Origin of the sequence: Marinisporobacter balticus, from assembly GCF_004345705.1 — a bacterium.
Lineage (GTDB): Bacteria > Bacillota > Clostridia > Peptostreptococcales > Thermotaleaceae > Marinisporobacter > Marinisporobacter balticus.
Map to the genome: position 1 here is coordinate 1 of NZ_SLWV01000024.1, position 57671 is coordinate 57671.

Annotated in this window: 46 protein-coding genes, 13 tRNA genes, 1 rRNA gene and 1 other annotated feature; of the genes, 4 read left to right on the forward strand and 56 right to left on the reverse strand. The window is 34.3% G+C overall.

The genetic code is table 11. From position 1 onward, the window contains the following. Nucleotides 1-75 precede the first annotated feature (75 nt). The 7 genes from whiA to EV214_RS14015 form a co-directional block, all read right to left on the reverse strand. Nucleotides 76-1035, reverse strand: coding sequence for a DNA-binding protein WhiA (whiA, locus tag EV214_RS13985; RefSeq protein ID WP_132246849.1), 960 nt, complete (start codon nucleotides 1033-1035; stop codon nucleotides 76-78). Nucleotides 1036-1200: 165 nt separating this feature from the next. Beyond that, entirely contained in the window at nucleotides 1201-1617 is a 417-nt protein-coding gene (locus EV214_RS13990) for an NUDIX hydrolase (protein ID WP_132246851.1), read from the reverse strand. Between the two features lie 35 nt (nucleotides 1618-1652). Continuing rightward, a complete protein-coding gene (locus EV214_RS13995; protein WP_132246853.1) occupies nucleotides 1653-2717 on the reverse strand; it encodes a gluconeogenesis factor YvcK family protein in 1065 nt (354 codons plus the stop codon). Between the two features lie 7 nt (nucleotides 2718-2724). Beyond that, on the reverse strand, nucleotides 2725-3591 hold the full coding sequence (rapZ, locus tag EV214_RS14000; protein WP_132246855.1) for an RNase adapter RapZ: 867 nt from the start codon (nucleotides 3589-3591) through the stop codon (nucleotides 2725-2727). 16 nt (nucleotides 3592-3607) lie between these two features. Continuing rightward, nucleotides 3608-4339 (reverse strand): PHP domain-containing protein, encoded by a 732-nt coding sequence (locus EV214_RS14005; protein ID WP_132246857.1) that lies wholly within the window; start codon nucleotides 4337-4339, stop codon nucleotides 3608-3610. 85 nt (nucleotides 4340-4424) lie between these two features. Then, entirely contained in the window at nucleotides 4425-5342 is a 918-nt protein-coding gene (gene murB, locus EV214_RS14010; RefSeq protein WP_132246859.1) for a UDP-N-acetylmuramate dehydrogenase, read from the reverse strand. Nucleotides 5343-5408: 66 nt separating this feature from the next. Then, the gene (locus tag EV214_RS14015) at nucleotides 5409-6761 is read right to left on the reverse strand and encodes an ABC transporter substrate-binding protein (RefSeq protein ID WP_132246861.1); all 1353 of its coding nucleotides are present in this window, start codon (nucleotides 6759-6761) and stop codon (nucleotides 5409-5411) included. Between the two features lie 256 nt (nucleotides 6762-7017). Here EV214_RS14015 and EV214_RS14020 point away from each other — a divergent pair, with 256 nt between their 5' ends. Both EV214_RS14020 and EV214_RS18800 read left to right on the forward strand, forming a co-directional pair. Beyond that, nucleotides 7018-7563, forward strand: a complete 546-nt coding sequence (locus EV214_RS14020; protein WP_132246863.1) for a peroxiredoxin — start codon at nucleotides 7018-7020, stop codon at nucleotides 7561-7563. Nucleotides 7564-7772: 209 nt separating this feature from the next. Then, the gene (locus EV214_RS18800) at nucleotides 7773-7919 is read left to right on the forward strand and encodes a hypothetical protein (RefSeq protein WP_165916380.1); all 147 of its coding nucleotides are present in this window, start codon (nucleotides 7773-7775) and stop codon (nucleotides 7917-7919) included. 235 nt (nucleotides 7920-8154) lie between these two features. Here the strand turns inward: EV214_RS18800 and EV214_RS19400 are convergent, their stop codons facing one another. The 21 genes from EV214_RS19400 to uvrC form a co-directional block, all read right to left on the reverse strand. Further along, nucleotides 8155-8283: a hypothetical protein gene (locus EV214_RS19400; protein ID WP_279233133.1), complete on the reverse strand. Its 129-nt coding sequence runs from the start codon at nucleotides 8281-8283 to the stop codon at nucleotides 8155-8157. Between the two features lie 51 nt (nucleotides 8284-8334). After that, nucleotides 8335-8559: a binding site (T-box leader), on the reverse strand. A gap of 91 nt (nucleotides 8560-8650) precedes the next feature. Continuing rightward, nucleotides 8651-9061, reverse strand: a complete 411-nt coding sequence (locus tag EV214_RS14025; protein WP_132246865.1) for a TetR/AcrR family transcriptional regulator — start codon at nucleotides 9059-9061, stop codon at nucleotides 8651-8653. Between the two features lie 205 nt (nucleotides 9062-9266). Then, entirely contained in the window at nucleotides 9267-10499 is a 1233-nt protein-coding gene (gene hydF, locus EV214_RS14030) for a [FeFe] hydrogenase H-cluster maturation GTPase HydF (RefSeq protein WP_132246867.1), read from the reverse strand. Further along, nucleotides 10477-11811, reverse strand: coding sequence for a [FeFe] hydrogenase H-cluster radical SAM maturase HydE (hydE, locus tag EV214_RS14035; RefSeq protein WP_207669698.1), 1335 nt, complete (start codon nucleotides 11809-11811; stop codon nucleotides 10477-10479). The genes hydF and hydE overlap by 23 nt, the downstream gene beginning before the upstream one ends. Before the next feature lie 47 nt (nucleotides 11812-11858). Beyond that, entirely contained in the window at nucleotides 11859-13232 is a 1374-nt protein-coding gene (gene hydG, locus EV214_RS14040; protein WP_132246869.1) for a [FeFe] hydrogenase H-cluster radical SAM maturase HydG, read from the reverse strand. 16 nt (nucleotides 13233-13248) lie between these two features. Continuing rightward, nucleotides 13249-13494 (reverse strand): TM1266 family iron-only hydrogenase system putative regulator, encoded by a 246-nt coding sequence (locus EV214_RS14045; RefSeq protein WP_132246871.1) that lies wholly within the window; start codon nucleotides 13492-13494, stop codon nucleotides 13249-13251. Nucleotides 13495-13877: 383 nt separating this feature from the next. Further along, entirely contained in the window at nucleotides 13878-15665 is a 1788-nt protein-coding gene (locus EV214_RS14050; protein WP_334295687.1) for an NADH-dependent [FeFe] hydrogenase, group A6, read from the reverse strand. 116 nt (nucleotides 15666-15781) lie between these two features. After that, a complete protein-coding gene (gene nuoF, locus EV214_RS14055) occupies nucleotides 15782-17578 on the reverse strand; it encodes an NADH-quinone oxidoreductase subunit NuoF (RefSeq protein WP_132246875.1) in 1797 nt (598 codons plus the stop codon). A gap of 30 nt (nucleotides 17579-17608) precedes the next feature. Next, entirely contained in the window at nucleotides 17609-17974 is a 366-nt protein-coding gene (locus EV214_RS14060; RefSeq protein WP_132246877.1) for a (2Fe-2S) ferredoxin domain-containing protein, read from the reverse strand. A gap of 21 nt (nucleotides 17975-17995) precedes the next feature. After that, a complete protein-coding gene (locus tag EV214_RS14065) occupies nucleotides 17996-18469 on the reverse strand; it encodes an NADH-quinone oxidoreductase subunit NuoE family protein (protein ID WP_132246879.1) in 474 nt (157 codons plus the stop codon). A 529-nt stretch (nucleotides 18470-18998) separates the two neighbouring features. Continuing rightward, nucleotides 18999-20801, reverse strand: a complete 1803-nt coding sequence (locus tag EV214_RS14070) for an NADH-dependent [FeFe] hydrogenase, group A6 (RefSeq protein ID WP_132246881.1) — start codon at nucleotides 20799-20801, stop codon at nucleotides 18999-19001. Nucleotides 20802-20868: 67 nt separating this feature from the next. Further along, nucleotides 20869-22665 carry an NADH-quinone oxidoreductase subunit NuoF gene (nuoF, locus tag EV214_RS14075; protein ID WP_132246883.1) on the reverse strand — a complete coding sequence of 599 codons (1797 nt, stop codon included), beginning with the start codon at nucleotides 22663-22665 and terminating at the stop codon, nucleotides 20869-20871. Between the two features lie 33 nt (nucleotides 22666-22698). Beyond that, nucleotides 22699-23064 (reverse strand): (2Fe-2S) ferredoxin domain-containing protein, encoded by a 366-nt coding sequence (locus tag EV214_RS14080; protein ID WP_132246885.1) that lies wholly within the window; start codon nucleotides 23062-23064, stop codon nucleotides 22699-22701. Nucleotides 23065-23088: 24 nt separating this feature from the next. Beyond that, nucleotides 23089-23565 carry an NADH-quinone oxidoreductase subunit NuoE family protein gene (locus tag EV214_RS14085; protein WP_132246887.1) on the reverse strand — a complete coding sequence of 159 codons (477 nt, stop codon included), beginning with the start codon at nucleotides 23563-23565 and terminating at the stop codon, nucleotides 23089-23091. A 156-nt stretch (nucleotides 23566-23721) separates the two neighbouring features. Continuing rightward, nucleotides 23722-24660 (reverse strand): HPr(Ser) kinase/phosphatase, encoded by a 939-nt coding sequence (gene hprK / locus EV214_RS14090; RefSeq protein WP_132246889.1) that lies wholly within the window; start codon nucleotides 24658-24660, stop codon nucleotides 23722-23724. A 295-nt stretch (nucleotides 24661-24955) separates the two neighbouring features. Beyond that, a complete protein-coding gene (locus EV214_RS14095; RefSeq protein ID WP_132246891.1) occupies nucleotides 24956-26533 on the reverse strand; it encodes an AbgT family transporter in 1578 nt (525 codons plus the stop codon). A gap of 85 nt (nucleotides 26534-26618) precedes the next feature. Continuing rightward, complete coding sequence (locus tag EV214_RS14100; protein WP_132246893.1) at nucleotides 26619-27899, reverse strand: amidohydrolase; 1281 nt, start codon at nucleotides 27897-27899, stop codon at nucleotides 26619-26621. After that, nucleotides 27892-29136, reverse strand: coding sequence for a M20 metallopeptidase family protein (locus EV214_RS14105; RefSeq protein WP_243116676.1), 1245 nt, complete (start codon nucleotides 29134-29136; stop codon nucleotides 27892-27894). The genes EV214_RS14100 and EV214_RS14105 overlap by 8 nt, the downstream gene beginning before the upstream one ends. A 271-nt stretch (nucleotides 29137-29407) precedes the next feature. Next, nucleotides 29408-30535, reverse strand: coding sequence for a M20 family metallopeptidase (locus EV214_RS14110; protein WP_132246895.1), 1128 nt, complete (start codon nucleotides 30533-30535; stop codon nucleotides 29408-29410). 186 nt (nucleotides 30536-30721) lie between these two features. Then, the gene (locus tag EV214_RS14115; RefSeq protein ID WP_132246897.1) at nucleotides 30722-32020 is read right to left on the reverse strand and encodes a hypothetical protein; all 1299 of its coding nucleotides are present in this window, start codon (nucleotides 32018-32020) and stop codon (nucleotides 30722-30724) included. Beyond that, nucleotides 32017-33909 carry an excinuclease ABC subunit UvrC gene (uvrC, locus tag EV214_RS14120; protein ID WP_132246899.1) on the reverse strand — a complete coding sequence of 631 codons (1893 nt, stop codon included), beginning with the start codon at nucleotides 33907-33909 and terminating at the stop codon, nucleotides 32017-32019. The genes EV214_RS14115 and uvrC overlap by 4 nt, the downstream gene beginning before the upstream one ends. Nucleotides 33910-34291: 382 nt before the next feature. Here uvrC and EV214_RS14125 point away from each other — a divergent pair, with 382 nt between their 5' ends. Continuing rightward, nucleotides 34292-34843, forward strand: coding sequence for a hypothetical protein (locus tag EV214_RS14125; RefSeq protein WP_132246901.1), 552 nt, complete (start codon nucleotides 34292-34294; stop codon nucleotides 34841-34843). Nucleotides 34844-34904: 61 nt separating this feature from the next. Here the strand turns inward: EV214_RS14125 and uvrA are convergent, their stop codons facing one another. Both uvrA and uvrB read right to left on the reverse strand, forming a co-directional pair. Next, complete coding sequence (uvrA, locus tag EV214_RS14130; protein ID WP_132246903.1) at nucleotides 34905-37739, reverse strand: excinuclease ABC subunit UvrA; 2835 nt, start codon at nucleotides 37737-37739, stop codon at nucleotides 34905-34907. A gap of 4 nt (nucleotides 37740-37743) precedes the next feature. Further along, a complete protein-coding gene (gene uvrB / locus EV214_RS14135) occupies nucleotides 37744-39729 on the reverse strand; it encodes an excinuclease ABC subunit UvrB (protein ID WP_132246905.1) in 1986 nt (661 codons plus the stop codon). A 155-nt stretch (nucleotides 39730-39884) separates the two neighbouring features. On the opposite strand from uvrB, the gene EV214_RS14140 reads away from it, so the two are divergent. Beyond that, the gene (locus EV214_RS14140; protein ID WP_132246907.1) at nucleotides 39885-41108 is read left to right on the forward strand and encodes a sensor domain-containing diguanylate cyclase; all 1224 of its coding nucleotides are present in this window, start codon (nucleotides 39885-39887) and stop codon (nucleotides 41106-41108) included. Nucleotide 41109: 1 nt separating this feature from the next. On the opposite strand, the gene EV214_RS14145 is transcribed toward EV214_RS14140, so the two are convergent. The 26 genes from EV214_RS14145 to EV214_RS14270 all read right to left on the reverse strand — a co-directional run bounded on the left by EV214_RS14145 (nucleotide 41110) and on the right by EV214_RS14270 (nucleotide 57603). Then, nucleotides 41110-42348, reverse strand: coding sequence for a PDZ domain-containing protein (locus EV214_RS14145; protein WP_132246909.1), 1239 nt, complete (start codon nucleotides 42346-42348; stop codon nucleotides 41110-41112). A 269-nt stretch (nucleotides 42349-42617) separates the two neighbouring features. Beyond that, the gene (locus EV214_RS14150) at nucleotides 42618-43838 is read right to left on the reverse strand and encodes a S41 family peptidase (RefSeq protein ID WP_279233134.1); all 1221 of its coding nucleotides are present in this window, start codon (nucleotides 43836-43838) and stop codon (nucleotides 42618-42620) included. A 156-nt stretch (nucleotides 43839-43994) separates the two neighbouring features. Further along, nucleotides 43995-44843, reverse strand: coding sequence for an aminotransferase class IV (locus EV214_RS14155; RefSeq protein ID WP_132246913.1), 849 nt, complete (start codon nucleotides 44841-44843; stop codon nucleotides 43995-43997). 165 nt (nucleotides 44844-45008) lie between these two features. Then, nucleotides 45009-45084: transfer RNA gene (locus EV214_RS14160), tRNA-Phe, on the reverse strand. A 5-nt stretch (nucleotides 45085-45089) separates the two neighbouring features. Continuing rightward, a tRNA-Ile gene (locus tag EV214_RS14165) sits at nucleotides 45090-45166 on the reverse strand. 20 nt (nucleotides 45167-45186) lie between these two features. Then, nucleotides 45187-45263: transfer RNA gene (locus EV214_RS14170), tRNA-Ile, on the reverse strand. 4 nt (nucleotides 45264-45267) lie between these two features. Next, nucleotides 45268-45344 (reverse strand) — tRNA-Pro (locus EV214_RS14175). Between the two features lie 20 nt (nucleotides 45345-45364). Beyond that, nucleotides 45365-45440 (reverse strand) — tRNA-Trp (locus EV214_RS14180). A gap of 17 nt (nucleotides 45441-45457) precedes the next feature. Then, a tRNA-Lys gene (locus EV214_RS14185) sits at nucleotides 45458-45533 on the reverse strand. Between the two features lie 4 nt (nucleotides 45534-45537). Beyond that, nucleotides 45538-45613: transfer RNA gene (locus EV214_RS14190), tRNA-Gln, on the reverse strand. Between the two features lie 9 nt (nucleotides 45614-45622). Further along, nucleotides 45623-45699: transfer RNA gene (locus EV214_RS14195), tRNA-Arg, on the reverse strand. A 5-nt stretch (nucleotides 45700-45704) separates the two neighbouring features. Then, nucleotides 45705-45778 (reverse strand) — tRNA-Gly (locus tag EV214_RS14200). Nucleotides 45779-45790: 12 nt separating this feature from the next. Next, nucleotides 45791-45867: transfer RNA gene (locus EV214_RS14205), tRNA-Asp, on the reverse strand. 5 nt (nucleotides 45868-45872) lie between these two features. Then, nucleotides 45873-45948: transfer RNA gene (locus tag EV214_RS14210), tRNA-Val, on the reverse strand. Nucleotides 45949-45957: 9 nt separating this feature from the next. Next, nucleotides 45958-46032: transfer RNA gene (locus tag EV214_RS14215), tRNA-Glu, on the reverse strand. An 18-nt stretch (nucleotides 46033-46050) separates the two neighbouring features. After that, nucleotides 46051-46127 (reverse strand) — tRNA-Met (locus EV214_RS14220). A gap of 3 nt (nucleotides 46128-46130) precedes the next feature. Beyond that, nucleotides 46131-46247, reverse strand: a 5S ribosomal RNA gene (rrf, locus tag EV214_RS14225). A gap of 471 nt (nucleotides 46248-46718) precedes the next feature. Then, nucleotides 46719-47534 carry a BKACE family enzyme gene (locus EV214_RS14230; protein ID WP_132246916.1) on the reverse strand — a complete coding sequence of 272 codons (816 nt, stop codon included), beginning with the start codon at nucleotides 47532-47534 and terminating at the stop codon, nucleotides 46719-46721. Nucleotides 47535-47620: 86 nt separating this feature from the next. Beyond that, a complete protein-coding gene (locus tag EV214_RS14235; RefSeq protein ID WP_132246918.1) occupies nucleotides 47621-48979 on the reverse strand; it encodes an aspartate aminotransferase family protein in 1359 nt (452 codons plus the stop codon). A 31-nt stretch (nucleotides 48980-49010) separates the two neighbouring features. Continuing rightward, nucleotides 49011-50294, reverse strand: coding sequence for a dicarboxylate/amino acid:cation symporter (locus tag EV214_RS14240; RefSeq protein ID WP_132246920.1), 1284 nt, complete (start codon nucleotides 50292-50294; stop codon nucleotides 49011-49013). Between the two features lie 222 nt (nucleotides 50295-50516). Further along, on the reverse strand, nucleotides 50517-50849 hold the full coding sequence (locus EV214_RS14245; protein WP_165916381.1) for a DUF3870 domain-containing protein: 333 nt from the start codon (nucleotides 50847-50849) through the stop codon (nucleotides 50517-50519). A gap of 329 nt (nucleotides 50850-51178) precedes the next feature. Next, entirely contained in the window at nucleotides 51179-52063 is an 885-nt protein-coding gene (locus EV214_RS14250) for a DMT family transporter (protein WP_165916382.1), read from the reverse strand. Nucleotides 52064-52304: 241 nt separating this feature from the next. Then, nucleotides 52305-52958: an Mpv17/PMP22 family protein gene (locus tag EV214_RS14255; RefSeq protein ID WP_132246926.1), complete on the reverse strand. Its 654-nt coding sequence runs from the start codon at nucleotides 52956-52958 to the stop codon at nucleotides 52305-52307. Nucleotides 52959-53124: 166 nt separating this feature from the next. Next, a complete protein-coding gene (locus tag EV214_RS14260; protein ID WP_132246928.1) occupies nucleotides 53125-53697 on the reverse strand; it encodes an indolepyruvate oxidoreductase subunit beta in 573 nt (190 codons plus the stop codon). Nucleotide 53698: 1 nt separating this feature from the next. Next, entirely contained in the window at nucleotides 53699-55483 is a 1785-nt protein-coding gene (gene iorA / locus EV214_RS14265) for an indolepyruvate ferredoxin oxidoreductase subunit alpha (protein WP_132246930.1), read from the reverse strand. Between the two features lie 248 nt (nucleotides 55484-55731). After that, complete coding sequence (locus EV214_RS14270; protein ID WP_132246932.1) at nucleotides 55732-57603, reverse strand: sigma 54-interacting transcriptional regulator; 1872 nt, start codon at nucleotides 57601-57603, stop codon at nucleotides 55732-55734. Nucleotides 57604-57671: the final 68 nt, after the last annotated feature.

The window sequence follows — 57671 nt, forward strand, 5'->3', positions numbered from 1 at the left end:
TTTTATATAAAAATGAGCTCTAATGATAAAATTTATGGATTTTTAATGTATTGCATAAAAATTAAATTTTATACATTAGTTTCCGTGACTACTCTCTTTTAATTTTTCAGCAATCTTTTCAACTTTCCTTAATCTATGATTCACTCCAGACTTTCCGACAGGTGGATTTAGCATTTGTCCTAGTTCCTTTAAACTTGCTTCCTTATAATCTAGCCTTAATTCTGCAATTTGGCGAAGATTATCAGGAAGTATTTTAAATCCCACATGCTTTTGAATATATTCTATGTTGTCAATCTGTCTTACAGAAGCATTTACAATTTTACTTAAATTAGCCGTTTCACAATTTACGATTCTATTTACATTATTTCTTACTTGCTTTACAATCCTTATATTCTCAAGATTTAATAAAGCTGAATGGGCACCCATTATATTAAGAAGATCTACAATACGATCCCCTTCCTTAAGATATACAACAAAGCTGTTTTTACGCTTTACAATCTTCGCACCCAATTCAAAATCATTAATCAAATTTTTCAAGCCTTCGCTATGTTCTTCACTACTTGTTACAAATTCTAAATGATATGTTTTTTCAGGATCACTCACAGAGCCGGCTCCTAACAAAGCGCCTCTTAGATATGATCGTTTACAACATTTCTCCTTGACTAGTTCTTTGGGTAGATCATAATCTATAGAGAGTTGATCCTGATTTATTCGTAAAATTCCTACTGCTTGTAGGATATCGTTTGCTCCCATATCACTGCTCACAAAAATGACATAATGATTGTTCTTTTTTAATAACTTATTTTTTCTTACTCTTAATTCGGTGTGAATCCCAAATCGTTTTTTCAATAATGTGAATACTTTTCTTGCAATAGCTGCATTCTCTGTTACAATTTTCACATTCACTTTTTTATAACCTATAAGTTGTATCGTTCCACTCATCCGAATGAGTGCTGACAGCTCTGCTAGCTGACAACATTGCTTCTCTGAAATTACTCTTGCTAACTCATTTTTTGTTTTCATAGAAAACGTCATGTTCCCACCTACTTCCAGAAACCAAATGTTCCTAGCAAATTTATTATATTTCTTACAACCAAGTATATTTAAAGTATTATATCACAAATTTGTAAAATTTTATAAGTATTTTATCCAATAAAGATTATGGAATTTTTATAAACAACACTCAAAGTATCATTGTTGTTAAAGTTCTTTTTTAATTTCTTTGATTGCCTTTTGTATAATTTCTCTTTCATCATCATATTTTGTAATTTCAGAAGCACGATTGAGGTGTACGAATCGGGCTTCCACAAACCCCTCTTCTTTTAGAGGCGTACAATTCATATTCTTTGTTTTCATTAAGTACCAATGGACTGTTTTATGCACCATTTCATAATCTTTCCAATAATTTTTAAACGAATAATTGATTTCTCCAATATACTTAATAATTTCAGCTTTTATTCTTCCTTCTTCATAGACTTCTCGTATGGCAGCCATTCTTATGGTTTCATCTTCTTTTACTTTCCCTTTTGGCAATACCCAATCTCCATTATATTTACGAAGCAATAATATCGCATTTCCAAAAACAACTACCCCCCCAGAACTGATCTCTTTTCTCATAAATTCACCCCTACCTACCTACAAAAAAGATTTATTTAATTTCTTTTTAAAACTAACTTTATGATCATTTCAGATAATTTATCCGCATCATGTCTTATATAATCTTTTTTTATATCTACAAAAGACCCTTCTATGACTTTTATATCCTTTTTATATAATAGACTACGTTCTTCTTTTGAAATGGTTATCGGCTTTGCCCCATCCATCACATATTTTTTTAATACTGCTAAAGGAATTTCTTCATTGTTTACAAAAACATAGTCAATCATCTGGCACTTCAAATGAGCAATAATTGCCTCCACATGCTTTAATACCCCATACCCATCCGTTTCTCCTGGCTGTGTCATCACATTGGCTGCATACACTTTAGGGGCTACGCTTTTTCTTAGCGCCTTGCTCACATCATCGATTAACAAATTAGGGATAACACTTGTATATAAACTTCCTGGTCCTAGAATAATCACATCTGCATTTAAAATTGCTTCTATAGATTCATCTAATGGTATTACCCCATCTGGCTTAATAAAAACCTTGTCAATTTCACTTTCCATCTCTTTTACCTTGATAGGAATTTGCGACTCTCCCTTTATAACTTTTCCATTCTTTAGCTTTGCATAAAGCGTAATGTCCTCTATGGTCACAGGCAAAACTTTTCCTGTAACCGCTAAAACCTCATTCATTTTTCGAATAGCTTCTTCAAAATTATCCGATATACCATTCATTGCAGCAATAAATAAGTTCCCAAAGCTTTGTCCTTTCAATTGTCCTTCTTCAAATCTATATTGCATTAATTTCTCCATGATAGGTTCTGTATTCGCTAGTGCCAGTATGCAGTTTCTAATATCTCCCGGGGGTAGCATCCCTAAATCTTCTCTTAAAACACCGGATCCCCCACCATCATCGGCAACTGTGACAATAGCTGTAATATTGGATGTGAATTTTTTTAAACCTCTTAGTAAAATAGATAACCCTGTTCCCCCACCAATGACGACAACTTTCGGTCCCTTATTTAAAATCCGTTTTTCAACCATTTTTTTATCCATTATATATTTTAAATCACGATTCCATAAAAACGACTTCAACCAATCTTTCAGGTTCATTCCCCCTCTACTCCCCTGTATTGCTTACTGAATCTCTGTGATTGATAATGACACGTTGTCTTTTCTTTCTCAAGCTCTCATATAATATATTTGCAACCGTTACAGATCTGTGCTTGCCTCCTGTACACCCAATGCCAATAACAAGCTGATTCTTTCCTTCTTTTATATAAAGCGGAATTAAAAAATCAATCATATCATTTAACTTCTCTACAAAGGCAGTACTCTCTGGCCACTTCATCACATAATCCCGCACCTGCTTGTCATTTCCTGTGAAAGGTCTTAATTCTTCAATATAATGTGGGTTTGGCAAAAATCTTACATCAAATACCAAGTCTGCATCCAATAATATGCCCTTTTTAAATCCAAAGGACTGTATAAAAATCGTTAGATTGTGGGATTTTTCTCCCACCATATATATTTTTTTAACTTCTTCTTTCAATTGTGCTGAAGTCAAATTAGAAGTATCTACAATATATTTTGCTTTTTTCTTTAATTCTGCAAGTCTAACCCTTTCGGCATGAATGCCTTCTAAAATTCTGCCTTTAGGACTTAATGGATGAATTCTCCTGGTTTCCTTAAAACGCTTGATGAGTACTTCATCACTTGCCTCTAAAAACAAAATTTCATAATCGTCACCTTGATTCTTTATACTATCTAGACTCGCAAATAAGTCATCAAAAAATTGTCTTCCTCGTATATCAATCACCAAAGCAATTTTTTCAATTTCTCCCTGTGCATGAAAACACAGTTCTGTAAACTTTGGAATGAGTGCAGGAGGAAGATTATCTACACAATAAAATCCTATGTCTTCCATACTCTTCATTGCCTGGCTTTTTCCTGCACCAGACAATCCAGTAATAATCACAAATTTCATAGTGACCCCTCCTTCCTTATGCCTCTGCATTAATAATTTGCTCTATGCTAAGTCCTGCCTGCATTGCTCTTTCTATACCTTTTTTTACATTCCCTACATCTTCTGGTCTATGGGCATCACTGCTAATAACAAATTTTGCGCCCTCTTTCATTGCAATCTCTATATATTCTACTGTTAAAAAGCCGTGGCTGCTATTAATTTCAAGGGCTGTACCTCTTTCAGCTGCTGCCTTTGCGATCTCTTTTGTATCAATATTTGCTTTTGCTCCTGGATGGGTTAAGATAGCAATGGGATTGTTGTAGATAGCAGCGACCACTGCATCTGTATTCAATACTCTTGCTTTTCTATCTATTGATGTAAAGTGCCTTGCCAAAAAATTATTTCCATGCATTCTAAAACAATCTCTTATATTATTAGGAATCGCCCCAAAATGATATCCTGCTAAAACAATATCTAATTGGTCCGTAGTTTCTTTTCCAATATCCAGTGCCCCATCCATACTAATAATATTTGCTTCCATGCCTAACTTCACGTTGATTTTATCTGTGTGAGCATTGATTGAATCAATTTCTTTTCTCATTTTAGGTAAAGCATCCCTTTTTATACCAAATAAAAAGTGTCCATATCCATGATCAGAAATTGCAATCTCTCTTAATCCCTTTCTAATGGCTTCATCTACATTATCTTGTATTGTTCCTTTCCCATGACTATAGATCGTATGGGTATGATAATCTGCAAATATTTTCATCTGCTTTTCACTTCCATTTCTTCCTTATAATTTATTACACTGCCTAGTTGCAGTATGCTATCAATAGTTTATTCATCTCTAGAATTTATTTGGCTTCACCAATAACTTTCACTTCTGAATGCAATACTACATCAAACCGATCTCTAACTGTTTTTTGAACCATCTTTATTAAGTGAATGACATCCGCTGCTGTAGCATGATCTACATTTACAATAAAACCAGAATGTAGTGGTGATACTTGTGCACCCCCTACACGAACCCCTTTAAGCCCTGCATCCTCAATTAGTTTTCCTGCAAAATATCCAACGGGTCTTTTAAATGTACTCCCTGCACTCGGTAAATGAAGTGGTTGCTTCGTTGTTCTTCTATTTGTAAAATCTTTTATTTTTTCTTTTATTTCATCACAATTTCCTTCTTCAAATTCCATTTCGGCACTCAGTACAATAAATCCTTTTTTTTGGATAACACTACTTCTATATCCTAACTCTAATTCCTCAGCTTTTAAGTAAATCACTTCTCCTTGGTCATCTATTAGATGGACACCTACTAATAGATCTTTCATTTCTCCACCATAAGCCCCTGCATTCATCGTAACAGCACCACCTAATGTACCTGGAATCCCACTGGCAAATTCAAATCCTTTTAACCCTTCTTTCATCATACGATTAGCCAAACTCGATAATAATATGCCTGCCTGTGCAGTCACTCGATTTCCTTTTATCTCTACCCCATTAAAATACTCTGCAATCTTAATGACGATCCCTCGAATCCCTCCGTCTAAAACTAAAAGATTACTGCCATTGCCAATCACATAATAATCTATATCGAATTCCTTACAAACCTTTATGGCATACTGTACTTCTTTCACCGAATTAGGAAGTACCATAATATCTACAGGTCCTCCTATTTTAAAAGAGGTATGCTTATGCATAGGTTCATCTTTTAGAATATGTTCTACCTTGATATTTTCTGCCAATCTATTATAAACATTGATTGTATCCATAGTATACACCCCTTGATCTTTATTATGTTTTAAGTATACCTATTCATTCCATGAAATACAAGGCTACTACCTATCCATTTTTTTAACAACCTCATTATAAGTCTTAATCTTCTTCTCTGCATCTTTTAATGCATCCTTAAGCGATTTATTTTCTAATAAAACCTGCCTGAACTGACTCTGCAAAATCCCATCAATTTTTATCCAATTTGGATGTTGTGGAATATTTTGTGTCGTTTCTAAATTTTTTTCAATGTTAGACATGATAGGATCTTTTTTATAAATTTCACCCACACTCTTTTTCACAGGGAAAACCCCTAGTCTGTCTAACTCTTTTTGATACACTTCCGCTGAAACAAATTTTAAAAATTTCACACACATCTCAAGTTTTTTTTTGTCCTCTTGCCTAAAAATCCCATAAGCTGATGTATTTTTGCAGATGGCTACAGATTTTCCCATAGCGCCTATTGGATAGTTGGCAACAGTAAATTCAAATCCAGCTCCTTCATTTCTTAATTTATTCAGCGCATTCACAGCCCATGTTCCGGTTGGATAGACGGCTACTTTCTTTTCTTTATAGAAACTTTCCCAAGCTTCTTGTTCTGAATTTTCTCCAAAATTATTAGGCGTTACTTTATGGACAAGTTTTAAATCTGCTAATTTTTTCAATCCACTTATAGCTCTTTTATCATTAAATGCATAAGATAAATTCTTTTCATCAAAAATTTTCGCGCCATCTGAAAGTAAAATTCCCCATGTATTGTAATCATTTACACCCATAAAAGAGTTAAATCCATAGACATCCATCTTTCCATCATTATCTTGATCATATGTAAGCTTTTTCATTTTTTTTACGAATTCATCGTAAGTCCAATCTCCATCCTTAGGAAAACTTACCCCTTTTTCATTGAATAGATCCTTATTCAAAAATAAGGTATAGGTTGTCATCATCCATGGAAATCCCCATGTTTTCCCTTCAAATTGTACAGCATCCAATGCTTGCTTTTTATAATCTGCTAGCTCCTTTTTATTTAAATATTCATCAATTGGCATTAAAACCTTTTGATGAATAATAGAATAATCTGAGCCAACAGGTGCAATATCCGGATAAGTTTGGGTCTTAATCGCTGTCTCTAATTCAAATATTCCAGTTTTTACATTTAATGGCTTTAGTTCTATATATACACCAGGATTCTCTCTTTCAAATACCTTGATTTTGCTTAAAATCCATCCATATCTGGTCCCACTTTTTATATCAAAATAAGGATAATCCCAAAGCGTAATCACCCCTTTAAATCCTTCTTCTTTTGTATCATCAGTACGATTACTCACTCTATTTTCAATAAAATAGAATGGACCAAAAATAATAAATGTACATAATAATAAACATAAAAAAAAGGTACAAAATCCAACCCTTTTCATCGCCTCCACCTCCTATTTATATTTATTATCTAACTATATGCTATATGCGCAGAATCATATAAATATTAGGTTTTATTTCATGCTATTATACATATCCCATTCCCATCATCAAAGGTTTATTTTAAAATTATTATATGGAAAAATATTGATAATACATATTATCAAGTATCACTTATCTCTTGATGTTTAAAATTTTCATTTTAGGGAACATTTAAAATAGAAGAGAATTATCAATCAAAAATATTGGAGGAAAACAATGGCACAAAGAGCAATCGGAAAATCTGCACCTCATTTTGAAATGAAAACAATTGATGGTGCTGGTAAAAATTTTGGAGAAGTTTCTTTAGATGATTATAACGGAAAATGGCTTATAATGTTTTTCTATCCACTAGACTTTACATTTGTTTGCCCAACAGAAATTACAGCATTTAACAAAAGAATTGATACCTTTAAAAAGTTAAATGCAGCGGTTTTAGGTGTAAGTACAGATAGCGAACATTCTCACAAGGCTTGGATCAATAGTTCACAAGACCAAGGTGGGGTTGGAAAACTTGAATTCCCACTGGCATCTGATCGAACACAACAGGTATCTCGCGATTATGGTGTCTTAATCGAAGAAGAGGGGATTGCGTTAAGAGGATTATTTATCATTGATCCAAATGGCATCCTTAAATATTCTGTAATTCATGATTTAAATGTAGGTCGAAGTGTAGATGAAACTTTAAGAGTTCTACAAGGCTTACAATCCGGTGGATTATGTCCAATAGATTGGCACCCTGGTGAAGAACTTCTTGAAGGTTAAATAAAAACAAAGAGAATGCTTTGGTTATCTCTTATTATCATATAAACTTGTTTTCCCTAATCGCCCATTTTTATATATATTTTTATAAATTCTTCTCCTGTAATAAATAGATTCTATGTAAAAAAGAGAATTTATAAAAATTTGTAGTATAAGTTGTAGAATAAAGGCATATACTCGTAATAAAATAAACTATTGGAGGCGGAAATGGTATGAAAGAAAGTTTAATTAATGTCGTAGAAAAATTTATAGATCTTTGTGATTCGTTATATGCAAAGGGAAGAATAACTGATGCACTATATATGGAAGTGACAAAGAATAAAATTGATTTTTTAGATGAGGTTCATAAGATAGGTTGAATATTCTCACAAAGCTTAGATTCATACTCTACCATATAAATTTCAATATTGATTATGGTTCTTCTGTATATTTTATGAATCTTCCCATACCCTTTCTTTTTCAATTCCTTCATAGGAATAAATCGCAACGCAACACTAAATATCTACACAAAATAAAAGAACCTATTGTCTTTTTACACAATAGATTCTTTTATACTTTGCTAAAAATGTCTACGTCTTCTTCCATAAAATCCTCCTACCATTCATACTCGTCTGCAAATCTTCCAGAACCAAAATAATTTACATTTACTTGGTAAGTTTCTGTCATTTCTTTTTTCTCTTGAGATTCAAATTGTTCTTCTTGGGCTTCAAATTTCTTTTCCATGATAATCCTCCTTTCATAAATTGGTAATAAAAAACGCCCTTGAAGATATACTTCAAGGACGAGGATTAGCCCGCGTTACCACCCTGGTTGCACATGTCGTGCCGCTTATTTCAGTTCTAACAAACCTGAGACCGATATCGAGGTCAGTCGTTGCAAACTACTCATTTCATTTGCACAGCTCCAGAGTGATCTCCACTTTCTCGTATTGCCGGCTTTCACCATCCCGACTCTCTGAAAATACTTTTATGAAAGTTTTGTCTCTTTCAACGCTTTGAATATTTTGAATTTTTTAAATTATATCAAATTTTTCGATCTATGTCAATATTTTTCTAATAATTTTTCAATGTCTTTATCTTTTTTTATATATTCAACCATATCCGTAAACTCTTGTATTGTGTTCTTTGATTGTTTCGACTAAGCTTTTTTGGTGCATTTGCGCATTATTTATTTGATGTAATTGACTGATCATTTCTTCTTTCACATTAGTTGTTGTTTTTTGTTCCATAATAATTTTAAAAAGTTTTTCGTGTACGGTAAGATTCGTATTGCTAATAATTTCTTTTGCTACTTTTACACCAGCAGATACAAAACGTATTATGATTGCATCCATAACTTCTTCTTTAGATTTAAAATAATAATAAAAAGTTCCTTTTGCAATACCCACCTCTTGTAAAATGTCATTTATGGTTGTTTTTAAATAACCTTTCGTGACAAACAATGTTTCAGCCACATCTAAAATCTCATTTCTTCGTTCTTCATATTCTTTTGTAATTCTCATTTTTTACCTCCTTCATTTCTGAACCGACCGTCGGTCTATAATGATTACATATCGCATATTGCCACAATGTTTGATATCAAAAAAAATACTTTCTACAATAGACATGGATAATTATGTACAAACAATTTAATAACACTTAGCAAACTGTTGTCGATTCACTGATCTATATAAAGAAAAACTGCAATCTTTTCGATTGCAGTTTTTCTTATTCCCCCATAAACATCTCTTTAATATTTGGAAAAGGATCTAATGCTCTTTCTAGTACGCCTGTTACAAATCCAATGAGTACGCCATAATTTACAATAGCCGTTCCATTATTTACAGCTTGATTGATTCTAAATTCCATCTCCTTTGGATTGAGCATACATCCGCCACAGTGAACGATTAAATCAAATTTTTTCATATCCTCAGGATCTGGATACTTTGTTCCTGAAGTCCATTCAAAATTTAGTTTTCCGTCTACGATTTTTTCAATCCATTTTGGTATTTTGTCTTTTCCTATATCCCCATCTTGCCTATGGTGCGTACAGCCTTCACAGATCAGTACATGGTCATTTGGTTTTAAATCCTTAATCTTCTTTGCACCTAGTACAAGATTTTCTAAATTGCCTTTATATCTTGCAAATAGAATGGAGAAAGAGGTTAACGTAATATCTTCTGGTGTATCTTTATCAACTTTTGCAAAAGCTTGGGAATCTGTAATGACTAATTTGGGCTTTTTCCCTAAGTTTGCTAGCGTTTCTTTTAATTCTTTTTCTCTTGTAACAATGGCGACTGCCCCATGATCAATGACATCTCGAATGGTTTGTTGTTGTGGTAGAATCATTCTTCCCTTAGGTGCTGCCTTATCAATAGGGGTTACGAGTACCACAAAGTCATTTGGATTTATTAAGTCTCCTACAATGACTTTCTCATGCTTTTCTATTTTTGCTTTTTCAATCATTTTTGCTTTTAAACTTTCAATCCCTACCATTTTCATGGCACTGACTTTCACAAAAGGAATATTATAGTTCTCTTCCCATGTTTTTAGTGTATCCTCTTCTATATTTTCTATATCTACTTTATTCACGACTCCTACAATTGGGATATTTTTTTCTTTTATTCTTTCGATCAAATCCTTATCAAAATCTACTATGCCATTTTTTGCAGTTACAACAATTACTGCTAATTCTGTTTTATTTAATACATTCATGGTCTTTTTTATTCTTAGTTTTCCTAAAGTTCCTTCATCATCAATCCCTGCTGTATCAATGATCACAACAGGTCCTATTGGCAAAATCTCCATTGCTTTGTATACAGGATCTGTTGTAGTACCTGCAACCTCTGACACAAGCGCAATATCTTGATTGGTAAGCGCATTGATCAAACTAGATTTCCCTGCATTCCTTTTCCCGAATATAGCAATATGCAATCGATTACTTCTCGGTGTGTCCTGCATCTTTAAATACCTCCCAATCTACTTTTAAATAAGGTGGGAATTTTCTGCTCGATTCTGTCACAGCTTTGTATGCACTCTTTAGATCTACCATATTTTTCTCACTATAAATCTGATAGTTATAGCGATATTTTGCAGGTGTGTTAATGAGCATGATTGTGTTTGCCCCTGCCTTTAATGCTTTTGTCTGCCCATCACGATCTAGGGTCGCTAGTGCAGTAGTCGCTGGTAAAAATACACGTTTACATACAATTCTCGTTACCGCAACTGCTTTTAATGTCATCTCCACACTACCTGCTTCATATTTTTCAAAAGGTGTACCCTTAGCTGGAAGAAAAGGCCCTACCCCAATCATGTTAATCCCCATATCTTTAAAATAAAGAATATCTTTTGCAATATCTTCACTCCTTTGTCCTGGAAGTCCGATAATATTGCCTGAACCATTTAAGTATCCTAACTCCCTTAGCCAGTTAGAACACTGTACTCTTGTATCATAATCATCATCTGGATGAATGAATTTAAAAATTTCTTCATTGGTTGCTTCAATTTTAAGCAAGAAATTATTTGCACCAGCCTCTTTATAAAGGGCATATTCTTCCCGTGGTCTTTCTCCAATACTCAGTGTAATCTTCATGCCTGTTTCATCTTTAATTCTGTTGATAAGTGAAAGAATCTTTTCAGGAGTCCACCATAAGTCCTCACCAGATTGCAAAATAACGGTCTGCATACCAATTGCATGCATTTGATGCACTACTTCCATGATTTCGTCTTCACTCATTCTATAGCGTTCAAGGTCTTTTAAGCTCTTTCGTACACCACAATATTTACAGTCTTTTCTACAAATGTTGGAAAATTCTATGGCACCCCTGATATCTACCACATCACCAATAATCTCTTTTCGCATTTGATCTGCTGCATGAAATAACGCTTCTATTTCTGCTTTTCTTTCCGTTTTAAGAAGAAGGACGATCTCTTCATAGGTTAATTCTTCTCCTTCTTCGATCTTTTTGAGTACAGCAAGAAAATCATTGGATATAACAGAATGTGCTAATTTTTCAACAAGCCCTGATAACTTCTTTATTTTCTCTGGATAGATTCTATAAAGTTTAATATGGTTTTCTTTTAAAATTTTTTCTGCTTTTTCTAAATCACTTGTTTTTAATTTTATCGCAATGGCACATACAGAACCATATTCAGAAGGAGCAGGAACTAAAGCAGTATGAATCCCTTGTTCCTTTAAAAGCAAATCTCCTCTTAACATATGATTTGTAGACGCTGCCATAATCAAATAGTGCTTGATCTTATTTTTATCCATATTTTTACCACCTTATATTTGCATTATAAATTTATCAACCCCCACACCTAAAAATATAGATCTTTCTCCCCTTCTTCAATTCTTTTTATTCTCTTTAATGTCTCTTCCTTCACCTTTTTATCATCGATCTTCTCAAGTTCTTTTTCGATCATTTTTTCTCCTTTTTCTTTTGTTTGATCTGATGCAAATTGTACTAGATTTTCCTTAAAAGTAAGAATCGCATTCGGCTGACAAAACTCATGAATATGTGCATCTTTTGCGAGTTCCATAAACGCTTCTCCTGTTCTATTTGCACGATAGCAAGCTGTACAAAAGCTTGGAAGGTGCCCTTGTTCACAAACAACTTGAAGCATTTCATCAAGACTTCTCTCATCGCTTGTTTCAAACTGTGTCGCTTCTCGATCATCTTCCTCATATCCTCCAGGATTTGTTCTTGATCCTGCTGATATTTGAGATACCCCTAAGCTAAGCAGCTCGTCTCGAAGATATGCAGCTTCTCTCGTTGAAAGGATGATTCCTGTATAAGGAAGGGTTAATCTGTATACGGCAATAATTTTTTTGAATTCCTCATCATTTATTGGATAAGGGGTTTCTTCAAGTCCTGAACCAAGTGCAGGTCTGAGTCTTGGGACAGATATTGTATGAGGTCCTACGTTATATAAATCATCCATGTATTGTGAATGCATAAGGGTCGCTAATACATCAAACTTGTAATCATATAGTCCTAAGAGTGCACCAATGCCAAAATCATCAATGCCTGCTTCAAAAGCTCTTTCAATCGCAGTTAATCGATAGTCATAATCTGCTTTGAATCCTGTTGGATGCATTTTTTTATAGGTTTCTCTATGATACGTTTCTTGGAAAATCTGGAATGTTCCAATGCCTACAGCCTTTAACTTTTTAAAATCCTCTACAGGCATAGGCGCTGCATTTACATTGATTCTTCTTATATCTGCATTTTTATAAACTGCACTTACTGCATCTGTAATATGATTAATGTGTGTTTTCTTTGGATCTTCTCCGCATACCATTAAAATTCTTTTGTGTCCTTGATGTTCAATGGCCTTTGCTTCCTGAACCACTTCATCTGGACTTAATGTTCTTCTATGAAGTTCCTTATTTGCTACTCTGAATCCACAGTATAGACAATTGTTCGTACATTCATTACTCGTATAGAGCGGCGCAAAAATCACAATACGATTTCCATATATTTCTTCTTTTATAAACCTTGCTGTATCAAATAATTTTTCTAATACATCTTTATCTTCTATTTGTAATAAAATAGCCGCCTCTTCCAATGTAAGCCCATCATAATCCCTTGCTTTTTCTATAATATCTAAAACTTCTTCTTTACCTGCTTTTTTTCCAACTTCTAATAGATGCTCTATTTTCTCTTCATTGATAATTTCATGCGTATTCATCCCATTCACTCCTCTTTTATTTTTTCGTAAGTGCGCTCTTTACAACCACACCATTGATTTTTCCTAATTTTCCAGTCAATGCACCAATATCATCTGTACTACCATCTACAATCACAGAAATTACCGCTACATGTTTTTCCTTATAAGGTACCCCCATTCTTCCAACAATAATTTCCCCAAAACTGCTTAATACTTTGTTTACCATTTCCACACTTTCTTGATCTTCAACAATAATCGCTACAACACCAAGTCTTTTATTCATAAAACCATCTCCTCACAATCCATTTTAAAAAAATAAAAAACTTCCCTTAAAGATAAGGAAAGTTATAAAGTCATAGTATAAACATATGATCACCCTCTTACCTCTTGCTTAGAATTCTCCTTGCAATTAGATTTTTAAAAAATAGTTTGTCCTTCCGATGAATAAAATCCATCTGTTAGATGTTACTATTATTTTATATGGCTTATCGCTATATATCAAGGTATATTTTAACATAATTTCATACTTTAAATTTAAAAAATCTATCATGAAACAACACACGTAAGTCGCTTTAAAGAAGATATTAAAACTATCTTAAGTAATGAAAAAACATTTATAGTAAAGGGTAGATAAATTTTATCTACCCCTATCCTATTCAGCTATGATTAACAATCACAGCCACAGCTACATTCATTTTTTTCTTTTGGAAATTGTTCTTTTGCTGCATAATGCGTGTGTAGCAGTTCATGTGCTTTATGACTATTTGGTTTGCCAAGGAAATCATCATAAAGTTTTTTAATTTGTGGGTTTTCATGAGATTTTCTTAATTCCAATATTGCATCTTCTTCATATAATGCTTTTGCTCTCTCTACTCTCACATCTACATCCATTAATATTTTAGCAGAAACATGTGGCTGGCCTCCACCTGTTACGCATCCGCCACTACATCCCATAATTTCTATGAAATGATATTCTCTTTCCCCTGATTTTACCATATCTAATAATTTTGCTGCACTTGCTGTACCATGAGCAATAGCAATCCTTACTTCTTTTCCACCAAGTGTCAAAGATGCTTCTTTAATATCTGCTATACCCCTTATTTCTTTGTAATCAACATTTTCTATTGATTTTCCTTCTAATACTTCTGCAACAGTTCTTAGAGCTGCTTCCATAACACCACCCGTAGCACCAAATATAACCCCTGCACCCGTATAATCACCTAATAAATCCTCATCGAACTTGTCATCTTCAAGTTCTAAGAAATTAATTCTTGCCTGCTTAATCATTTTACCCAATTCTCTTGTTGTTAAAACTGCATCTACATCTCTTAGTCCATTTACATTCATCTCGCTTCTTGAAGATTCAGTCTTTTTAGAAGTACATGGCATAATGGATACAACAAATATCTTTTTAGGATCTACATTATGTTTTTCTGCATAGTAAGTTTTAATGATCGCACCCATCATTTGGTGTGGTGATTTACATGTTGATAGATTCTCTATAAACTCTGGATAATTAAATTCACAATATCTGATCCATCCAGGAGAGCATGAAGTAATCATCGGTAATTTTCCACCATTTTGGATTCTACCTAATAATTCATGACCTTCTTCCATGATGGTTAAGTCTGCTGCAAAGTTTGTATCATATACTTTATCAAATCCAAGTCTTTTTAGTGCTGAAACCATTTTTCCAGTAACTCTTGTTCCGATCGGAAGTCCAAAACACTCTCCAAGTCCTGCTCTTACTGCTGGAGCCGTTTGAACCACTACATGGATATCTGGATTATCTATCATGTCCCAAACTTTTTCAACATCATCTTTTTCTCTTAATGCTGCAACAGGACAGGCAACAATACATTGTCCACAATAGATACATGGGGCATCTGCCATACTTTTTTCAAATGCAGGTGCTACTTGTGTGTCAAATCCTCTGTTTACAAAATCAAGGATACCGATCTTTTGAACGTTTTTACAGGTATTTACACATCTTCCACAAAGGATACATTTACTTGGATCTCTTACGATAGAGAATGATTTGTCATCAATAATCGTCTCTATTTTTTCACCCTCAAATGGAATTTCTCTGATCCCTAGTTCTTCTGATATACTTTGAAGCTCACAATTTCTATTACGATCGCAAGTTAAACACTCTCTATTATGATTTGATAGTATTAATTCAACATTAGATTTTCTTGCTTCTCTTACCTTTTTGCTATTTGTTTTGATAACCATCCCTTCGGAAACTGGATGTACACAAGAAGCCTGTAATGCTCTTGCCCCTTCAATTTCAACTAAACATACTCTACATGCACCTACTTCGTTCACATCTTTTAGAAAACATAAAGTAGGAATATCTATCCCTGCATGCTTTGCCGCTTGCAGGATTGTATAGCTTTTTGGAACTTCAACATTTATATTGTCAATGGTTAAAGTAACTTTCTCCACTTTCATCCTCCTCCTTAATAGTGTTACCGAAATCTTTGTTTTTCTAGTAACGCCTTACTCAGCGTATGCTGAGTCTCATTATTATGATTTAACAATATACAATTCTATTTTAAAAAAGCATCTTATTTTTTGCTAATTGCCTTAAATGGACATGCTTCCATACAAGCACCACACTTAATACATTTTTCCGTATCTATTTTATAAACTTCCTTACCTTTTACCCCATCTATACAATTCACTGGACACTTATTCGCGCAAATACCACATTTTTTGCAAAGCTCAGGTGTTACGGTATAAGATAATAATCCTTGACATACTCCTGCTGGGCATCGCTTTTCTGTTACATGGGCAATATATTCATCTCTAAAGTATCTTAACGTGGATAATACTGGATTTGGAGCTGTTTGTCCAAGTCCACAAAGGGCTGAAGCTTTAATATTTGCTGCTAACTTTTCAAGCTTGTCAATATCTTCTAGTTCTCCTTGCCCTGATGTAATCTTATCTAATATTTCTAACATTCTCTTTGTACCAATTCTACATGGTGGACATTTCCCACAACTCTCATCTACTGTAAAGTCTAAGAAGAATCTTGCAATATCAACCATACAATTGTCTTCATCCATAACAATCATTCCACCAGAACCCATCATAGAACCTAGTGCGATTAAATTATCATAATCAATCGGTGTCTCTAGATAATCAGCAGTGATACATCCACCAGATGGTCCACCTGTTTGTACCGCTTTAAACGCCTTACCATTTGGGATTCCTCCACCGATTTCATAGATTACTTCTTTTAATGTAGTTCCCATTGGAATTTCCACAAGTCCTGTATTATTGATCTTTCCACCTAATGCAAATACTTTTGTTCCTTTTGATTTTTCTGTTCCCATACTTGCAAACCACTCTGGACCATTTAAAATGATTTGCGCTACATTTGCATAAGTTTCAACATTATTCAATAATGTTGGCTTTTCCCATAACCCTTTTATTGCTGGGAAAGGAGGTCTCGGTCTTGGCATCCCACGCTTACCTTCTATAGAATTTAAAAGCGCTGTTTCTTCTCCACATACAAATGCACCCGCACCCAATCTGATTTCTAAATCAAACGCAAAATCTGTACCAAATATATTTTTACCTAACAATCCATATTCTCTTGCTTGATCGATTGCAATTTGTAGTCTATTTACTGCAATCGGATACTCTGCACGTACATATACATATCCTTGATCAGCACCAACAGCATATCCTGCAATTGCCATCGCTTCTACAATCGCGTGCGGATCTCCCTCAAGAACAGATCTATCCATAAAAGCCCCTGGATCTCCTTCATCTGCATTACAAGCTACATACTTTTGATCATTCTGCGCTTTATAGGTAAATTCCCATTTTAGTCCTGACGGGAAACCCCCACCGCCGCGACCACGAAGTCCTGATTTTTTGATTGCATCGATTACATCTTCTGGTTTCATTTCTGTCAATGCTTTTCCTAAAGCTTTATATCCATCAAAAGCAATGTACTCTCTGATATCCTCTGGATTGATCACCCCACAATTTTTTAGGGCAACCCTTTTTTGTTTTTTGTAAAATTCTACCTCATTGATCGAACGAATTTGATCTTCTTCTACCGCTTCTTTAAATAATAAATCCTTTACGATTCTTCCCTTTAATAAATGCTCCTCTGTAATCCGCTTTATGTCTTCTACCTTTACATGACTATAAAAAGCACCTTCTGGGTATACAATTACAATAGGTCCTGCTTCACAAAGTCCAAAACAGCCTGTTTTAACAATCTTTACTTCATTGGTTAAACCATTTTTTTCTAATTCTTTATTAAAAGTATCTATAAGCGTTTCTGAACCTGAAGAAGTACACCCTGTACCCCCACAGATTAGCACATGCGATCTAAATATTTCCATTATTGAACCTCCTCACAAATGTTTATCAATCTACGCTAATGATCCGATTGTATATGCATCTACTACTTTGCCATTGACGATATGTTCTGCTACTACTTTTTTTATTTTTTCAGGTGTCATTTCTACATAAGTCACTTTTTCTTCTCCCGGTCTATATACTTCAACGATTGGTTCAAGTCTGCAAACACCAATGCATCCTGTCTGACTTACTAAAACATCTTCTAAGTTTCTAACTTTCACTTCTTCTAAAAGTGCCATCAATACAGGTCTTGCTCCTGCTGCAATTCCACAAGTAGCCATTCCTACAACGATTCTTGTTCCTTCCCGTATCCCTCTTATATCTACTTTTTTGATTGCTTCTTCACGGATTTTTGCCAATTCTTCTAAAGATTTCATAAAATCCCTCCTCGCTAGAAATTAATATTTTTCAAGTATTCCAGGTACATCTCCTTCAACCAATCGTCCGTATACATCTTCATTAACGGTAAGCACTGGAGCCAATCCACATGCACCAATACATCTTGTTGCTTCTAATGTGAATTTGCCATTTGGTGAAGTTTCTCCAACACCTATGCTTATTTCTTTCTTAATTCTGTCAATAATCTTTTGCGCACCCTTAACATAACAAGCTGTTCCTAAGCATACACCAATTGTGTATTCTCCTTTTGGTTCAAGAGAAAATTGTGAATAAAATGTAACAACACCATAAATCTCAGCTAAAGCAATATTTAACCCTTCAGAAATCTTTTTTTGTATTTCCATTGGAAGACATCCAAATATTTTTTGTGCGTCATTTAACACAGGAATTAAAGCGCCTTTTTTGTCTGCGTATTTTTGGATTACTTGGTCTAATTTTGTAAAATTTTCTGCTGTAAACGTATTCTTTGCCATAGTACCTCCCCCTTCTTTTTTATGTTTTGTGGATTTAAAAAGTATTTACACATACAAGCTAGTACCAATCGCATACTAAATTATATCTATTATAACAAATATTCAATGCAATTTGGATATTTTTTTATCAATCTTCCCATGTTATTTTTTCCATAAACAAAAAATCCCTTTTTTGTTTATTTTTTATACTGAATATTTGCATTTTTTCTATATTATTCTACAACTACAAAGCCCTTATATTCCTTAATTTATGTATGATTATATATTAATCAAGCTGTTTTATTTTCATTAGATTGTTTGTTTGTTTTTTTGAAATCTATTTTATTTTCTTTATAGTCCATATTATAAACTTTACAAATTGTTAAATTATTATCTTTTTATCTTTGTTGATCAAATTTCTTGAAAAATATTCCACACACTAGTTGTTCATATTCTAAGCAATCGCCTCTTTTCTAGTCCGTAAAAAAAAGAGTAAGATCTGAATAGCTAAAATATTCAAATGCCACTCTTTTTTATTCATTTTTTTACATTACTCAAACATACAATCTTTCGTTGTTGCTGCTTCTTCTTGACAACACGCTTCTGTAGTAGGGAATTTTTCCCTTGCTTTGTAATGGGTGTGTAATAGTTCATGCGCTTTATGACTGTTTGGTTTTTCTAGGAAATCTTCATAAAGTTTTTTGATTTGTAGATTTTCATGAGATTTTCTAATTGGTAAGATGCGGTCTTCCTCATAGAGTGCCTTTGCTCTTTCTGCTCTTACATCTACATTCATGAGCGTTTTAGCTGACACATGAGGTTGCCCTCCACCTGTTACGCATCCGCCACTACATCCCATGATCTCTATGAAATGATATTGTTTTTCTCCTAATTTTACCATTTCTAATAATTTCCCTGCATTCGCTGTGCCATGGGCAACAGCAATTTTCACTTCCATGCCACCAAGTGTTAGTGTTGCTTCTTTAATATCCTCAACCCCTCTTATAGCAGTATACTCAACCTCTTCAAATACTTTTCCTTCTAATACTTCTGCAACTGTTCTTAGGGCTGCTTCCATAACACCACCTGTAGCACCAAATATAACCCCTGCACCTGTGTATTCTCCTAATAAATCTTGATCAAATTGTTCATCTTCAAGTTCTAAGAATTTAATTCTTGCTTGTTTGATCATCTTTCCTAATTCTCTTGTTGTTAAAACAGCATCCACATCTCTATATCCTGTACTATTCATCTCAGGTCTTTGGCATTCTGTTTTTTTAGATGTACATGGCATGATAGATACTACAAATATATTTTTAGGATCGATTCCTTTCTTTTGTGCATAATAGCTCTTAATGATTGCACCCATCATTTGATGTGGTGATTTACATGTTGATAGATTCTCTAAAAAATCTGGATAATTAAATTCACAGTATCTAATCCACCCAGGTGAACATGAAGTAATCATTGGTAATTTACCACCATTTTGAACGCGATCTATCAATTCATGGCCTTCTTCCATGATGGTCAAATCTGCTGCAAAGTTTGTATCATATACACGGTCAAATCCCATTCTTTTTAATGCTGCAACCATTTTTCCTGTAACCCGCGTACCTATTGGCAATTCAAAACACTCTCCAAGTCCCGCTCTTACTGCTGGAGCTGTTTGAACAACTACATGTACATCTGGATTCTCTATGGCATCCCAAACTTTTTCTATATCATCTTTCTCTTTTAATGCACCCACTGGGCAAGCAACAATACATTGTCCACAATAGATACAAGGTACATCGGCCATACTTTTACCAAATGCAGGGGCTACCTGTGTATCAAATCCTCTATTTACAAAATCTAGTATACCGATCTTTTGAATATTTCTACAAACGTTTACACATCTTCCACAAAGAATACATTTACTTTGATCTCTTACAATAGAGAAAGATTGATCATCGATGATCGCTTCTGTTTTTATCCCTTCAAAAGGAATTTCTCTAATACCTAGTTCTTCAGATAGGCTTTGTAGTTCACAATTTTTATTACGGTCACAAATCAAACATTCTCTATTATGGTTTGACAATATTAACTCTACATTAGACTTTCTTGCATCTCTTACCTTTTTGCTATTTGTTTTTACAACCATCCCTTCAGATACAGGATGTACACAAGAAGCCTGTAATGTTCTTGCGCCTTCAATTTCTACTAAGCATACACGACATGCGCCTACTTCATTGATCCCCTTCAAAAAACACAAAGTAGGAATATCTATCCCCGCGAGCTTTGCCGCCTCAAGTATTGTATAGTCTTTTGGTACTTCAACTTTTATATTATCAATGGTTAAAGTAACTTTATCCACTTTCGTCCCCCTCCTTAATGGTGTTACAGAAATTTTTAATTTCATCGTAACTCATTCCTAAATAATCTTACTTCTTATCAATTGCATTAAATGGACAAGCTTCCATACAAGCGCCGCACTTAATACATTTTTCTGTATCAATTTTATATACTTCTTTCCCTTTTACTCCATCTATACATGAAGTAGGACATTTCCCTGCACAAATACCACATTTTTTACAAAGCTCTGAATCTATCGTGTAAGCCAATAATTCCTTACATACGCCTGCTGGACATCTCTTTTCGGTTACATGTGCCTCATATTCATGTCTAAAATATCTTAATGTTGATAATACTGGATTTGGCGCGGTTTGACCTAATCCACACAATGCAGAGGCTTTGATATTCTTTGCCAATTTTTCAAGTCGGTCAAGATCTTTCATCTCTCCATTTCCTGATGTAATCTTATTTAAGATCTCAAGCATTCTCTTTGTACCAATTCTACATGGCGGACATTTTCCACAAGATTCATCCACTGTAAAGTCTAAGAAAAACCTTGCAATATCTACCATACAATTATCTTCATCCATAACAATCATACCACCAGAGCCCATCATAGAACCTAAAGCAATCAGATTATCATAATCAATGGGTGTATCTAAATGGTCTGCTGTAATACATCCACCAGAAGGACCTCCTGTTTGTACTGCTTTAAACGCTCTACCGTTTGGGATGCCTCCGCCAATCTCATAGATCACTTCTCTTAGCGTTGTTCCCATTGGGATTTCTACAAGACCTGTATTATTGATTTTTCCACCTAATGCAAATACCTTTGTTCCTTTTGATTTTTCTGTACCCATACCTGCAAACCAATCTGAACCATTGAGAATAATTTTTGTTATATTTGCATAGGTTTCGACATTATTTAACATAGTTGGTTTTCCCCATAATCCTTTATTTGCTGGGAAAGGGGGTCTAGGTCTTGGCATTCCTCGTTTACCTTCTATAGAGTTTAGTAGGGCTGTTTCTTCTCCACAAACAAATGCGCCAGCACCAAGTCTTATTTCTAAATCAAAGTCAAATCCTTTGTCAAAAATATTTTTTCCAAGCAATCCATATTCTCTTGCTTGATTGATTGCAATTTCTAGTCTATGTACAGCAATTGGATATTCTGCTCTTACATATATGTATCCCTGATTTGCACCAATAGCATATCCAGCAATTACCATAGCCTCAATCACTGCATGAGGGTCTCCCTCAAGTACAGATCGATCCATAAATGCCCCTGGATCCCCTTCATCTGCATTACAAACTACATATTTTTGATCGCCCTTGGCTTTATATGTAAATTCCCACTTCAGTCCTGTTGGGAATCCTCCACCTCCGCGGCCACGAAGTCCAGATTTTTTCACTTCATCAATGACTTCTTCTCGGGTCATTTCTGTCAATGCTTTTCCTAAAGCTTTGTATCCGTCAAAGGCAATATATTCTTTAATTTCCTCAGGATTGATCACCCCACAATTTTTCAAGGCAACCCGTTTTTGTTTTTTATAAAAATCTACTTCATTAATAGAGCGAATTTTATCTTCTTCTATGGCTTCTTTAAATAATAGTTCCTTTACAATTCTTCCCTTTAATAGATGTTCCTCTGTAATTCTTTTCACATCTTCTATCTTTACATGACTATAAAAAGCCCCCTCTGGATACACGATGACAATAGGTCCTGCTTCACATAGTCCAAAACAACCTGTTTTAACAACTTTCACTTCATTGGTTAAATCATTTTTCTCTAGTTCTTTATGAAAAGTCTCTATAAGGGTTTGTGAACCTGAAGAAGTACATCCTGTCCCCCCACAGATTAGCACATGCGATCTAAATATTTCCATCCTTTTACCTCCTCACAAGATTATTTGCCTAGCTTATTCTATCGCTCCGATTGTATATGGATCTATCACTTTTCCATTTACGATATGCTGTGCAACCATTTCTTTTGCTTTTTCAGGTGTCATGTTTACATAGGTCACTTTCTCTTCTCCTGGTTTATATACTTCAACGATTGGTTCTAATCTACAGACACCAATACATCCTGTTTGATTCACCAAAACATCCTTAAGATTTCTAACTTTCACTTCCTCTAAAAGCGCCATAAGCACAGGTCTTGCACCAGCAGCAATACCACATGTAGCCATTCCTACAACGATTCTTGTGCCTTCTCGTTCTCGTCTTATATCCACCTTTTTGATTGCCTCTTCACGGATTTTCGCCAATTCCTCTAAAGATTTCATAAAACTCCCCCCTATTTTTATTTGTTATTCATACTTTTTAAGTATTTCAGGTACATCGCCTTCTACCAATCTTCCATATACATCTTCATTAATGGTTATAACGGGGGCAAGTCCACAAGCACCAATACACCTTGTTGCTTCTAATGTGTACTTTCCATCTGGTGAAGTTTTTCCAACCTCTACATTTATTTCTTTCTTAATACGATCCAGTATTTTTTGAGAGCCCTTTACGTAACAAGCAGTCCCTAAACATACACCAATGGTATATTCTCCTTTTGGCACGAGTGAGAATTGTGCATAAAATGTAACAACCCCATAAATCTCTGCAAGAGAAATGTTTAATCCTTCAGAAATCTTTTTCTGTACTTCTATAGGAACGCATCCAAATATTTTTTGCGCCTCATTTAGAACAGGGATTAGAGCCCCTTTTTTATCTTTTTGCATTACAATGAATTGGTCTAATTTCTCAAAATTTTCTTTCATAAGAATATGTTTTGACATAGTCCTCCCCCTTTTTCAGTTTTGAACATTTTTTATTTTCTTTATTTTCTTATAATCATCATATTTAAATTTTAGTATTTTTTAGAATCCCTGTCAAATATAGTTTTTTTATTCACAAACCGATTTCGTATATTTACAAAAAAACAAGGGTACAATTTATATGCCCTTGTTTTTTGTTTGTTTGCTTGTATACTTTAGTAGTCTCTCATTCAATTTTTCTGCCGCGTTATATCCCATTCTCTTTTGTCTATGGTTCTTTGCCGCCGCCTCTATAATCATAGCTAAATTTCTACCCGGTTTTATTGGAATGGTTATTTTATAAATATTCACATCCAAAATCTCCATGAATTCTTCATCCATTCCCAATCGATCATAATGTTTTTCAGGTTTCCAGTTTTCCATCTCTATAACTAGCTCAATTGTTTTTTTATTTCTTACTGCACCTACTCCATATAAATGTTTAATATCTAATATACCAATTCCCCTAAGCTCCATAAAATGTCTAATGACTTCTGGGGCACTTCCTTCTAATCTATTTTTGTCTTTCTTTTTAATTTCCACAGCATCGTCTGCTACCAATCGATGTCCTCTTTTTATCAACTCTAATGCAGTTTCACTTTTTCCAATACCACTTTCTCCACTAATCAATATGCCAATACCATATACATCTACCAACACCCCATGCCTTGTAATAACAGGTGCCAACTTATCATTCAAATAATTATTAAGCTGACTAATTAATTGTGTGGTACTCACATCTGTCCGAAGCAGTGGTCGATTAAATTTTTTTGCTGCTTCAAGACACTCTTTATGTACATCTAATCCTCTTGCTACAATCACACAAGGTAATGCATGTGAAAATAACTTTTCTGTTCTAGGCTTTCGTACTTGGGCATCAAGACTATCAAAATAGGTCCACTCTACTTTTCCGATTACTTGTACTCTTTCATAAGCAAAATATTCATAAAATCCTGCCAATTGTAATCCTGGTCTATTGATATCGCTCTCTTCTATATTTATTTCGGTTTCTTCAGACCTATGAATGACCTCTAATTGTAAATCCTCGATCAAATTCTCAATCGTTACAAATGCCATAATCCTCTACTCCTCTTTTGTATTTTTGTGCAATGGGTTTTATACTATTATAACCAGATCTTTTATTTTGTGTCTATTCTCTTTTTTGTTTATATGGATAAAACAAGTTCAAAAATAACACCTTCGATACCTTTTCTATAAAAACTTGCTGAAATGAAATAAAAAAATTAAATCAATTAAAAGCACGATCCAAATTATTAGATGTAATAATTTGGATCGTGCTTATTTGAAATTATGACAGTTATTCACTGAATCTGTCACTAAAATCCCTTTTTATACAGTCTCTATAGCCATCCTACATAAAAATAGATGTTCCTGGTCCTATTGGGAACTTTAAGAAATACCAACCAATTAATAAGAGTGTAAATCCAACTAAATAAGCCAGAGAATAAGGCATTAGTAAGGAGATTACTGTACCTATTCCATTTTTTTCATTCTCATCCGTCTTATATTGATCCATCAGACCAATCACAACTGGTATATAATAGGATAGTGGTGAAATAATATTTGTTGATGAATCTCCAATCCTATAAGCAAGTTGTGTTACTGCTGGCGATAATCCTAACATTGCAAACATAGGTACAAATATAGGTCCTAATATTAACCATTTTGATGAACCACTAATCATAAATAGATTCACAAAGGAAGCAAGCATGATAAACATGATAATCAATGGAATACCACCAAGATTTAAGCTCTTTAATAAAGTTGCACCTTTTACAGCTAATACGGTAGTTAAATTACTTTGATTGAATAAGTCAATAAACATAGCAGCTGGTAATGCTACTACTAAGAAGCTTAAACATCCAGCCAATCCCTTTTGCATCAATTTTGGAATATCTGCTTCTCCTTTTATGACCCCAACCGTTTTTCCATAGCTTACCCCTACGATCAAAAAGAAGAAGAACAAAATGGGTACAACACTCTTTGTAAATGTAGACTTTGGTAATATATTCCCATCTGCATTCCTAAAGAAAGAACCTTCTGGTACCGTCATCATAACAATCAATAAAATATATAATACTGCTGCTATTCCTGTATTTCTTAGGCCTTTGCTTTCTTGTTCCGTTACAGTGTGTTCTTTTAGGATTGATTTATCTACAGCATCTGAAGAATCCCCTAAAAATTTTACAGTAAACTTTTCAGTAACGACTGTTGTAAGAAATGTAACTACAAATGTAGCTGCAATCATAAAATACCAATTAATCAGCGGATGGGTTGGTGCAGCAATACCACTACCCGTTGCAACAGATTCAGTAATTCCTGCCAAAAGTGCATCTGTTCCTGCAATCAAAAAGTTGGCCGTAAACCCTCCCGAAGCAGCTGCAAATCCTGAAACAATACCGACCTTCGGATTTCGTCCTAAAGCCTTAAATATAGCCCCACCTATAGCCGCTGTAAAAATCATGCCCGCATCAGAAGCAAGGTTTGCATTGATTCCAACGATGGCCAATACTGCTGTTACCATGTAAGAAGGTGCCCCTAATATTGTTTTTCTCATAAATGCATTAATAAGTCCTGTTTGTTCTACCATTCCTATGCCAAGCATCATTGTCATAATCAAACCTAATGGCGCAAATTGTACATAGGTTTTCACGAAATTTTCCATAAATGGACGCATACCGTCATAGCTTAATAGATTTGTAATGGCTACGACTGTTTCTTTTGGTGCTTCTCCTGGATTTTTAGAAGCTGCTAAATAAGTAACGGATACTCCCATTTTCGCTAAAACAAATGATAAGATCAATACGGTTACTGCTAATCCTACAAATAGTGTGAACGGGTGGGGAAGCTTATTCCCAACCACCTCAATCCCTTTAATAAATTTCGCAAATCTTGTATTTTTCGCCTCTACTTTTGCTGTATTACTCATGTAAATCCCCCCTTATACTATTTTTGATAAACGCTTCCTCAAAGCCTCCTTCCTCAACTTCAAAAATATTATGCATAAATTCAAATCATTTTTGATGATTTAAAAATTGAATCAAGTTTTCAAAAAGATTTACAGCAATTTTTAATATTCTTTCATCAAAATCAAACCATTCATTGTGATGTTGTGCAGCAATTTCTGTTCCTAATAATATGTAAACAGATTTTCCACCCATATCCTGCACCCTTTTGATCATTAATGTTACATCTTCACTGCCTCCAAAATAAATTTCTCTTTCAATCTCAACAACCCCCATAACATCCTTTGCCTGTTTTATCACTAAATCTACAAGTTCTTCATCACAAGTACAATCTACAGCTTGACCCATTTTTTCTATTTTATAAGAAACATCATACATACGTGCTGTATTTTCTATTATTTTTACTGCCTTGTCATACATATACTGATTGAGTGTATGATTTAATCCTCTCGTTTCTAGTTTCATAAGTGCGCTAGGGGCGATTACATTTCGGCCTACCCCAGCCTGTAAAATCCCCACATTTATCCTAGTGGGTCCATCCTTGTGTGGCGGAATGGCATATAGATTGAGTACAGCGCTTGAAGCTGCAAGTAGTGCATTATTCCCTTCATTTGGTGCAGTTCCTGCATGGGCACCTTTCCCTGTATATGTAACATCCATCTTTGTTGTACATAAAAATCCCCAAGGCTTTGCAATAATTTTCCCAACAGTTATCCCCAAACCTATATGCCCGCTTAAAAAATAATCCACATCATCTAGTAAGCCTTTTTCAACAATGGCATTAGCCCCCCTTACCCCTTCTTCAGCAGGCTGAAAGATCAATTTTATTTTTCCTGTTAATTGCTCCTTATTTTTTATTAATTCGTGAGCTAATCCTAATCCTATTGCAGCATGGCCATCATGCCCACATGCATGCATCGCCCCTTCATTTTGAGAAGCAAAACATTCTTTATACGGGCGATGTTTATGATCTTCTATTTCTACCGCATCATTTGCATCTATATCAAATCGTAGGGCTGTTGTTGGTCCATCTATTTTTGTATCAAGTATGGCCACAACCCCTGTATATCCGTCCATCCGATCAATCCACTTGGGGTTTGCCCCTTGACTTATCGCACGATCTATATGTTTTTTTATTTCTTCATCCTTCATTCTTCCCATAACCGCCGAAGGTTCAATCATTTCTTTTCCTAATAAAACTTCATATCCCAAAGTAGATAAAACCTCTGCAATTTTTGAAGAGGTTCGAAATTCAGTCCAACCCGTTTCTGCATATTTATGAAAATCTCTCCGATATGCAATTAACTTTTCTTCCAGTTTTTCATCCAATGTAGTTCACCTCCGACATTTCCATCTTCTGTGTCATTTTCTTTTCATCCCCACTTAATAAATCAAGTGTAGCCATTGTCATCGTCTCTAAGCCTACTTGTAGCGCTTTTTCATCTGGATTAAATTTGGGATTATGAATAGGTACAAATTCTTCAGCGGTTATATCCTCTGGTCTACAACCTAGCCACATAAATACAGAAGGTACCTTTTGTGCAAAAAACGCAAAATCCTCTCCTCCCAAAGCAGATTGTGTAATAGGTACAAAATCATATTTAGGGTTATTTCTGATACTTTGTTCTATCTTCTTTGATAACGCTGCATCATTGATAAGTGCAGGGTATCCAGATACGTATTTAAATTCGTATTTCCCTCCCATGCCACCTACAATCCCATGGATTAATTCTTCAATCATTCTAGGTAATTTTTCTCTTACTTTTGGATTTAAATTTCTAACGGTTCCTTCAAGAACCACTTCATCTGGCACAACATTATACCGATATCCGCCATTTATTGTTCCTATCGTAATCACGCAAGCATCAAGAGAACTAATATTCCTTGAAACAATTGTCTGAAGTGCTACCATAAGCTGTGCAGCAATAATCCCTGCATCTATTCCTTCATTAGGTGTAGCACCATGGGCACTATTGCCTTTAATTTTAATGAAAATCCTATCAGAAGCTGCCATCATTGGACCTTCTTTAAACCCTATTTCCCCAGACTTTAAAAATGGCCAAACATGTAATCCAAGCATACAATCTACCTTTGGATCATCAAGTACACCTTCTTCAATCATGCCTTTTGCCCCACCTATGGGATTATTTTCTTCAGCAGGCTGAAATATAAATTTTATTGTACCCTCAAATTGATCCTTAAGATCACGCATTACATGGGCAACCCCTAGTAATATGGCTGTATGCATATCATGTCCACATGCATGCATTACACCATCATGCTTGGATGCATAAGCTAACCCTGTTTTTTCTTGCATAGGTAACGCGTCCATATCTGCCCTTAGGGCAATGGTCTTTCCACCTTTTTTCCCTTTTAATATGCCTACGACTCCTGTTTTTCCAACATTTCTTTTTACTTCTAGTCCAAGATTCTCTAAAATATCTGCTACTTTACGCCCTGTTCGAACTTCATCATGCCCTAATTCTGGATGTGCATGGATATCTCGTCTATAATCAATCATTAATTCTTTATAGCGGTTAGTAATTTCTCTAATTTCCTCTTTCACTTTATTCCCCACCTTCTAATATACCCTTCATTTTTTGCATCTTTATTATTTGTTTTGCGTGTTTCTTTTTTTCAAAAGTTATCAAGTATGAACGTTTTTTGTATTTGACACATATTATGGTCATGACCTTTTTAAGGGTATTCTATATTTTTTCATTAATTCCTTTATTTTCCGAAAAAATATATTTTTTTATAAAACACCCTTAAATATCTATATAAAGCAAAAAAAAACAAGGGAATATTCCTTTTCCCTTGCTTGCTCCGCAACTATTTTATTTAAATAATGTAATCATAAATTCTCTCAATAAGTTCACCCTTGGTTCAATAGAATTAATCTCAAGATACTCATGAATACCATGTGCGCCTCCACCCACTGGCCCTAAAGTATCAACCGTAGGCACGCCCATAAAAGCAGTCAAATTTGCATCAGAACCGCCTCCAGTAGCTACCCATTCTATATGTATATTTAATGTTTCTCCTATACCATCAATGATTTTATATAGTTTTCCCATTTCTTTTGATACCTTCATAGGTGGACGAAATCCTGGCTTTGTTATATTTATTTTGATTCCATTTAATTTTGGATTCTTTGCTAATTTCTCTACCGCTTCCTCTACTTTTTTCATTGCATTTTCAGTTTTAAACCTTACATCAACTACAGCATTTGCCTTTTCAGCCACTACATTAGGAACCGTGCCACCAGAAACTACCCCCACATTCACAGTTGTTCCTGCTTCAAGATCATTTAATTTATCGAGTTCCCCAATCCAGTATCCAAGCTCAGTAATAGCACTAATTCCATCTTGTGGATTCGCTCCAGCATGTGCTGCTACACCTGTAAATTCAATATTATATTTTAAAATACCTTTTCTTTCTTTCACCAAAGCGCCATTTTTTCTTGCAGGTTCTAAAACAACCGCATATTTGCTTTTTTTTGCAAGTTCTTTTATCCATTCTTTTGAATATATAGAACTTATTTCTTCATCACTGTTCAAAGCAACACATATAGCAGGTAGTTTTTCGAACTTGTTAAAATTTAATGACTCCAGTACATAATACATAGATAATAAAGCTGATTTCATATCTACAACACCTGGTCCATAAGCTATATCTCCTTTTATTGTAAAAGGTCTTTCTTTTGCCGTTCCTTCTGGAAAAACAGTATCCATATGTCCTATTAATAATAGATCAATCTCTTTTTGATCTATATTTCTCGCTTCTAAACAGGGGCCTAAAGCTTCATCAAATTTATGCATCTTTACAAACCATCCCATTTGCGCATATTTGTTTTTGAAAAATTCGGCTACTTTCTCTATTCCTTTAGGCGTAGTACTCCCACTATCAATATTTACTAATAATTCTAGCTCTTTTAAGTATTTGGTTAAATCTAATTTATACATATCCCTATTAATCCTCCTACTAATTAATTGAAGGTAGACATTACGTCTACCTCAATGCTTTTTTATTTAATCTATTGTTAAAATAATAGATACATCTATTCCAAAAGTTGATGCTACAAGATAAGGCTATGTCCTTTTTCACTGTATTCTACATGATTCTTCTAATTCCTCTTATATTCGCAAGTCTTATAGTAAAATCTCATAGATTTGTCTAGGTCTTCCTGCACTCGCTACACTTTTGGTAGCAATCACTTTTCCATACCCTGCATCTGTCATTTGTTTTAGGATTCTTCTACCACTTCTTATACTAATGCCTAAATAGTTCGCCAATTCTTCTGCATTCATTTTATTGCTTCCCATTTTTTCTATGATGGATTTTATTTTAGAAATATAGGTCGCACTTATTTTTATTTGTTCCGCCATCTCTTGCATTTCTTTATCGGTCACCGCTAATTCATAAGATAACGCGCCGTCATTGTTTTCTTTTATAGGCCCTAAGATGTTTCCCTTTTCATCCACGATAAAGCAGCTGTTACGCTCTTCCTCTAGCGCATATCCTAACGCAATACGTGCATTGGCTTCTGCTTCATGCACAGAATTTCCAAACCCAATGCCAGAAGCCAATTTAATTTTGGATGCATCCTGATATTGTAAATATTTTACAAGATCAAAATTCTCACACTTTTTTGCGATTGCACCACGGGTTGTAAAAATCAAATATTCATCTCTACCAAATGGAAACAGGGAACCAAAATTTTCTTGGGTATAAGGAATCAACCCTTCCTCTAGCTTATTTTTTAACTTTAAAAATTCATATTGAGAAGACATGCTTTGTATTTTATTCTTAACCTTTACGATTTGTACGGCAATCTGTGTTCCTTTTATTTTTTCTACATCGCCTTTATAGATGGCTTTATTGACATGCTCCCGTATTAGAGAAGTGGTTGGATAGAGCTTATATACCGGCACATTTCTCTCCTTTAATTGCTCATATACTTTACTGATACATGTAATCGCGATATTTATTTTTTTTTCTTTCCATAGTTGATAATGAAAATCCAATAATTCATCATAATCGATATCCTCAGAAAAAGGCTTCGCGAATCTCTTTTTCATTGGAATGTCTAATTCATTGATTACTTCATCGATTGCCATTTCATCAATGGTATCAAAGCTCATCTTTCTATAATCTATTCCCGAATCTCTCATTTGCCAAAATGCACGATACACACTTGTCCCTGTTCTTGGTATATATACAGCAGGCTTATGGATTACCCCTTCACCTTTTGCAAAAAAGTAGGGAACTTGCCCGGAAAACAGGAGTACATCTACCTCATTCTGATGCTTTTTTAATATTTCAATGGTTTCATTTTTATGTTTATAGGGATATGTCTTAATAAGAATTTGTTGATCCAACTTCTGCCCCACACTTTTAATCTTATCCACTGTATCAAAAGCCCCAACAATGCCTAGTCTTAATTTCATACTTTTCCTTCTTCCTCTTCAATTTTCCCCTGTTTCTTTAAAAAATGATCCTTTACAGCCTTTGCAGCACGCATATTCATGCCATCAACAACACTTAGTTCTTCTACAGACGCTTTCTTTATTTTTTCAATCGATTCAAAATGTTTTAATAATGCAATTCTTCTTTTCTCTCCAATCCCTGCTATCTCTTCTAATACAGATTGGACCATTGTCTTTCCTCTCAAGCTTTTATGATACGTAATGGCAAATCTATGGGTCTCTTCTTGGACTCTTCCGATAAATTGAAAGATATTTGTATTCTTTTGTATGTTGATGTTCTTGCCATTATAAAGTAAGTCCTTTGTTCTATGCCGATCATCCTTCACCATCCCAGCTGTAGGAATTTGTACGTTTAGTGCACTTAGTACATCTAATACGGCGTTTACATGGCCTACGCCCCCATCGATTAATAATAAATCTGGTAATTTAGAAAACTTTCCTTCTTCCTGTAAAATTCCTTTTTCTATCAAGCTTTCTTGCTCTTCTAATCCTCTTTTAAATCTCCTATAGATGACCTCCTGCATACTGCCATAATCATTGGATCCTTCAATTGTCTTTATTTTAAACCTTCGATAATCACTATATTTGGGTTTTCCATTTTCAAACACAACCATTGAAGCAACTGAATCGATTCCTTGTGTATTAGAAATATCGAAAGATTCTATTCTAAACGGTACTTTACTTAGTTCTAAGCATGTTCCTAATTCTTTTATAGCCCCTTCACTCTTTTGGCGATCTCTTATAAGTTTTTCTCTGAATTGTTCTAAAACTTCTACAGCATTTTTATGAACGAGCGCTAATAAATCTTTTTTCTCTCCTCTTTGAGGAATTTTAACCCTTACCTTTGATCCTCTCTTGTCCGTTAGCCACTGTTCAATTAAATCCGTATCATCAACCTCTTCTTGGATTAAAATCTCCTTTGGTACCAAAGCTGCTTCTGCATAAAACTGTTTGATAAAAGCACTCACAATTTCCGCTCTCGTATCGTCATCACTCGCACGAATCATATAATTTTCCCTACCTATGAGTTTTCCCCCTCTGACAAAGAAAACCATCACACACACGTCTTCTACCCCTCTCGCCATGGCAATCAGGTCTTGATCTATATCTGATGATGCGATAATTTTTTGTTTTTCCATCAAACTATGAATGGCATTGATTTGATCTCGGTAGATTGCCGCTTTTTCAAACTCCATATTTTTCGCAGCTTCCTTCATCTTTTCTTCAATCTTCTTTACTAAATCTTCATGTTTTCCACTTAAAAATAGTAAAATCTCATCTATCATTTTCATATACTTTTCATGCTCTATGTCTCCACTACAAGGCCCTAAACATTTGCCAATATGAAAATTTAAGCAGGGTCTATCTTTTTTATTCCCAATTTTCTTGTTACATGTTCTAACAGCATAAAATTTTTTGAGCATTTCAACTGTATGGTTCACAGCCCCTACGTTTATAAATGGTCCAAAATATCTTGACTCGTCCTTCACAACACTTCTTGTTTTAAATACCCTTGGAAATTTTTCTTTTAGTGCTACCTTTATATAAGGATATTGTTTATCATCACGAAGGAGTACGTTATATTTAGGTTGATATTTTTTTATAAGATTGGCTTCGAGGATTAAGGCCTCTACCTCTGAATCCGTTAAAATATATTCAAACTCCGTAATATTTTCAACCATAGCACGTACCTTTGCCGCTTGGTGTTTAAGTGACTGAAAATATTGCCTTACCCTATTTTTTAAAGAAATAGCCTTCCCCACATAAATGATTTCACCCGATTCATTTTTCATCAAATAAACCCCAGGGGAAGCTGGTAATTTCTTTAACTGCTCCTTTATATCAAACATTTTTGTTTCCTCTCATTTCTTTTGTCTTATTCATAAGCAATCATAAAAAATTCTCATTACGTCTACCCATCTATTTTTTACTTATAGGTATCGCTCCACGTCATTAAATTTTCAAAAGTGATTCAATATGCACGTTCTTTTTATTTTTCATTTCCAATTGGTTTATCTACATGTCTATTCTATCAAAAAACTGAATAGATAAATATATTTATATAATATTTAATTTTATTCTTTATTACATACACATCCTGTAGCTCCTCATTTCATAAGATTATAATTTAAAATAAAAATTTTATTTTCCCCAAGTTTATATAAAGTATGTATATTTTTTAAAATTTTTGTACAAACTCTCAACAAGTAGAATATTCAAGGAGGAGAAATCATGAATCAACTTTTTAAAAAGATAGGCTGCATTTTGAGTATATGCATCCTGTTATCATCTATATCCCTTGCAGAAGGAAGCTTTGAGACAGTACAAACCTATTTGAAAAACACAAATCTATCAACTCCAAACACATCTAAAGTAATCCCTGCCCTTTATTATGGGGGGGACATCTATATTCCAGTGCAGCTTTTGTCCACCCATCTTAACTTTGGCCTTTCTTTGGATCAACAAAATAATACGTTAACCTTAAAAAATAATGACACCTTCAAAGATTTTGATCCATCCAATCCATGGGCAGGTGAAAATTTTGTTTATGGTGAAATTCTTAAAATAGATAAGCACAAAAAAACAATGACCATCGAGCAGCACTTTGATGACAACAGCATCTCTATAGAACCTAATATAGCAGTTTCTGAAGAAGTCATTATTGTTTATCAACGAAATGACAAAAAAATGAATTTAGATTTTGAAGATTTGAAAGTAGGAGACATTATAGGCATGGTGTTAAATAAAGAGAATATTGCCCAGGGAATCATATTAACAGATTAAAAAAAAGTAAAACCAGATCATTTTCTGGTTTTACTTTTTTCATTTAAGTTCTCAAAGTTTTCTACCTTTCATTCTTTTTAAATATCTTTTTCAAATATATTCCCGTATAAGACTCAGGAATCTTCGCAATCTCCTCAGGTGTTCCTATTCCTACGATTTGACCACCCCGATCTCCGCCATCTGGTCCTAAGTCAATCATATAATCACATGCCTTAATCACATCAAGGTTGTGTTCAATAACTAGAACAGTGTTTCCACCCTCAACAAGACGGTTGAGTACACCAATTAATTTGTGAATATCCGCAACATGAAGCCCTGTCGTTGGTTCGTCTAGTATATATAATGTCTTTCCTGTACTTCTCTTGCTTAACTCTGTTGCAAGTTTTACCCGTTGGGCTTCTCCACCTGATAACTGGGTAGAGGGTTGTCCTAGTTTAATATATCCAAGTCCTACTTCAAAGAGGGTAGCTAATTTTCTCTTGATCCCTGGTACATTTTCAAAGAATTCCAATCCTTCTTCTACAGTCATATCTAATACATCTGAAATGGATTTTCCTTTATATTTTACTTCTAATGTTTCTCGATTATATCTTTTTCCTTTACATACATCGCAAGGCACATATACATCTGGTAAAAAGTGCATCTCAATTTTTATAATGCCATCTCCGCTACAGGCTTCACATCTTCCACCTTTTACATTAAAACTAAATCTTCCCTTTTGGTATCCACGCATTTTTGCTTCTGGTACCTTTGCAAATAAATCTCTAATTAGATCAAACACACCTGTATAGGTTGCAGGATTCGACCTTGGTGTTCTTCCGATAGGAGATTGGTCAATGTCTATTACTTTATCAATATGTTCTATTCCCTTGATATCTTTATGATTTCCTGGTCTGCTTTTGGCTCTATGCAGCTCCATAGCAAGTTTTTTATAAAATATTTCATTGACTAAAGTACTCTTTCCTGAGCCTGATACCCCTGTTACACAAGTAAACACCCCTAATGGAAAGGAAACATTAATATTTTTTAGATTGTTTTCCTTCGCACCTATAACCTTAATCCATTGATCTTTTGGACTTCTTCTTATTTCTGGAATTTCGATTTTCTTCTTTCCAGATAAATATTGTCCCGTGATCGAAGCTTCACATGCTTTAATAGCTTCAACATTTCCCGCTACAATAATCTCTCCACCATGCTCTCCAGCTCCTGGACCAATATCTATAATATGATCTGCTGCATACATGGTATCCTCATCATGTTCAACCACAATTAAAGTGTTTCCTAAATTCGAAAGATTTCTTAGGGTTTTTAATAATTTTTCATTATCCTTTTGATGAAGCCCGATACTTGGTTCATCTAATATATATAAAACTCCCACTAAACTCGAACCAATCTGGGTTGCCAATCGAATTCTTTGTGATTCTCCACCCGATAATGTCCCTGCACTTCTTGACAATGTTAAATAATCTAGTCCCACATCTGCTAGAAATCCTAGTCTTTCATTAATTTCTTTTAGAATCTGTTTTGCAATTAGGACATTTTTTTCACTAAGCTCTAGATTTCTGAAAAATTCTAATCCTTCTCTTATAGAAAAAGTTGTGACCTCCGAAATATTCTTATCCCCTATTGTCACAGCCAATACCTCAGGTTTTAGTCGTTCTCCCTTACATGCATCACAAGGGGTTAGGCTCATATATTCTTCTATTTTTCCACGCATATAATCGGAATTGGTTTCTTTATATCTTCTAGCTAAATTCTTAATAATTCCTTCAAAAGGAGATTGATAAGTCCTCATACCTCCAAACTTGCTTTCATAATGGAAAGTAATATTTTTCTTTACTGTGCCATATAAAAGTTCTTCCAAAAATTTTTTTGGCACTTCTTCAATAGGTGTAGTTAGTTCTACACCATGCTCTTTCGCCAATGCATCAATCATTTCAAAATAATAGGTTCCTTCGCTCGCATTTGCCATAGGGGCAACCCCTCCCTCTTTAATGCTTAAAGAAGGATTTGGGATCACTAAATCTGGATCAATTCTTTGCAAGTGACCAATTCCATTACATTCTGGACATGCACCATAAGGACTATTGAAAGAAAACATTCTTGGTTCTAACTCTTCAATCCCCATGCCATGCTCTGGACAAGAAAATTTTGTACTAAAAGTAAGATCTTCCCCTTCTAATACATTCACAACAACCAATCCATCTGATAGGGATAGTGTTGTCTCTATTGAATCTGCTAATCTATTTTCGATCTCTTGCTTTACAATAATACGATCAATGACCACTTCAATGGTATGCTTTTTTGTCTTTGTAAGCTTAATCTCTTCACTTAATTCTCTTATTTCTCCATCGATTCTTACACGAACATAGCCGTCTTTTCGAATGCTTTCTAAAACTTTTGTGTGTTCTCCCTTACGCCCTCTAATAATGGGTGCTAATATTTGAATCTTTGTACGCTCTGGTAGTGTCATGATTTTGTCAACAATTTGATCAATAGTTTGTTGTGCAATAACGCGTCCACATATAGGACAATGGGGTGTGCCTACCCTTGCAAACAATAATCTTAAATAATCGTAAATCTCTGTAACAGTTCCAACAGTTGAACGTGGATTTCGATTGGTGGTCTTTTGATCGATAGATATCGCTGGGGACAATCCTTCTATATAATCCACATCTGGTTTTTCCATCTGCCCTAAAAACTGTCTTGCATAAGCGGATAAACTCTCCACATATCTTCTCTGCCCTTCTGCATAAATGGTGTCAAAAGCTAAAGAAGATTTTCCTGAACCACTCAGGCCTGTCATCACCACAAACTTATCTCTTGGTATTTCGATATCAATATTTTTTAAATTGTGTTCTCTTGCACCTTTTACAATGATCTTGTTTTTTTCCATATTCTCACCTCTTAGAAGTCTTCTTCTTAAGCTCCTTGCTTTTATCTCTGAGCTCTGCTGCTCTTTCAAATTGTAAATTTTCTGCTGCTTCCATCATTTCTATTTCAAGCTTTTTAATAAGATCCTCTATCTCCTGTTTTTCCATTATTTCTATATCTTTTTCTATACCATACTTCACACCTTCTTCTGCAACCTTTGTAGCTTCTATCACGCCTCCTACTTTTTTTACGATTCCCTTAGGCTTTATATTATGCTTCCTATTATAGTCTTGCTGTAACCTTCTTCTTCGATTAGTTTCATCGATTGCATACTGCATCGCATCTGTCATCTTATCCCCATACATAATAACTTTTCCTTCTAAGTTTCTCGCGGCTCGTCCAGTCGTCTGAATTAAAGAAGTTTGAGAACGAAGGAAACCTTGCTTATCTGCATCCAAAATAGCTACAAGTGAAACTTCAGGTAGATCAAGACCTTCTCTGAGTAAGTTGATTCCTATCAATACATCAAAAACACCAAGTCTTAAATCTCTAATAATCTCCATTCTCTCTAATGTATCAATATCTGAATGGAGATATCTTACTTTAATACCCACCTCTTTAAAATATGTGGTCAAATCTTCTGCCATTTTTTTCGTAAGGGTGGTCACCAATACCCGCTGTTTCTTTTCTACTACACAATTTATTTCTCCTATCAAATGGTCAATTTGCCCTTTTATAGGTTGTACATAAATCTTTGGATCAAGAAGTCCTGTAGGTCTTATGATCTGTTCTACTGTGTTTTGTGTATGCTCCTTTTCATAAGGCCCTGGTGTTGCACTTACATAAACAATTTGGTTGATCATTCCCTCAAATTCTTCAAAATTAAGGGGTCTATTATCGTAAGCAGAAGGCAGACGAAAACCATAATCGATCAAATTTCCTTTTCTAGAACGGTCTCCTGCATACATACCCCGAATCTGTGGGATTGTAACATGCGATTCGTCCGCAATGATTAAAAAATCATCTGGAAAATAATCGATCAAAGTAAATGGTTTACTGCCAGGGGGTCTTTGAGAAACATGCCTTGAATAGTTTTCGATTCCCTGACAAAAGCCAACTTCCCTTAGCATTTCCATATCATACCTAGTTCTTTGTGCAATCCTTTGTGCTTCAATCAATTTTTCATTTTCTTTAAAATAATGGATTCGTGTATTTAGTTCTTCTTCTATATCTATAATTGCATGCTCAAGCTTTTCCTTTGTGGTTACATAATGAGAAGCCGGAAAAATGGATACATGGTTTCTAAGTCCGATGATTTCTCCTGTTAAAACATTCATTTCTGTAATTCGATCGATTTCATCTCCAAACAATTCTACGCGGATAGCATTTTCAGCTTGGCTCGCAGGGAAAATTTCTATTACATCCCCTCGAACCCTGAAAGTTCCTCGTATAAAGTTGATGTCATTTCGTGCATACTGTATCTCTACCAATTTTTTCAATATTTCATCACGACACTTTGTAATTCCAGGCCTTAACGATAAAACTTGATTTTCATAATCAATAGGATCTCCAAGGCCATAGATACAAGACACACTTGCCACAATAATCACATCTTGCCGCTCAAAGAGGGCTGCCGTTGCGGAGTGACGCAATTTATCGATCTCATCATTAATCTGCGCATCCTTCTCTATATAAGTATCCGTATGCGCAACATATGCCTCAGGCTGATAATAATCATAGTAACTCACAAAATATTCCACAGCATTATTTGGGAAGAATTCTTTAAACTCACTACAAAGCTGTGCTGCTAAAGTCTTATTATGTGCAATCACTAGCGTAGGCTTTTGAACCTTTTCAATCACATTGGCCATAGTAAAAGTCTTACCAGAGCCTGTAACCCCTAAAAGGTTTTGATGCTTCAGTCCCTTATTGATCCCATCACTTAAACCTGCAATGGCTTGTGGCTGATCTCCTGTAGGTTTGTATGGTGATACAATCTTAAATTTCCCCATGATAAAACACCCCTATTCATCAAACATTTGTTCGTATTTTAAATTATATCCTTAGAATTCTTTAAAGTCAATCCACTAGAAACTGTTTGCAAGAAAATTCGAATAGGTTATAATTAGATCATGTATACTAAATAAAAAAATGTAGGTGAAATATTGTGATCACAAAATTAAAAAGAAAAAGTACTTTTATTTGTATTTTATCTATATTGACGCCTTTTATCGTCTATGGTCTTTTTCAATTTTTAAAAAAAGATTATAATTTTTGGTATCCCGCAATCCTTTCTATACTTATGGGTCTTTTTTGTACCTATAAACTTAAAATAGTAGAAAAAACATTCACAAACATACTGGATATCAATCGAGAAATAGAAAAATATAATGAAGTAAAAGATGTGATGCTTCAAATCAGCAACTCTATTGTCCATATAAACAATATGGATGAACTCTTACAGCTTTTTGTAGACTGCGCTGTTCAAATCATAGATAAAGCAGATCGTGCAAGTATTCTTATAAAAAATGATGCAGGTTTATTTGAATATAAAGCGGTACATGGATTTGATATCAATAAACTTTCTAAATTAAAGCTTTCACTAGCTGAAACCTATTTAAATGGAAAAGACTATCATAAATCTGTAATTATTCATAATCCTGGTCTTTTTGATTCTCAAAATATGAACAAGAACCATTATGAATCATTAAAAAATGCAGAAGCTTTAAACATCAAATCAACCATTTGTACACCCATCATTATTAATGATATATTATATGGATTAATTAATGTAGACAATATCGCGCATAAACAGATTTTTTTGAAAGAAGATCTTGTGATTATGGAATATTTAGCAGGTCAACTTGCTGTTGCCATTAGAAATCTAGTTCTTTTTGAAAAAACGTTGTTTTTGTCTCGCTACGATGGGCTAACGCAACTATACCATCGGCACTATTTTGACGAATTGTACCACAATATCTATGAGCGTGCAAAACGATACAAAGAAGATTTTGCCTTTTGTATCATGGATTTAAATGATCTAAAACAAATCAATGATTTATACGGCCATATAGCTGGAGATATGGCTATCCAATATTTTTCCCAAATCCTTAGAAACAATGTAAGGTCATCTGATATTTTAGGAAGATTTGGTGGAGATGAATTTGTATTGATTCTATTAAATGGAGATGCTATTCAAGCTGAGCAGAAAATGGAATCAGTCTCTAACTTTGTGAAAGAAAGCCCATTTATTTATGATGGTCATGATTTATATGTGAATTTTAGCTATGGTATTGCATCTTACCCCGAAGACGCCACTACGAAAAAAGAATTGTTAAAATTAGCAGACAAGAGAATGTATATCCATAAAGAAAATAGTAAAACCATGTGATTCACATGGTTTTTTTGCTACCTATTTTTTCTATGATCCTTTTCAAAATACTTGTAGAAGTCTGTATATCAAAAACAAATGTGCTGTCCTTTGGCACAATCACAAGCCCCAAATTGTTAATTCCCGTTTGATAATTTTTATGCTCTAGCGTCTTTCTATTACCATTACTATCAATGACCTCCATCCAAATATATGGTGGAAATGTATCTAAAACGTCTTGTAGATTTTCTTTTTCATTTACAAAGGTATTGTTTATTTTGATCATCACATCTCCTTGTTTCAATCCCATTAACATGCCTACGCCATCTTTTTTCACATCTAATATAGTAATCCCACTACTGTGTTTTCTAAAGATAGGTACCGCACTCTTTTCTTCTCTTTGTGAAATAATGATCAAATATTCATGTGCTAGAGGTGCAAAGAGGGTTGCAATCCATTTAAATATTGTGAGTCTAGTAGAAATAACGGATAAAATAAGTAAAACAACACTATAGACAAACAATCTTTTGGCAGACTTCTTACATTTATTTCGTGGCGTATCGGATAAAACCATATCCCCATATCCAAGCGCTGCAACAACCGCTGTAATTTGCAATGGAATATTTTCCATGGCTTTACTTGCTTTAAATAGAGGCCACCAATCTGGCAAATTCACTTCTTGTGTTCCTGCTAATTGTCCAGCAGCCAAAATCAAAACAGCAAAAGGAATAGGCCAAAACCGCTGCATGCTAAAGCCGCCTACTAACCCATATTTTTTATTTTCTACAAAGATAGGCACGGCTTCTTTATATCCATCAAAATAGATTAGAATACTTTCAATCAAGTGGAGTATTGCAATAATGGCAATAATACTTGACACATTTAATTTTGGAACACCAAAAATCAAACTAGATAACGCAACGAATCCTCCTGAGTAAGAAAAACAGATATATCGCACATTAATAAGCATAAGCAATATGGCTAATGGAAGAATAAAATAAAAATCTCTCGGATCAATGGTAATCCCAAAAATCATAATCACGATGGTTCCTACGATTCCTCCCATTACCCCTATACCTACAGCATTGATGGTCATATCCTTTATGGATATTTTTGTTTCTCCAACGACATTTCTTTTCATTTCATAAATCCGTTTATATTGTGTATATATAAGCCCAATCACTACCCAAAAAAAAGGATTTAAAAACACTGTGATGATGGTCAATAAAGCTATTTGCAACAATTCTAAAAATGCAAACAAAGTCCTTCCTCCCTAATGGAGTTACAGAAATCTTTGATTTCGTTTTAACTCCTTACTAAGCATTAGCTGATTTTCCTTAGTATAATATATAAAAAATATTGATGCCAAAACCATTCCTTTTCAGCATCAATATCTCTTAAATGTCCATTAGCGTATTACCAATCACGTAGTACATCTTACTTGTTATTTTAACCATTTTTTTCCTTGTTTAATCCCTTTCATAGGATTAATCTATTCCAGATTAACTTCCTTGAAAAAATTAAGTACCATTACTCTTTCGATATTTTTTCTTTTAAAACTTCAATCCCCTTTTGTAATTGTACATCTTCTTCATCCGTTATATTAATTTTCTCTTTTAACGCTTCTGGCATTTCAATCACGATATTTGGTTCTATTCCTTTTCCATGAATATAGATACCATTCGGTGTAAAATATTGGGATGTTGTTAATTTAAATCCAGTTCCATCCTTTAAATCAATAACTTGTTGTACCAATCCCTTTCCAAAAGTAGTTGTACCAATGAGTGTTCCTGATTTTGTATCTTTTACAGCGCCTGATAAAATTTCTGATGCGCTCGCACTTCCCCCATTGACCAATAATACCAAAGGATAGTTTACCTTATTTTTATCAGATTTTTCATATTGACGCTTTCCAGCTCTATTTTGTGTATAAACAATGGTCTGTTTTCCTAACAATCGATCTGCAATACGCACACACTCTGACAACAACCCCCCTGGGTTATCTCTTAAATCAATCACAAGTCCTTTTATATTTTGCTTTTCAAGCTTTTTTAGATGCGCCATAAAATCTTCTGATGTTTTTTCATCAAACATCGTAATTCGGAGATATGCTAATCCATCTTCTAGCATTCTTGATTTTACAGTCTTGATTCTGATCTCTTCTCTCGTAAGCTCAACAGAGAATGGTTCTTTTTTTCCCAATCTCATAATGGTTAATGTTACTTTTGTACCAGGTTTTCCCTTGATCATGGCTACTGCTTCATCTAAATGATCTGCTGTAACATCCTTGTCATTTACCTTTATAATTTTATCTCCAGACTGCATGCCAGCTTTATCTCCTGGCGTGTCTTCAAAGGGTGCAACAACAGTTATAAAGCCATCCTTTCCTGGAGACATAACCACGCCAATACCACCATAGCTTCCGTGTGTATGCTCCATAAAACTCGTAAATTCTTGTTTATTCATATAAACAGAGTAAGGATCATCTAAGGCTTCAAACAATCCTTTTATTATGCCATCTTCAAACTTATTCTCATCTACTGCTTGATAATAATTTTCTTTTATCACACTTTTTAAATTATTCATTTTACTGTACGTTTCATTCATTTTTTTCGTATATTCATAATTCTGTTTCGAAACAAGTACCTTGTCTCCAACAGACAGAGCAAATACATTTGTCAGTGTAAATGTTACTAACCCTGTTATCAATACAAGTATCATCGATCCCATTATTGCACGTTTTTTACTCATCATAAAACTCCTTCACCTCAATATGATTTGTTTAAGGGATACAAAAAAAAATTATCCCTAAGCAACTTCTGCTAATAAATAGTTTATTCTTAAATAAAATCGAATAGTACAAAAACTTTCATAAATGTTGCATATTTCTAATTATATCATTTTCTCTTATTTTTGCAAATAATTGAATTTTCTTCTATTCATATACATCTCCATCTCTTTTTTATATCCCTCTGCAATTTTTTCGATCAATCCATTACAAACAGAATTTAGCTTCACCTGATTAATACTGCTAATTGGAAGCACATTCACAGAAGTTCCACTCATAAAAGCCCCATCTAATGAAGAAATTTCTTTCTCATAAATAGCTTGCTCCCTTACATCGATGTCTAAATCTTTACAAACTTTAAGGATACGCTTCCTCGTTACCCCTAGCAAAACATCTTTTGAAGAAGCCGTATAAAGAATCTCATCCTTTACAAAAAACATATTGGACCTGCTACCTTCCATAATATATCCACCATTATTTACCAAAATCGCCTCATATGCCTTTTCTTTTTGGATCATTTTATTGACATTCTCCCGTAAAAATGTATTCATCACCTTTGCATTTGGATTTTCTCTCTCAGAATAATACAATATTGTATGGATGCCTTTTTTATAAACTTGATCTTCTGGATAATGACTCTCTATAAAATATGTAAAAAAGTCCTGTTTTTCTCCATTTATATTGCTACATAATAATTTCACATTCATATCCTTATACCTATTTATTTTAATAAGTTCAAAAATTTCAGCTGTGATCTCTTCATCCGATTTTTTGATCTTCACACCTAAAAGATCTCCTGATTTCCTCATTCTATCCAAATGTTCTTCTAAAAATAACGGAACCCCATCAATAATTCTTATGACTTCATAAATAATAGGCGTACAAACTTGGTCAAAAATGTCCATATCTTCAGTGGCATATGCTTGTCCATTATAAATATAATGATCTAAAAAGGCTTCTCTTTTCATCCTATCACCTCAATGTATAATCTATTCTCTTTCTATTATACGTCAAACCCCTTTTATAATCTATCATTCTTATGGTTAAATAAATTTTATATTAGATAAACACATCAAGAATAATGTATACCTATAAAAAAATAGCAAGCAGATTCTGCTTGCTATTTCAACAAATGGTGCCCAGAGGCGGAATCGAACCACCGACACGGGGATTTTCAGTCCCCTGCTCTACCGACTGAGCTATCTGGGCAAATATGGTGGGCCTTCAGGGATTCGAACCCCGGACCTGCCGGTTATGAGCCGGACGCTCTAACCAACTGAGCTAAAGGCCCCAATTTAGAAATTGGATTGATGGTGGGCTTGGGAGGACTCGAACCTCCGACCTCACGCTTATCAGGCGTGCGCTCTAACCACCTGAGCTACAAGCCCTAAATGGTCGGGGTGGCAGGATTTGAACCCGCGGCCCTCTGGTCCCAAACCAGATGCGCTACCAAACTGCGCTACACCCCGATTAAGCATATATCCAACATTGGCAGGGGTAGAAGGACTTGAACCCTCGGCACATGGTTTTGGAGACCACTGCTCTACCAACTGAGCTATACCCCTACATTTCAAAATAAATTTGGTGACCCATCCGCGGCTCGAACGCGGGACACCTTGATTAAAAGTCAAGTGCTCTACCAACTGAGCTAATGGGTCTTATTGGCTGGGGTAGCAGGACTCGAACCTACGCATGCCAGAATCAAAATCTGGTGCCTTACCGACTTGGCGATACCCCAAAAACTTTATGGCGGGTCCACAGGGATTCGAACCCCGGACACACGGCTTAGAAGGCCGTTGCTCTATCCAACTGAGCTATGAACCCCTATTTGGAGCGGATGATGGGAATCGAACCCACGCTATCAGCTTGGAAGGCTGAAGTTCTACCATTGAACTACATCCGCACATTATGAAATTGGCGACCCGGAAGGGGCTCGAACCCTCGACCTCCAGCGTGACAGGCTGGCATTCTAACCAACTGAACTACCGGGCCAATTTTGGTGGGCGCAATAGGGCTCGAACCTATGACCCCCTGCTTGTAAGGCAGGTGCTCTCCCAGCTGAGCTATGCGCCCTAAATAAAATGGTGACCCATCCGAGAATCGAACTCGGGTTACCGCCGTGAAAGGGCGGTGTCTTGACCGCTTGACCAATGGGCCTTAATAAAATTTTTTTACTGGTAGCGGCGAGTGGACTCGAACCACCGACCTTCCGGGTATGAACCGGACGCTCTAGCCAACTAAGCTACGCCGCCACAAACCAGCAACGACCTACTCTCCCAGGCAGTTACCCGCCAAGTACCATCAGCGCTGAAGGGCTTAACTTCTGTGTTCGGTATGGGAACAGGTGTGACCCCTTCGCTATTGTCACTGGATAATCCTTCCAAGAAAATCTTTTCATCTTTTTTTCGAGGACAAGATATATTATAATACATATTTCTTGTTTCGTCAACACTTTTTTATTCTTTCGTCATAACTTTTAAAATTCATTAAAGTCAATTAACTGACGACAGGATTGATTTTATCATCTATTTCATAGTTTGTCAACGATATTCGAGAAAATTCATTTTGGAAAATTCTAGATTGTTTTCATTGGATGAATACTGCGTATACAAAACCGTATACGCATTAATTGTTCATTTGTTTCCGTTAGAAATTTACATCCTGTTTAAAGAATTTAGATACACGATTTAGATCCAAACAATAAAAGCATAACCCCTGAAACATTCGGTTCCATTGCATGCATAAGTAAAAAGTTTCAAGGGTTTTCTTTTTAACCAACTATCAAAAAAGCTGTTTCATTAGATATTACTGTTAAATCTTTTACGTATTTTTCAACTAATTTACTACGCTAAGCCAAGTATTTTTTTAGCTTCATCCACTGTTGCTATTTTTCTTCCAAGTTCTTTCGCTATACTTACTACTTTTTTCACTAACAATTCATTTGTCGCATGACTTCCATCAGGCATTTTAATAACATCTTCGAGTCCAGTTCTTACATGTCCCCCTAGAAGGATTGCCATCGTAATCATTTGAATTTGTGACCGTCCTATACCACTTACATTCCATGTTGCATCTTTAGGTAGGCTATCTACCATAAACATTAGATTCTTAGGTGTTCCTGGAAGAGAACCTGGTACATTCATCACAAAATTAAAATGTAGGGGACCTTTTAATATGCCTCTTTTCTCTAATCTTATTGCATTATGAATCATTGCTACATCAAATGCCTCTATTTCTGGTTTTATATTATTATCAAACATTTTTTTAGCTAAAGCTTCTACTAATTCTGGGTCATTTGCATTCACACTTGTAGGGAAATTTGAGGAACCTGTAGAAAGACTTGCCATATGCGTATTTAAATCAAGCATTTGACCACGCCAATCGATTGTATTTTGCCCACCACGTGCGCCTGTTGAAACCTGCTTTATGATATCTACTTTATCTTTATCCAATCTATCCAAAACTTCTTTAAATAATTTTCTATCACTAGTGGGTTTAGCATTTTCATCTCTTACATGAATATGGGCAACTACAGCGCCTAATTCTCTACATTTTTTTATATCTCCAATAATCTCATCTATTGTAACTGGAGAATATGGATTTAATTCCTTAGTAGGTACATTCCCTGTATGTGCTATCGTAATAATTAATTTTGTCATTTTACAATCCCTTTCTGTTATAAATTTTCATCTAAATTGACATCTAAAAGGGATAGAAGTTAGATTTATCTAACTCCTCCATTTTTCTATATCATTTCTTCACAAGTTTTTTTAATTCCAGCTTCTAATTTATCAAATAATAGATCTACTTCTTCTTTTGTAATATTAACGGGTGGCGCAATTAAACAATGATCCCCTCTTACCCCGTCTACACTTCCTCCTCCAGGGTAAATTACCAATCCTTCTTCTAAGCATTTATTCGTTAAAACACCTTTTATGTTTTCTTTTACATCAAATGGTTCCTTTGTATCTTGATCCTTTACAAATTCTAGACCAATCATTAAACCTTTTCCACGAATTTCTCCTACAATAGGATATTTGTATAGATCTTGCATTTTTTCTATTAAATACGCACCTTGTTTAGCCGCATTTTCTACATAACCTTCTCTTTCCATTATCTCTATCACCTTGTTCGCTATGCCTGCAGATAGTGGATTCCCTGCATATGTATGCCCATGCACAAAATGACCAGAGCCATTAACCATTATTGTATCAAATACCTTATCTGTGCATATTGTAGCCCCTATAGGCGTATATCCGCAACTCATCCCCTTTGCACAAGTTACAATATCAGGTATAATATCAAAGTGTTCTATGGCAAATTTCTTTCCTGTTCTACCAAAACCAGCCATAACTTCATCTATTATTAATAAAACATCATATTTATCACAAATTTCTCTAACCATTTTAAAATATACTTTGTCTGGATGTACCCCAGGCGCTGCAGAGCCTACTACTGGCTCAGTGATAAATGCAGCAATATTATCTGCGCCTTGTCTTAAAATTTCTATTTCTAAAGCTTCTGCAGCTTTTATACTCGTTTCTTCTAGCGTCTCACATCCCCATGGATTTCTATAATGATAAAATTGTTCAATCTTAGGCATGTTAATTAGCATTGGATCATATATCTTTCTTCTTCCTGTTATACCGGTCATTGAAAGTGAACCGATCGTATTCCCATGGAATGAATTCCATTTTGATATAACTTTCCACTTTGTACTTTTATTTCCATCTCTTTCTACAAAATATTGTCTTGCCATTTTCATCGCTGTTTCTGTAGATTCTGAACCACCAGATACAAAATATACATGATTTAAATCTCCTGGAGCCCACTGTGCAACTTTCTGCGCACATTTTTCAATAGAATCTACTGTCCATCTTGAAAGATGTATAAAAGCAATTCTTTCCATATGTTCCTTTGTGAACGCTGCAATTTCCTTATTCCCATGTCCAATATTCGCCACAGCAGATCCAGCACATCCATCTATATATTTATTGCCATCTGCGTCATATAAATAAATTCCTTCACCCTTTTCAATCATAGGATAATACCAGTTTTGATTTCTATAAAATACATTGTTTTTTGGTGCTTTATTCAAACTCATTTTTCAAGACCCCTTTTTTTTGTTTTTTATATTAAGCGGCTTTACTTACTTTTTCAAACATGCCACCATTCTCAAATTTTTCTCTGTCTAAATCCCCCTCCATACCAGCTACAGCAGTTGCAACTACTAAGTCTCCTAGTGCATTTGTAGAAGTATGTGCTTGGTCAACAATTCTATAAATACCTGCTACAAGAGCAATCCCATCTAGTGGTAATCCCATACTTGTTAGTAATGCGATACTGATTAATAATCCAACTTGAGGCACCGCTGCACAACCAACTGATAATAAAGTTGCTTGTAGTACTAAAAGTGCTTGCATTTTAAAACCTAACTCAATACCATAAATTTGTGCTGCAAACAATACGATGATCCCAAAATAAATAGATGTCCCGTTCATATTCGCAGTAGCGCCTAATGGTAATACAAAGCTTGCATTTTCTTTTGGAATCCCTAGTTCTTCATCTGCAATTCTCATTGTTACAGGTAATGTGGCCATAGAACTACAGGTACTAAATGCAACGAGCCACGTTTGAAATGCTTTTTTATAAAACTTCATTGGATTGACTTTGCCAAATATAACTAACACTAAAGTATATATAAGCGCAATATGGATCATGGATGCCAAATAATCTGTTAATATAAATTTTGATATAGGTCCAAAAATTTTCAAACCAAATTTTGTAGTCGCTTTTGCCATTAGTCCAAATACACCATAAGGCGTAACTTTAACAACAATATCTGTAATCTTAAACATTACTTCAGAAACGCTATCAATTAAACTGATAAGTTCTTCTCCTCTTTTTCCCATCATCAATAGTGCAGCTCCGATAAATACACTAAAAGAAATGATATGTAACATTTCACCATTTGCCATAGATTCAATTGGATTTTTAGGAAAGAAGTTTAATATCGTATCTGCGATACCAGGGAGTTCTTTTACTTCCACACTACTTGCAGCTTCCCCTAATTGAATTCCTGCTCCTGGTTGAATGATATGCGCTAAGACAAGACCAATTGTTACTGCACAAAAAGCTGTTCCAAGGAAAAATAAAATAGATTTAATTCCAATACTTCTAAGTTTCCTAATATCCCCTAAATTGGCAACACCACTAATAATTGAAAAGAATACTAAAGGTACAACAACCATTCTGATTAATTTTAAGAACAAATCTCCCATAAAAGAAAGTATTGGGACAAACTTCGCTACAAGTACATTTTCTTCTCCACCCATTATACTAAAAACAAAACCTAGACCTGCTCCTAAAATCAATCCAATAAATATTTTATGAAACAATTTTAATTCAAATTTTTTCATCAATTATCTCCCCCTTCCAATTTTGTTTACTTCTTTATTTCTTATTCTTTACCACCTCTTTTTTATTTTACATATTCGTCCGGCCAGACAAAAACTATTTATGCAATAAAAAAATCCAATACAAAATAGCAAAACGCTATTCATGCACTGGATTTTATTCATTCTACAATAATGGGTTACACTATCGTAACAAATAAAGCAGCTAAAACAATTTTAATTTTTCTATAATTCACTCTTCCAAATCTCATATTTTTCATAGGCACCCTTTAAAGCTACACAAACTGCCTTTCGAGAAACTCCATGAAATCTATACTCTACTTCATGCACCAAATCATCAATGTTATGGTCGTGAACATTAAACCCAACCATTATATTCTTTAAAAATTTTTTTGCCTCTTCGGTTAAAAGCGTAGATACTGCATCTTCAATAATACCCGTTTTCGTATTAATTATAAGTCCAACGCCTACTACCCCATGTAGTTTTCCAGCGGAAATATTTTCAGGTAGTTTTGCGTATGATATAAAATACACTGTGTTTTTATCGTATCCATCCAACTGTAATTCCCTCCAAAACTTTTTTTGAATAAAAAATAGCACAACTATAAATATAATAAAAAACATTTATATTGTACTGGATTCTATTCGCTTTGCAACATTGTGTTACAATATCGCCGAGAATAAAGCAGTAATTATTTAATTGAAATATATCTTAAAACCGTTTTGACTATATGAAACTTATTCCTTTATTACCTATTTATAGTATACGCGAACCAATAAACTTTTTCAACAATACTTTTTAAAATTTTATTATTTTTCAGTATCATTATTCTTCAACAGTATGGTGTTCATTTGATTTAAATGATTTTTATACGCATTTATTATACTTATAATGATTTCTCCGCATTATGTAAATATTTATATAAAATTCCACTTACCCCCACTAATGAAATCATTATCAAAATCCCTCCAACAATAATTCTTAATGATAACATTTCAGAAAATAGACTTACGCCTAATATAACCCCAAAAATAATTCTACTAGAAGCTACCAATGCACCTGTTGCGGAATCTACATACCGATATCCAATCGTAATAAAAAGCTGCCCTAATACCCCCATTAACGCTGAGAAGAAAATATAAAAAGCAACCATTGGTGTTGGAATTTCCAAATTTGACACCACCATTATAAAAGTGATTATACTTCCAATAAGCATTAAATAGAACATAATCAAATAACTTTCATCCTGTTTTCTAGCTTCACGTAAAAAAGATACTGCAAAAGCAGCCATAAGTCCTGCCATAAGTCCTGCAACATCGCCCTTATTAATAGAATTAAAATCTGGAAAAACAATTAGATAATACCCAATCATCGTTAAAATCAAGAAAGAATAATATATTTTCTTTACCTTCTCGTTGTTCATATAGGGCGCCATTAAAAAAACAAATACCGGATAAGTCATATTCAGCATATTAGCATTCGTAATAGTTGTAAATTGTACTGATATAAAGAAAAATATAATCGTTAAGGCATTAAATATGGCTCTTAAAATAATATACTTCATATTATTCGGCTTTAAATTTTTCTTCTTAAATACCACATAAGCTAAAAATATAACAAATCCTACTATGAAACGTCCAAATGCCATAACAATCCCTGAATAATTTGAATTTTGCATAGCAATTTTTGCAAATACAGAATTCAGTGAAAAGAACAATGCAGATAATGCAACAAAAAAAATTCCTTTATAATTCCCCTTTGATTTATCCATTTCCACTCCCCCTTCATAAAGCATTGTATCAAATATCCTAAAAAGAATACAGCTTTTATACTTACCATAAAAAAATAATTTTTTACGAACCTTTGCTCTTTGAAAAATATATATATAATTTAAAAAACACCATCACTACGATATTATCGTGTAATGGTGTTCATTATATAAATTAAATCTTATCAAATTAATATTTTTATTCAATATATGCGCTTACTTCTTTTGCTCCGTTTAAAACACTTTAAGTCATCTTTTTTTCTTTTTTCTTACCAAATGCAAGTATTGCTCCAAGTGCAATAGAAAGAGATGCAGCCACTAAAACTCTATATTCTGGGGGTAATAAAAAAGTGATTGTATGTGCTGGTATCCAGAAAAATGGGACTGTCTTAACAATAACAAATGAAAAAAATCCATTCCAATCCACTTTTGATACCACATCATTTAATGTGACTTTTTCTTTTCTTTCATATTTTAAGTCTATGAATGTATCTGTTATACGATGAAACGCCATCATTGTTGGTGCAAATGTTGTATTCATTAGTACACTTGTGAAAAATGCAAATGCAAACTTCGAATCCCTCAAAGGCAACATACCATTTGCAAGATTTCCTTTTACACCGATTGCAAAGAGTCCAAATATTAATACAATAACCATTCCTAAAATTCCCCAAATAAACGCTCTATAAACGACCCCACAAGGAATGTTAAAGTTTCCCGTAGTAATTCTTATGGCTAATAATTCTCCCATTGTTGCAAGAATTGAAAATTTTATAAATCCTCCAATATATGGATGTTTCGTTGTTAGATTTACAAATACTTCATGCGTTATTGGTGATATCATAATAAATATAAATATGCCTAATGCAAAAGTCCATAAAAAATCTCCTTTTTTCAAACAATACACACTCCTCTTAAGATATTGTCAAAACTAAACCTTTGCATAATATTAATAAGTTATTTTATTATTATGTCCAAATTTTGTTTGAAAACCTATGAACATCCTTAGGACGATTCACAGGTTTTTTATACTTTATGATTAGACCAATCATATGCCCTTCATATTATTTTACTAAATCCATTCCTATTTTCATTGCTTCAATGTTCATATCTATAAACTTCTCTTTCACATTTCCACTTATAATTTTTTCCCAGTCTATCTCCTCAAGACCCATTGATTTTACTACGGTTCCTAAAAGGATTATATTCATAACCTTTGAATTGCCTAGTTCTTTTGCTTTTGTTGCAGCATCTATAATCGTAGCATTGGCTTGCTCTACTAATTCTTCATTTATTCCTTTTGGATAATCTACTTTTCCATTAAGAATCGGCATCGATTCTATTTCAAAATCATTCACGACCGCTTTGCCTTCTGGTTTTAAATACTTAAGCCATCTTAATGCTTCCATTTTTTCAAAGGATACTAATATATCCGCGCCACCAATCTCTATAACTGGAGACTCTACCTTATCTCCATATCTAACTTGAGATGATACGGAACCTCCTCTTTGGGACATACCGTGTATTTCGCTCATTTTCACATCATATCCTGCTTCCATAAGACCTGTTGTTAAAAGTTTACTCGCAAGGATCGTTCCTTGACCCCCTACGCCTACTAATAGAATACTCTTTGTCATCTTATTTTTCCTCCTTTGCAATAGCACTTACAGGACAAGTTTGAATACAGACTTCACAGCCTACGCATTGCACTGGATTTATACTTGCTTTCTTCGCTTCTTTATCGAAGGATAATGCGGGACAACCTGTTTTAATACACATTCTACATCCAATACACTTTTCTTTATCAATACTGCATTTTTCCATAAATGCACCTTTAAACTCTTCTTTATCTTCTTTAGAAAACTTTTTAAGAACACATGGCCATCTTGTTATAATCACGGATGCTTCATCTAAAGATAGCGCCCAATCTAATGTTTCTTTCACTTCTTTAAGATTGTTTGGATCAATCACGCGTACATTTTCAATCCCACAAGCTCTTACTAATGGTTCAATTTCTACTATTTTTGTTTCTTTGCCTTGTAGCGTATATCCAGTTCCTGGATTCTGTTGATGTCCAGTCATTCCGGTAATTCTATTATCTAGGATTACATTGATACTATTGCTTTTGTTATAAACAACATCTAGTAGGGAATTGATTCCTGTATGGAAGAATGTAGAATCACCAAGTACTGAAACAACTCTTTTTTTATTATTTTCTTTCATATTAAATACCTGCTGTGCACCATGACCAATGCTTAAGCTTCCACCCATACAAAATGATGAATCCAATGCATTGTATGGATCAGAGAACCCTAATGTATAGCATCCGATATCGCCTGATACCATTATATTTTTTCTTTTTCCGATTTCATAGAAAAATCCTCTATGTGGACATCCTGCGCAAAATGTTGGCGGTCTCGCTATCACTTTGTTTTCATCATAATCTATCGTTGGATTCATTTCACCAAATACTGATTTTCTAATTACATCTGGTGTCATTTCTCCGCAGCATGGGAATACATCGCTTCCATGACATGTGATTCCTAAAGATTTAATATAGTCTTCTATATACGGATCATTTTCTTCAATGACATATATTTTATCAACTTTACTTGCAAATTCTTTGATTTTTTTGTCTGGAAGGGGATGTGTAAATCCAAGCTTTAAGTAAGATGCATCTTTACCAAATACTTCGTTTGCATAGCCGAATGTGCCCCCTGAAGTAATGATTCCTATTTTCGTGTCATACCACTGAAAATAATTTAATGCAGTCGTATTTGAAAAATCTTTCAATTTGTTTATTCTTTCCTCTACAGCGATCCTTCTTACTTTTGCATGTGCTGGTACCATAACATATTTTTTTGCATCTTTCACATATTCTTTAATACCCACTTCTTCCCGATCAAAGCATTCAACGATTCCTTTTGAGTGACAGACTCTTGTTGTCATTCTAATTAAAATCGGCGTATCATATGCTTCACTTATTTCTAATGCAACTTTTATCATATCTTTAGATTCTTGACTGTCAGATGGCTCTAACATTGGAATTTTAGCAAATTTTGCATAGTTTCTGTTATCTTGTTCATTTTGAGATGAATGTTGACCAGGCTCATCAGCCGTAATTAAAACCATCCCTCCATTTACTCCAGTATAGGCAAATGTAAATAATGGATCAGCTGCAACATTTACACCAACGTGTTTCATCGCCGCTACCGTTCTTGCTCCAGCAACAGAACCACCGATTGCAGCCTCTAGTGCTACCTTTTCATTTGGTGCCCACTCTGCTAATATAGATTCTTTATAAGTCGCCATATTTTCTAAGATTTCTGTACTCGGTGTTCCTGGATAAGCGGATGCATATTTAACACCTGCTTCGTATGCGCCACGCGCAATGGCTTCATTTCCTGTGAATAACTTCTTCATATTTCCACCCCTTCTGCTTTTATCTATTTAAAAATTTCTATCTACTTTTATCATGCATACTTCTCTTGCTTTAATATCTTGTTTCTATTCAATTTTTTACAGATTAATATCTTTATTTTTCTATATTTTATTACGCAATTTTCGTGCCAAAAAAAATACAGGTCCCAACACCTGTATTTTTCCACTTTTTTTGTAATGCTTATTAATTTATTTGTTAACCAAAGTTAACTTAATGTTCATTTTTATTATCATTTATTCAATTTCTTCCAAAGACCTGTTCTACTTAACCCTAACATTTTTGCAATTTCTGTCTTTGTCATTCCTTGTTTTAAAAGCATATCAATCACTTTTTCTTCTACAAATTTGTTGATTTCCTTTAAATCTATTCTTTTATCTAAGTTGTTTTTCTTTGCATTTTCATGCTTTTTTATTTCAGTTTCATCTAAATTGATTTCATTAAACAATAAATATCTTTGTGCGATATTCCTAAGTTCGCGTACATTCCCAGGCCAGTTATAGTGGATTAGTTTTTCTTCTATTTTTTTATTGATAATGTAATTTATCGTATCACTAGATAATTCTTTTAAATAATAATTAAAAAGAGGTAATATGTCTTCCCGCCTTTCCCTTAGTGGTGGAATGTTTACTTCAAGTATACTCAGCCTATAAAACAAATCACTCCTAAAGCTTCCATCTTCAACCTTTCTTTTAAGTTCTTCGTTTGCAGCTGCTATGATTCTTACATTTAGAGGTATTACATGATCCGATCCAATGCGCATGATTTCTTTTTCTTCCAAAACTCTTAAAAGCTTTGCTTGAAGGTTTCGTGATATGCTATTGATTTCATCTAAAAGAAGCGTTCCTCCATGTGCAAGTTCAAACAATCCTAGTTTTCCACTCTTACTAGCACCCGTAAAAGCACCTTCTTCATATCCAAATAGTTCACTTTCAAGAAGGCTTTCTGAAATGGCTGCACAATTTATTCCCACAAAGGGTGCATTTTTTCTTTCACTAATATTGTGCATACTTTGTGCAATCATTTCCTTTCCTGTTCCACTTTCTCCATATATAATGACCGTACAATCATTTTCTCCTATTTTTTTTGATTTTTCTAGTGTCGCTTTCATGAAAGGATCATATGCAATGATATCTTCAAATTTGTATTTTGCATAAAGTCCTTTTTTATTAAGTTTATATCTTATTTTTTCCTCAAGCTTTTGAAGCTTTGTAATATCTTGAAAGGAACATAAAACCCCCTGAATATTTCCATCTACATGAATTATGGAAACATTTGCAGCTATGACAAAATCATTTAAAAACTTGATCTCATTATATATTTCCATTCTATTTTTCAAGACTTCCATAATAAAATCAAGCTTTGGGAATACATCTAATAAATTTTTATGGATCACTTCACCAGTATCTTTCTTGAGAAGTTCTTTCGCTCTTTCATTATAAAGTATGATTTCCCCATTATCATCTATAGCAATGACAGCATCATGCACCCCATCTAATATATTTTTTAAAACTTCACGCTTATATTTTTCTTCATATAAATTATTGATAAGCTCTTTGGCATAGCTGATCGTTGCATAGATTGATTCCTTGCTTGCATTGATAAAGACATGATCCATTCCATTTTCTCGCGCCACACTACATGCGATACCACTCCCCACAATAACAACATTATCTTTTTTATCTATATATTTTTCTACTTTTCCCTCTATTTCATCTCTTTCTTTAAATCTTTCTAAAATGATTTTCGTATGGATCATATCTTTCCATTCATCATAATCAAAATATATTTCATCCCAAATAATAAGAATAATTTGCTTATCATATTTTCTCGCTCGCTTCATTGCTTTTAAAATATCAATGGTAGTTATTTTAAGGTGAACGACAGGAATGCTTACAGTACTACTTGCATATTTATAGCCACCACTCCTTGCAATAACAACCTTTACACCTTTTTTTTCTAAGATTTTTGCTTGCATTTCCATATGCTCAGCATCTAACAGATCTATGATAATTTTATCATTTTTAACATCTTCTTCAAATAATGCGACGATGCTTTCTTTCAGTTCAATATCCGATGCGATGATGCCTATTTTTTCATTCATTGTTATTCCCCTTATATCCGCTACAAGTGAATTAAAAGGATAAAAATAATTTGAATGCCTATCCTTAT

What these genes read in the sequence shown, in the direction of transcription:
- whiA (WP_132246849.1), bottom strand. Translation starts at nt 1,035, where the DNA reads ATGACGTTTTCTATGAAAACAAAAAATGAGTTAGCAAGAGTAATTTCA.
- EV214_RS13990 (WP_132246851.1), bottom strand. Translation starts at nt 1,617, where the DNA reads ATGAGAAAAGAGATCAGTTCTGGGGGGGTAGTTGTTTTTGGAAATGCG.
- EV214_RS13995 (WP_132246853.1), bottom strand. Translation starts at nt 2,717, where the DNA reads ATGAACCTGAAAGATTGGTTGAAGTCGTTTTTATGGAATCGTGATTTA.
- rapZ (WP_132246855.1), bottom strand. Translation starts at nt 3,591, where the DNA reads ATGAAATTTGTGATTATTACTGGATTGTCTGGTGCAGGAAAAAGCCAG.
- EV214_RS14005 (WP_132246857.1), bottom strand. Translation starts at nt 4,339, where the DNA reads ATGAAAATATTTGCAGATTATCATACCCATACGATCTATAGTCATGGG.
- murB (WP_132246859.1), bottom strand. Translation starts at nt 5,342, where the DNA reads ATGGATACAATCAATGTTTATAATAGATTGGCAGAAAATATCAAGGTA.
- EV214_RS14015 (WP_132246861.1), bottom strand. Translation starts at nt 6,761, where the DNA reads ATGAAAAGGGTTGGATTTTGTACCTTTTTTTTATGTTTATTATTATGT.
- EV214_RS14020 (WP_132246863.1), top strand. Translation starts at nt 7,018, where the DNA reads ATGGCACAAAGAGCAATCGGAAAATCTGCACCTCATTTTGAAATGAAA.
- EV214_RS18800 (WP_165916380.1), top strand. Translation starts at nt 7,773, where the DNA reads ATGAAAGAAAGTTTAATTAATGTCGTAGAAAAATTTATAGATCTTTGT.
- EV214_RS19400 (WP_279233133.1), bottom strand. Translation starts at nt 8,283, where the DNA reads ATGGAAAAGAAATTTGAAGCCCAAGAAGAACAATTTGAATCTCAAGAG.
- EV214_RS14025 (WP_132246865.1), bottom strand. Translation starts at nt 9,061, where the DNA reads ATGAGAATTACAAAAGAATATGAAGAACGAAGAAATGAGATTTTAGAT.
- hydF (WP_132246867.1), bottom strand. Translation starts at nt 10,499, where the DNA reads ATGCAGGACACACCGAGAAGTAATCGATTGCATATTGCTATATTCGGG.
- hydE (WP_207669698.1), bottom strand. Translation starts at nt 11,811, where the DNA reads ATGGATAAAAATAAGATCAAGCACTATTTGATTATGGCAGCGTCTACA.
- hydG (WP_132246869.1), bottom strand. Translation starts at nt 13,232, where the DNA reads ATGAATACGCATGAAATTATCAATGAAGAGAAAATAGAGCATCTATTA.
- EV214_RS14045 (WP_132246871.1), bottom strand. Translation starts at nt 13,494, where the DNA reads ATGAATAAAAGACTTGGTGTTGTAGCGATTATTGTTGAAGATCAAGAA.
- EV214_RS14050 (WP_334295687.1), bottom strand. Translation starts at nt 15,665, where the DNA reads ATGAAAGTGGAGAAAGTTACTTTAACCATTGACAATATAAATGTTGAA.
- nuoF (WP_132246875.1), bottom strand. Translation starts at nt 17,578, where the DNA reads ATGGAAATATTTAGATCGCATGTGCTAATCTGTGGGGGTACAGGGTGT.
- EV214_RS14060 (WP_132246877.1), bottom strand. Translation starts at nt 17,974, where the DNA reads ATGAAATCTTTAGAAGAATTGGCAAAAATCCGTGAAGAAGCAATCAAA.
- EV214_RS14065 (WP_132246879.1), bottom strand. Translation starts at nt 18,469, where the DNA reads ATGGCAAAGAATACGTTTACAGCAGAAAATTTTACAAAATTAGACCAA.
- nuoF (WP_132246883.1), bottom strand. Translation starts at nt 22,665, where the DNA reads ATGGAAATATTTAGATCGCATGTGCTAATCTGTGGGGGGACAGGATGT.
- EV214_RS14080 (WP_132246885.1), bottom strand. Translation starts at nt 23,064, where the DNA reads ATGAAATCTTTAGAGGAATTGGCGAAAATCCGTGAAGAGGCAATCAAA.
- EV214_RS14085 (WP_132246887.1), bottom strand. Translation starts at nt 23,565, where the DNA reads ATGTCAAAACATATTCTTATGAAAGAAAATTTTGAGAAATTAGACCAA.
- hprK (WP_132246889.1), bottom strand. Translation starts at nt 24,660, where the DNA reads ATGGCATTTGTAACGATTGAGAATTTGATCGAGGATTTACAATTAGAG.
- EV214_RS14095 (WP_132246891.1), bottom strand. Translation starts at nt 26,533, where the DNA reads ATGAGTAATACAGCAAAAGTAGAGGCGAAAAATACAAGATTTGCGAAA.
- EV214_RS14110 (WP_132246895.1), bottom strand. Translation starts at nt 30,535, where the DNA reads ATGTATAAATTAGATTTAACCAAATACTTAAAAGAGCTAGAATTATTA.
- EV214_RS14115 (WP_132246897.1), bottom strand. Translation starts at nt 32,020, where the DNA reads ATGAAATTAAGACTAGGCATTGTTGGGGCTTTTGATACAGTGGATAAG.
- uvrC (WP_132246899.1), bottom strand. Translation starts at nt 33,909, where the DNA reads ATGTTTGATATAAAGGAGCAGTTAAAGAAATTACCAGCTTCCCCTGGG.
- EV214_RS14125 (WP_132246901.1), top strand. Translation starts at nt 34,292, where the DNA reads ATGAATCAACTTTTTAAAAAGATAGGCTGCATTTTGAGTATATGCATC.
- uvrA (WP_132246903.1), bottom strand. Translation starts at nt 37,739, where the DNA reads ATGGAAAAAAACAAGATCATTGTAAAAGGTGCAAGAGAACACAATTTA.
- uvrB (WP_132246905.1), bottom strand. Translation starts at nt 39,729, where the DNA reads ATGGGGAAATTTAAGATTGTATCACCATACAAACCTACAGGAGATCAG.
- EV214_RS14150 (WP_279233134.1), bottom strand. Translation starts at nt 43,838, where the DNA reads ATGAGTAAAAAACGTGCAATAATGGGATCGATGATACTTGTATTGATA.
- EV214_RS14155 (WP_132246913.1), bottom strand. Translation starts at nt 44,843, where the DNA reads ATGAAAAGAGAAGCCTTTTTAGATCATTATATTTATAATGGACAAGCA.
- EV214_RS14230 (WP_132246916.1), bottom strand. Translation starts at nt 47,534, where the DNA reads ATGACAAAATTAATTATTACGATAGCACATACAGGGAATGTACCTACT.
- EV214_RS14235 (WP_132246918.1), bottom strand. Translation starts at nt 48,979, where the DNA reads ATGAGTTTGAATAAAGCACCAAAAAACAATGTATTTTATAGAAATCAA.
- EV214_RS14240 (WP_132246920.1), bottom strand. Translation starts at nt 50,294, where the DNA reads ATGAAAAAATTTGAATTAAAATTGTTTCATAAAATATTTATTGGATTG.
- EV214_RS14250 (WP_165916382.1), bottom strand. Translation starts at nt 52,063, where the DNA reads ATGGATAAATCAAAGGGGAATTATAAAGGAATTTTTTTTGTTGCATTA.
- EV214_RS14260 (WP_132246928.1), bottom strand. Translation starts at nt 53,697, where the DNA reads ATGACAAAGAGTATTCTATTAGTAGGCGTAGGGGGTCAAGGAACGATC.
- iorA (WP_132246930.1), bottom strand. Translation starts at nt 55,483, where the DNA reads ATGAAGAAGTTATTCACAGGAAATGAAGCCATTGCGCGTGGCGCATAC.
- EV214_RS14270 (WP_132246932.1), bottom strand. Translation starts at nt 57,603, where the DNA reads ATGAATGAAAAAATAGGCATCATCGCATCGGATATTGAACTGAAAGAA.